This window comes from Acidovorax sp. sic0104 (assembly GCF_019219095.1).
Classification (GTDB): Bacteria; Pseudomonadota; Gammaproteobacteria; order Burkholderiales; family Burkholderiaceae_C; genus Acidovorax.
Genome location: NZ_JAHUWH010000005.1, coordinates 166,299 through 223,969, shown reverse-complemented (window position 1 = coordinate 223,969; position 57,671 = coordinate 166,299). Strand labels below are relative to the sequence as shown.

Sequence of the window (57,671 nt, the reverse complement as noted above, 5' to 3'; positions counted from 1 at the left end):
TGGCGGCCTCGATGAGGGGGCCGCGCAGGAACACCTGGGCCAGGAAGCTTCCGAGGCCGATCACGGGGTTGATGGCCGTGGCCACCAGCGATGCGGTCATGGCGTTGATCTCGGGCACCACCACCACGCGCAGGTCCTGCGTCTCGTGGTCGATGTTGGCGCTGCCTTCCATCAGCACGGCGGCATTCACGCCCTTCATCTGCAGGTTGTTGGTGGTGGCCACGCCCTGCTCGATGCGCACGTCGCCGCGCACGAAGTCGAAGGCGAAGCCCTCGCTGAACACATCGCGGAAGTCGAGCGTCAGGCGCCGGGGAAGCGATTGCAGGCTCAGCACGCTCAGCAGCTTGGCCAGCCCCGGGTCGGCCTTGAGGAACTGGCCGGTCTCGATGTTCACGTTGATCAGGCCCGTCATCGAGCGGTAGTCCGGGCTGAAAGGCGCACCCACCCAGGCCACCTGCCCTTCCATGCGCCCCTTGCCGCGCCGGATCACGCCGGGCATGCCCATGCGTCCCAGCAGGTCCCCGGAGTCGCGGATGTCGAGCTTGAAGTTGAGCACGGTGCGCCGCTCCGGATTGCGCGGGCCCGCGCCTGCGGCGTTGAGCACCGCCCAATTGCCGTTGGCTGTGAGGTTGGCCTCGGGCGCGGTGATGTTGAATTTGGAGAGGCGCCACTCGCGCTGCGAGCCGTCGCCGCCGCGGTTCTGCGCCTCGATCTCCACGCGGCCGAGCCGCTTGCCGCGCAGGTCGAAGTCGTCCACCACGATGTCGAGGGCCGGCAGGGCACCGGGCTGCTCGTCCAGTAGCGATTCGACCTGGTTCACGTCGCTTTGGGGCATGTTCACCCGCGACAGCCGCGCGAACAGGCGTCCGTTGGGGTGGTCTTGCGAGCCAGGCTGGCGGTACTCCAGGTAGCCGTTGAGTTCGGTGGCATCCAGGTTGGCGCGCCAGGTGGTGCCGTCGCGCAGCGCCCCGGCCACGATGTTGTGCAGCGTGCGGCCTTGCAGGGTGAGCTCGCGGGCACGCAGGGCCAGCGTAGTGGGCAGGTAGTCCTGCGCATGGCTGCCGGCGCCGCTGGTGGCTGCTGGCGCGCGCGCCGACAGCTCCGTGGCGGATGCGGTGGAGGTCGCCTGGGCCAGCACATCCTCCCAGGCGTCCACATCCAGCTTGCCCTGGTTGATGTTGGCCACGACGCCCTGCGCCGGCATGGGCGAGGACTCTCCGCCCGACAGGCCGATGCCGATGGTGCCGCGCAGCACCCGGGCCTGGGGCCCGCTGATGTCGCGCACGTATTGCGCCGAGCCCAACGCGCCCAGGTCCACCGTGATCTGGTCGCGCAGGGGCGGGGCTTCCGCGCCGTTGGTGCTGCCGCCGCCATGGCCCAGGGCGGCGTGCGTCAGGCCTGCCAGCGATTCCCGCGTCACCTGGTTCTCAAAGCGCAGTGGCAGGCTGGCCTCCGCAGCCTTGCCCAGCGGCGGCGGCAGTGCCAATGCCAGCCCTTGCAGACTGGTCGTGACCTGCACCTCAGGCACGCCCCGGCGGAACGACAGCGCCACCGTGTACGGCGCGCTGCCCGTGGCCCGCCGGGCCAGTTGCGAGAGCATGCCCAGCTGCGGCGCCTGCTGCAGCCCCTCGGCCGTGGCCGTGCCCTGCGCACGCAACTGCACCGCCGACTCGGTGGCGGGTGCGTTGGCGGGCAGCGCCCGCATGCCGCCTTCGAGCTTGACGCTGCCGCCCAGCGCAGTGGCCTGCACGCCCTGCAATGAAAACCCCGCTTCGGTGAACTGCACCGTGCCGCGCGCGCGGCTCAGGGCCGGCGTGTCGGGCGTGATGCGTACATCGTTACCCGCCAGCGTGACGCTGCCCTGTACCTTGGACTTGTTGATGTCGCTGATGGGCAGCGACAGGCGCAGCTGCAGGTCTGCATTGCCGGTGCCGCTGGCCTGGTCGAGCGCGTTGCCGGTCATGCGGCCCAGGGGCGAGGTGGCCATCAGCGCCAGCATTTCGGGCAAGGGGCCGCGCGCGTCGGCGCTCACGGCGACCACGGTGTGGGCCAGGTCCGGGATCCTGGCGTCCACCTTCGACAGCTTCAGCCCCTGGCGTCCGGCAAAGGTGCCGGTGGCGCTGCGCACCTGCATGGACGAGCGCTCGAAGATCAGCTCGCCCGACAGGTCGGTGAGGGCCGGCCAGGGCAGGGTGCCGGCGGGCTGCAGGCTGGGCGGCACGTAGGCGTAGGTCACATCCTTGACGCGTGCCGCGATGCGGAACTCGCCCTGCTTGGGATCATTGAAGGGCAGATGGTGCAGGTCACCCTTGACGCGGAACTGCACATTGCTCGCACTGCCCGCCACGACCGCGTCGCGCACGTAGTGGCGCGACTCCGCAGGGATGGACAGCGGCAGGTAGCGGTGCACGCGCGTGCCGTCGGCGCGGTGCAGCGTGCCGCTCAGGTCCAGCACGCCCGGAAAGCGCGACTGGTGCGAGACCTTGGCCGCGTCGCTGGTGTGCCAGGTGGCGCGGGCATCTCCCTGCGCATCGGCGTTGGCGAACTGCACATCGTTGGCCTGCACGGCGATGCGACTGCCCTCGAGTTGCCAGCGCACGTCGGCGCTCAGTCGGTCCAGCGGCAGCACCGGGTCTTCGAACACCCCGGGCAGCAGGAGCGCGCCCGATGCAATGGTCAGCGCCGCCTTGCCGCCGCCCTGCGTCATGTCGATGTCCACGGTGGCACCGCGCAGGCCCATGTGCGTGGGGGCTCCGCCGCTGGTGTCGCCGGCCAGGGCCAGGCCACGGATGCGCCCGCGCACCTGGTATTGCTGCAGGCTGTCGAGCGGGCCTTTCCAGGTGGCGTTGATTTCGTCCACCAGGCCTTGCGGCGCATAGGTGCGCACGGCATCGTGCGCCGTGGGCCCCAGGGGCAGGCGGCTCGCGATCTGTGCCAGGGCCGCCAAGTCCAGGCGGTCCGCGCGGAACTCGCCCTGGGCCGGTGCCTTGGCCGTCGCGTCGGTGTAAACCAGCCGCAGGTTGCCGCCAGGCCAGGCCAGGCCATCGTCGGTCTGGAACTGCAGGGCCTGCGTGGAAAACTCGAAGCCGCCGCTGAGCCTGCGCCCGCCCAGCCGTCCCTGGATGGTGGGCAGCACCAGCGCCTGCAGCTGGGGGCCGAGGGTGGCGTTCACGTCCGCCAGTGCCAGGTCGGCCGTGCCGCCCACGATCTGCCCGCGCTGCACATCCGCCCAGGCGCGCAGTGCGCCACGGCCCTGCGCGACGTCTACGCCCACATCGGTGTAGTGGCGCAGCCGCGATGCATCCACCCGCGCGAAATGGGCATACACCTGCCCGTTCCAGTGCTTCCAGTTGCCGTCCCGTGCGCGCAGCAGCGGAGCACGGAACAAGCCGACCACCGAGAAACGGTCACCCCAGGCCTCGGGGGGGGTGGCGTCCAGGCGCATGTGGTGGTGCCAGTTGCCGTTGCGCAGCAGCAGGTCCACCTTCTCCAGAGCCAGGGGCGGGGCACCGCGCTGCTCATCGGTCCATCGCACCGTGCCGCCCTTGACGAACACCTCTCCCTGGGAAAACAGCCAGTCGGCCGCGTCGTTGTTGTCGCCTTGTTGCTGCGTAAAGTCCAGGCCCGCCACATGGATACGCCCCTGGGCATCGCGGCGCACGTCGAGTTCGGGTTCTTCGATATAGAGCTGCTCGAACCCCGCCTTGAGCAGCGAGCGCGGCGAGAGCGCCACCACCACCCGCGGCAGGCGCAGCGCGGTGCGCCCGGCCGCATCGAGCAGGGCCAGGTCCGACAGCTCGATGGAGGGGATCAGGCCCTCGGTCTTGGCGGAGATGCCGCCGATCCTGACGGGAACCCCCAGTGCCCGTGCGGCATGCGCCTCCAGCTGCGGGCGGAACTCGCCGATTCGCGGCACAATCCAGCCATGAAGTGCGCCCCACGCGATGGTCAGCAGCAGCCAGAAAGCCAACAGCAGACCCAATGACCACCGTGCGAGACCTGCCACGAATTTCAGCAGGCGGGTGGGGTGCGTGGTGGGAGCGATCATGGTGGAAATGAATGTGGCAGGAATTATGACCCGCGGCCCCTGCGCGGGTTCACTACAAACGAGTGTCCTTATGTATGTGGTCCCTTGCCATGTCTGCCATGCCGTCGTCTCCCGCTGACCCCCGCTGCCAGGCGCGCCCCGAGGGGCCGCTGGCCGGGCACTCCCGTTTTTACCAGCGCCTGCAGCGCCGCTACGCCGACGACCTGCACCTGCTGCCCCCCGGCCCCCCGGTGCTGACCACGATGCAGCAGGCCTACGAGGCACTGCGCGCGCGCGGTGCGGACACGGGCACGGCCCTGCGCGTGGTGCGCCAGCTGGTCATGGAGCGGCTGATCCAGCTCGACTGCGATGAAGCGGCGTCCCTGGCCGACGTCACCCGGGCGGTGACCGAGCTGGCCGAGCTGGCGCTTGACCGCGCCTGCCACCAGGCCCGCCAGGAACTCGATGAACGCCACGGTGCGCCGCGCGGCCCCGAGGGCCAGCCGGTGCAGCTGTGGATCATCGGCATGGGCAAGCTGGGCGCGCGCGAGCTCAATGTATCGAGCGACATCGACCTCATCTACGTGTATGAACACGATGGCGAGACTGCCGGCACGCCCGAGGGGCGCGGGCGCATATCCAACCACGAGTACTTCGCACGGGCCGTCAAGTCCATCTACAGCCTGGTGGGCGACACCACCGAACACGGCTTCGTGTTCCGCGTGGACCTGGCGCTGCGGCCCAACGGCAACTCGGGCCCGTCGGCGGTGTCGCTGCCGGCGCTGGAGGAATACCTGCAACTGCATGGCCGCGAATGGGAGCGCTTTGCCTGGCTCAAGAGTCGCGTGGTCGCTCCGCGCGACTGCATCGGGGGCTCGGAGGTGCAGGCGCTGCGCGGTGTGGTGCTGCCCTTCGTGTTCCGCCGCTACCTCGACTACAGCGTGTTCGACGCGCTGCGGTCTCTGCACCGCCAGATCCGCGACCACGCCGCCAAGCGCAGCGCCGGCCACCCCGAGCGCGCCAACGACGTCAAGCTCTCGCGCGGCGGCATCCGCGAGATCGAATTCACCGTGCAGCTCTTGCAGGTGGTGCGCGGCGGGCAGTTCCCCGAGCTGCGCCGCCGGCCTACGCTGGACGCGCTGCCGCGCATCGCGCAGGCCGGCCTCATGCCGCAGGAGACCGCCGAGGCTCTCGCGCGGGCCTATGTCTTTTTGCGCCGCGTCGAGCACCGCATCCAATACCTGGACGACCAGCAGACGCATGTGCTGCCCACGCGCGACGACGACCTGGCCTGGATCGCCTACACCCTTGGCTACCCCGACTGCTGCGCCTTCCTGCACGAACTCGACGCGCACCGCGAACTGGTGGCGCAGGAGTTCGACACCCTGCTGGGCGGCAGCGGCAAGAAACAATGCAGCGGCGGTGGTTGCGGCGGCCCCAAGGCGTCTGCACCGCCGCCCCCCGAGCTGGAAAGCCTGCTCGAGCAACTGCCCCCCGGCTTCAGGGCGCGTGTGGCCGAATGGCGCAATCACCCGCGGGTCGAAGGCCTGCGCGACGAAGCCCGCTCGCGCCTGTTCCGGCTGGTGCAGCGAACCGCGCGCTGGCTGGCCGAAGGCAAGGTGAACGAGGACGCGGCGGTGCGCCTGGTCGGCTGGCTGGAGCCGCTGCTGCGGCGCGAAAGCTATCTCGCCCTGCTGCTGGAGCGCCCGTCCGTGCACGAGCATCTGCTGCACCTTTTGGGTGCTGCCAAATGGCCGGCCCGGTACATGCTGCAGCATCCCGGCGTGATCGACGAACTCGCGGGTGATGCGCTGCTGTCCGAGCGCTTCGTGGTGGAAGATTTCGAGCGCGAACTGGCCGTGCGCCGGGCCTCGCTGCAGTCCACCGGCGAGGACGACGACGAGACGCTGCTCAACCTGCTGCGCCGGGCGCAGCATGCCGAAACCTTCCGCACCCTGGCGCGCGACGTGGAGCGGCGCATCACGGTCGAACAGGTGGCGGACGACCTCTCAGCGCTGGCCGACAGCGTGCTGCGCATCACGGCGGACTGGTGCTGGAGCCGCGTCAGGAACCGTCACCGGGAGAGCCCGCAGTTCGGCATCATCGGCTACGGCAAGCTGGGCGGCAAGGAGCTTGGTTACGGCAGCGACCTCGATATCGTCTTCGTGTTCGATGACGATGACGACCGCGCCCCGGAGGTCTATGCCGCCTTCGTGCGCAAGCTCATCAACTGGCTCACCGTGAAGACCGGCGAAGGCGACCTGTACGAGATCGACACCGCGCTGCGCCCCAACGGCAGCTCGGGCCTGCTGGTCACGAGCTTCGAGGCCTACGCCAACTACCAGCAGCGCCGCGGCAGCAACACCGCGTGGACCTGGGAACACCAGGCCATGACGCGCGCACGCTTCGTGATGGGCAGCGATGCGCTGCGCGAGCGCTTCGACGCCGTGCGCGAAGCCGTCATCACCTCCGAGCGCGACGCGGTGGCCCTGCGCGACGAGATCGTGCTCATGCGCGAGCGCGTGCGCTCGGCCCACCCTACGCGCGACGGACAGTTCGACGTCAAGCACAGCCCGGGCGGCATGGTGGACGCGGAATTCGCGGTGCAATACCTCGTGCTGTCGCAGTCGGCCGCCCATCCCGAGCTGCGCGGCAACGTGGGCAACATCGCGCTGCTGCAGCGTGCAGAGCAGGTGGGGCTGTTGCCTGCGGGCGTGGGCACAGCCGCCGCAGATGCCTACCGCGAACTGCGCCGCGTCCAGCACGTGGCGCGGCTGGACGAGGCGCCGACGCAGGTGGCGCCGCCCGCGCTGCAGGCCGAGCGCGACGCCGTGTTCGCCCTCTGGCTGGCCGTGTTCGGCGCGGGCCTGGGGATGTAGCCCTCCTGCTTGCGCTGACCTTGCCAGAGCAGCGCCGAACGGCGGTGACAAATGGTTGCATGTTGCCGCGCGGAGGCTTTGCGAAAAATTCATTAATTCAAACAACTGTTTGAATTCTGGTGGTTTAATCCGGGGCCATGAGTTTTGGTGCCCATTTCATTCCCGCAGCCCAGCGCACCGCCCGCAGCGACGGCGAAGACACGCGTGCACGCCTGCTGCGCGCGGCCCTGCAGCTGTTCTCTGAAAAAGGCTTTGCCCAGACGTCTGTGCGCGCCATCGCCGAGGCCGCGGGTACCAACGTCGCGGCCATCGCCTACCACTTTGGCGACAAGGCGCAGCTGTACACCGCCACGTTCTACGAGCCGTTCGGCAGCGGCAGCGACCTGATCCCGGTGTTCGCCGATCCGGCCCTCGGCCTGGAGGCCGCACTGCACAGCTACTTCAGCGGCTTTCTCGAGCCGCTCAAGCACGACGATTTGATCACCCAGTCTCTGCGCCTGCATGTGCGCGAGCTGCTCGACCCGACCCATGTGTGGCCCGAACTCATCGAGCGCGAATGCCGCGCGCCGCACCTGGCGCTGGTGCAGGTGTTGTGTCGCCACATGGGGGTGGCAGAGGCGGATGACGACATGCACCGGCTCGCCTTTTCGCTGGCCGGACTGATCATGCAGATGTGGACGCAGCGCGACCCCCTGCAGGCCATCGCGCCGCAACTGGCGGTGTCGGGCGCCATGGACGTTTGGGTGGAACGACTGACCGGCTATGCCCTGAGCATGGTGCACGGCGAGATCACCCGGCGGCAGGCTGGCGTACCACCGGCGCGCCGTGCCAACACCGTAAGGACTTCGAGGACTGCGAACAAGAAGGAATCCAAACCATGACAACAACACGCAAGAGCCGTTTTTTCTGGGCCGCCTGCCTGCCCCTGGCGTTGGCCGCCTGCGCCACCACGCCCCCGCCCGCCGAGGTGCCCGCGCCCCCGCCCGCCGCCTGGCAGGCGCCCCTGCCGCACCAGGGGTCGCTGGGAGACCTCGCGCAATGGTGGACGCAGCTGGGCGACCCGCTGCTGGTCGAACTGATCGACGCTGCGCAGGCCATCAGCCCCGGCGTGGCGCAGGCGCAGTCCCGCATTGCGCAGGCCCGCGCCACCCAGGTCAGCAGCCGCGCGGCGCTGCTGCCGTCGCTCGATGCCCAGGCCAATGCAAGCCGCGGCTTCAACGAGCAGTTGGCCAGCATCGCCACCACCGCGCAGGCCGGGCTGCAGGCGAGCTGGGAGATCGACGTCTTCGGCGCCAACCGCGCCACCAAGACGGCCGCCGACCAGCGGTTGGCGGGCGCCCAGGCTCTGTGGCACGAGGCGCGCGTGAGTGTGGCGGCCGAGGTCGCGCTGCAGGCCAGCAGCCTGCGCACCTGCCTCACGCAGCTGGGCGTGGCCGAGCGCGATGCGCAGTCGCGCGGCGAGACATCGCGCCTGTCCGATCTGAGCGAGCGCGCCGGCTTCACCGCCCCGGCCACCGCAGCGCTGGCCCGCGCCAGTGCGGCAGAGGCCCAGGCCCGCGCATCGCAGCAACGCATGCTGTGTGATGTGGACGTGAAGACGCTGGTGGCGCTCACCGGGTGGGAAGAGCCCGCGCTGCGCGCCCGCCTGTCCGCAGCCGCGCCGGCTGCGCCCGACGCACTGTTCAGCATCGCGGCCCTGCCCGCGCAGGTACTGGCCCAGCGTCCCGACGTCTACAACGCCGAGCGCGAAGTGGCGGCGGCCAGCGCCGAGGTAGGCAGCGCGCAGGCGCAGCGCTATCCCCGCCTGTCGCTCAGCGGCTCGGTGGGCACGGCGTGGGTGCGCACCGGCGGCGCGACGACCGACTTCAATACCTGGACCATCGGCCCTCTGGCGCTGAGCGTGCCGCTGTTTGACGGCGGCCGGCGCGGCGCGCAGGTCGATGCGGCGCAGGCCCGCTACGACGAGGCCGCGGCCCTGTACCGCGCCAAGGTGCGCCAGGCGGTCAGCGAAGTGGAGCAGGCGCTGGTGCGGCTGCAGAGCACGGCCGAGCGCAGCACCAGCGCACGCACGGCGGCCGCGGGCTACCGCACCTCCTTCGATGCGACCGAGGCGCGCTGGCGCGGCGGGCTGGCCAGCCTGGTCGAGCTGGAGGATGCGCGGCGCACGTCGCTTGCCGCCGAGAACGCGCTGGTCGCGCTGCAGCACGAGCGCCAGGCGGCCTGGATCGCGCTGTACCGCGCTGCGGGCGGCGGGTGGAGGCTGTGAAACACCCCCTGAGCTGCTGCGCAGCTTCCCCCTCTCTCGCGCTGCGCGCGGGAGAGGAACGCCACCGGTGGCCTGGCAAAGCCAGTTCCACGGTGGCACTGGTCTGTGGCAGCGCCAGTTGCCCAGGCCATGAGTGCTGAAACGATCTTTCTAGGACGGATGCAAATGCAACATTCCTCTTTCTCCTTCAAGTTCTCTCCCACCGCCTTCGCCGTGATCGCCGCCTGCGTGCTGGCCACGGGCGGCGCCCTGGTGTTCTCCGGCGCGTCGCGCGCGGCCGATGAGCCCAAGGCCGGGCAGCCGCGCCCCGCGCTCACCGTGAGCACGGCCCAGCCGCAGCGCACCTCGGTGCCCGTGCGCCTGTCGGCCAACGGCAATGTGGCCGCGTGGCAGGAGGCCAGCATCGGCGCGGAAAGCAATGGCCTTCGCCTGACCGATGTGCGCGTGAACGTGGGCGACGTGGTCAAGGCCGGCCAGGTGCTGGCCACCTTCTCGGCCGAGACGGTGCAGGCCGACGTGGCGCAGATGCGCGCAAGCCTGCTCGAAGCCCAGGCCAATGCGGCCGAGGCGGCGGCCAATGCCGATCGCGCCCGCTCGCTGCAGGCCACGGGCGCCTTGAGCCAGCAGCAGATCCAGCAGTACACCACCGCAGAGAAGACGGCGCAGGCCCGGGTGGAGGCCGCCAAGGCCACGCTGAACGCGCAGCAGCTGCGCCTGAAGTACACGCAGGTGGTGGCACCTGACAGCGGGGTTATCTCGGCCCGCACGGCCACCGTGGGTGCGGTGGTGGGCGCGGGCACCGAGCTGTTCCGCATGGTGCGCAAGGGCCGCCTCGAGTGGCGTGCCGAGGTGACCTCGACCGAGCTGCGCCGCATCGCGCCGGGCGCGAAGGTCAGCGTGACGGCCGCCAGCGGCGCCACGGCCGAAGGCACGGTGCGCATGGTCGCTCCCACGGTGGACCCGCAGACGCGCAACGCGCTGGTGTACGTCGATTTGCCGGCGAACAGCGATTTCCGCGCGGGCATGTTTGCGCGCGGCGAGTTCGCGCTGGGGCAGAGCGACGCGCTCACCGTGCCGCAGGAGGCCCTGGTCGTGCGCGACGGCTTCTCCTACGTCTTCGTGGTGGGTGCCGAGCAGCGCGTGCAGATGCGCAAGGTGCAGACCGGCCGCCGCGTGGCGGACCGGGTCGAGGTGGTGTCGGGCCTGGAGGCCAATGCCTCGGTGGCCGTGCGCGGAGCGGGCTTCCTGAACGACGGCGACCTGGTGCGCGTGGCGGCCCCTGCGGCTGCGCCTGCCGCACCCGCGGCACCAGCGCAGCCTGCGCGCACGTCCTCCGTGCGGGAATTCAAGCAAAAAACGCTGCTGGCGCTTGCTGATAAAGCGCCGGTAGCTATCAATTAAGGAGCGTTCTTCATGAATGTATCCACCTGGTCCATCAAGAACCCGATACCGGCGCTGATGCTGTTCGTGCTGCTGACGTTCGGCGGCCTGCTGTCGTTCAACGCCATGAAGGTGCAGAACTTTCCGGACATCGACCTGCCCACGATCTCCGTGACCGTGGCGCTGCCGGGCGCATCGCCTGCGCAGCTGGAGAACGACGTGGCGCGCAAGATCGAGAACAGCATCGCCACGCTGCAGGACTTGAAGCACATCTACACCAAGGTGCAGGACGGCGGCGCCACCATCACGGCCGAGTTCCGCCTGGAAAAGCCCACGCAGGAGGCGCTCGACGACGTGCGCTCCGCAGTGGCCCGCGTGCGCGGCGACCTGCCCGGCGATGTGCGCGACCCCATCGTGACCAAGATGGACCTGGCCGCGCAGCCGGTGCTGGCGTTCACCATCGCCTCCACCCGCATGGACGACGAGGCGCTGTCGTGGTTCGTGGACGATGCCGTCGCCAAGAAGCTCCTGGCCGTGCGCGGTGTGGGCGCGGTCAACCGCGTGGGCGGCGTGCAGCGCCAGGTGCATGTGGAGCTCGACCCCGTCAAGCTGCAGGCGCTCAACGCATCGGCGGCCGACGTGTCGCGCCAGCTGCGGCTGGTGCAGACCGAAAGCGCCGGCGGCCGCACCGACCTGGGCGGCAGCGAGCAGCCCGTGCGCACACTGGCCACCGTGCAGTCGGCGCAGGAGCTGGCGGGCCTTACGCTCGCGCTGTCCGATGGCCGCCATGTGCGGCTCGATCAGGTGGCCACGGTGTCCGACACCATCGCCGAGCCGCGCGCGCTGGCCATGCTCAACGGCAAACCCGTGGTGGGCTTCGAGGTGGCGCGCAGCAAGGGCGCGAGCGAGGTCGAAGTGGGCGGCGCGGTGCAGTCCGCGCTCAAGGAGCTGCGCGAGCAGCACCCCGACCTGGAAATCACCGAGGCCTTCAACTTCGTGCAGCCGGTGCAGGAGGAATATGACGGCTCCATGCACCTGCTGTACGAAGGCGCGCTGCTGGCCGTGCTGGTGGTGTGGCTCTTCCTGCGCGACTGGCGCGCGACATTCGTTTCGGCCGTGGCACTGCCGCTGTCGGTGATCCCGGCGTTCATCGGCATGCACCTTCTGGGCTTTTCGATCAACGTGATCACGCTGCTGGCGATGTCGCTGGTGGTGGGCATTCTGGTGGACGATGCCATCGTGGAGGTGGAGAACATCGTGCGCCACCTGCGCATGGGCAAGACGCCCTATCAGGCGGCCATGGAGGCGGCCGACGAGATCGGCCTGGCCGTGGTGGCCACCACGTTCACGCTGATCGCGGTGTTCCTGCCCACGGCATTCATGAGCGGCATCGCCGGTAAATTCTTCAAGCAGTTCGGCTGGACGGCGTCGCTCGCGGTGTTCGCCAGCCTGGTGGTCGCGCGGGTGCTCACGCCCATGATGGCGGCGTACATCCTCAAGCCCATCGTGGGCGAGCACAAGGACCCGCGCTGGATGACGACTTACCTGCGCTGGGCGGCCTGGTGCGTCAAGCACCGCTGGATCACCTTTCTTGCCACCGCAGCGTTCTTCATCGGCTCGCTGGCGCTGATCCCGCTGCTGCCCACGGGCTTCATCCCGCCGGACGACAACTCGCAGACCCAGGTGTACCTGGAGCTGCCGCCCGGCGCCACGCTGGCGCAGACCCGCGCCGTGTCCGAGGATGCGCGCGAGCGCATCGCCAAGGTCGAGCATGTGAAGAGCGTGTACACCACCATCGGCGGAGGCTCGGCGGGGGCCGACCCCTTCATGGGCGGTGCCGGGGCCGAGACGCGCAAGGCCACGCTCACCATCCTGCTGGCCGAGCGCGGCGACCGCCCGCGCAAGCAGGGCATCGAGAACCACATCCGCGCCGCGCTGGAAACATTGCCCGGCGTGCGCAGCAAGGTGGGCCTGGGCGGATCGGGCGAGAAGTACGTGCTGGTGCTCTCGGGCGACGATCCGCAGGCGCTGACCACGGCGGCGCTGGCGGTCGAGAAGGACCTGCGCACCATCCCGGGCCTGGGCAGCATCTCGTCCACCGCCAGTCTGGTGCGCTCGGAGATCGCCGTGCGCCCGGACTTCGCGCGCGCCGCCGACCTGGGCGTGACCAGCAGCGCCATCGCCGAGACCCTGCGCATCGCCACCGTGGGCGACTACGACGTGTCGCTGCCCAAGTTGAATCTGGCATCGCGCCAGGTGCCCATCGTGGTCAAGCTGCAGGACGACGCGCGCCAGGACCTGTCGCTGCTCGAGCGCCTGGCCGTGCCCGGCAGCAAGGGCCCGGTGATGCTCGGCCAGGTGGCCACGCTGGAGTTCAGCGGCGGCCCGGCCGTGGTGGACCGCTACGACCGCGCGCGCAACGTGAACTTCGAGATCGAGCTGTCGGGCCAGCCGCTGGGCGACGTGACCAAGGCCGTGGAGGCGCTGCCGTCCATCAAGAACCTGCCGGCCGGCGTGCGCCAGATCACCATCGGTGACGCCGAGATGATGGGCGAGCTGTTCGCCAGCTTCGGCCTGGCCATGCTCACCGGCGTGCTGTGCATCTACATCGTGCTGGTGCTGCTGTTCAAGGACTTCCTGCACCCTGTGACCATCCTGGCGGCGCTGCCGCTGTCCCTGGGCGGCGCGTTCGTAGGCCTCTTGATCGCGCAAAAGAGCTTCTCGATGCCCTCGCTCATCGGGCTGATCATGCTCATGGGCATCGCCACCAAGAACTCCATCCTGCTGGTGGAATACGCCATCCTGGCGCGGCGCGAGCACGGCATGACGCGCTTCGAGGCCCTGATCGACGCCTGCCACAAGCGGGCGCGGCCCATCATCATGACCACGCTGGCCATGGGCGCGGGCATGATGCCCATCGCCCTGGGCATCGGCGCTGCGGACGCGAGCTTTCGCTCGCCGATGGCGGTGGCGGTGATCGGCGGCCTGATCACCTCGACGCTGCTGAGCCTGCTGGTGATTCCTGCCGTATTCACGGGGGTGGACGATGTGGGCCAGTGGTTTGGACGCACATTGCGCAGGCTGCGAGGGGTGCACCCGGCACCCACTGCGCCGACCATGCCACCGACGCCGCCGGCCATGAATTGATAGCATGCGCTCACATCCGGGAGGTTTCCGTCGGCTGAAAAGCCGGTAAATCACCCGGCAGGCGAGGGGTTTGGCGGGGTGTCGGCGTTAGATAATGTAACGAGCACCATGAACCTCGTCAGCCTCAATATCGAATCGATCCAGCTCGGTCACCCGCTGCCTTTTGTGCTGCGGGGGGCTGATGGCGTCCTTCTGGCGCAAAAAGGCTACGTTATCCGCAGCCGCGAAGAGCTGGCCAAGCTGGTGGCCCGGGGCCGCCAGCTGTGCGTGGACACCGACGAGTCCGGCGGCAGCCACCGTGCCTACCTGGCGCAGCTGCAGCGCATGCTGATCGCGGACACGAACCTGGGCGAGATCGCCGCGATGAAGATGACCGCTGCCGAGGACTCGGCCGCGCGCGCCCGGGCCGGCAGGGTGCTGGCCGACTGGCCCGAGCTGCAATTGCGTGCCACCCAGCTGCTGCGGTCCCCGTCTCCGTCGGACTTCGGGGGGCGCTTTCAGTCCCTGCACGAGGAGCTGTCTCGCCACTGCGAGCAAACGCCGGACGCCACCTTGCTGGCGCTGATCTATCTGTCGGCGCAAGAGACACGCATGTACAGCGGCACCCATTCGATGCTGGTGAGCTGCGTGTGCATGGTGGTCGCGCGCGAAATGCTGCGCTGGCCCGAGTCCCGCGTGCAGCAGCTGGGCCACGCGGCGCTGAGCATGAACATCGCGATGACCGAGCTGCAGGACCAGCTCGCCCAGCAGACCCACCCGCTCACCGCCGACCAGATCTCTGCGGTGGAAAACCATGCGGCGCGCTCCGAAGCGATGCTGCGCGGCCTGGGCGTGGCCGACCCGCTCTGGCTGGAAGCCGTGCGCTGCCACCACCACCGCATTCCCGGTCCGCTGGCCAAGAAGACCGAGGCCCAGCAGATGGCCCGGCTGCTGCAGCGTGCCGATATCTTCGGCGCCCGCATGGCGCCCCGAGCGTCCCGACTGCCCATGCCGGTCACTGCCGCCATGCAGGCCAGCTACTACGACGAGGAGCACCAGGTCGACGAAGCCGGTGCAGCGCTCGTCAAGACCCTGGGTGTGTACCCTCCCGGTGCCTTCGTGCGGCTGGCCAGCCAGGAGGTGGGTGTCGTCATCCGCCGCGGCGCGACGGCCACCACGCCCAAGGTGGCCGTGGTGACCAACCGCGAAGGCATGCCCACGGGCGAGCCCATTCCGCGCGACACCGGCATGCCGCCCTGGAAGATCACCGGCGTGGTGGCTTTCAAGGACGTGCGGGTCAAGCTCCCGCTCGACCGCCTGCTGAGCCTGGGCTGACCTTCAGGGCGCGCGGCGCGCACCCCGGGCCGCAGCGCCGTCCCAATGGCGCAGGCGGCCGCGCTGCGCAGCCCATTTTTTAACGTCTCCCCCGTCCGGCCCATCGGCCGCATCCATCGCGCTGCCCGCTGCGTACCAGGGTGGTGTGTACCGCTGATCCCTTCGAGCCTGCCCCCGCACCGGACGGCGCGGTCAACACTGCGTTCATGTGTAAACCAATTGGTATAAATAAAAACTCATGTGGACAAAAAATGATGATGCGGTTAAATTGCCTTCACATTCAGCGCTGGAAGCCCTATGAATACCTTTCTCCAACGATTCGTCGCGGCCGCGGGTCTGGCACTGGCCGCCGCGTTCGGCCCCGCGGCCTCGGCCCAGGGCGCGTCGCAGCCGGGCGCCAATGCGACGGCCTGTCCGGCCACGTTGCAGCACACCTTCCTGCGGCTGCAAGACGAAAAGCCGCAATCCCTGTGCCAGTACGCGGGCAAGGTGGTGCTGGTGGTCAACACGGCGAGCTTCTGCGGCTTTACCGGCCAGTACAAGGGGCTTGAAGAGCTGTACGCGCGTTACAAGGACCGGGGGCTTGTCGTGCTGGGATTTCCCTCCAACGACTTCTCCCAGGAAACCGGCAGCAATCAGCAGATCGCCGATTTCTGTGAAAGCACCTTCGGCGTGAAATTTCCCATGTTCGCCAAGAGCAGCGTGAAAGGTGCAGACGCCTCTCCCCTGTTCCTCCAACTGGCCCGACTCTCGGGCACGGCGCCGCGCTGGAATTTCCACAAATACCTGCTGGGCCGCGACGGCAAGCTGATCGACCAGTACTCCAGCCTGACCGCCCCGGACAACAAGGGCCTGGTGCGCGCCATCGAACAGCAACTTGCTGTTGCCCCCGCACGGTGATTGCAATGTTTTCTTTACGTTTCTTTAAAAAAAACCGGTCCGAGGGCTGGAACTTCGGCAAACGGGCTCCACTCTATTCCTTGCGCAACACGATTGCGCGACGTACAGTTTTAGTGTTGCGAAGCCTTTCGGGCCCCCGGGTTCCGACTGACCTCCTGGAGCGCTTCTCCTCCCTCCCTCTCTTATTCGTTTCGGGACGCTTCGCAACCTTTTTATTCCGTGACCCGGCCAGAGGGAGCCGGCCATGAAAGTCGCCATCATCGGCTCCGGCATCTCCGGGCTGGCTGTCGCGCACCGGCTGCGCGGGCATGCGGACATCACCCTCTTTGAAGCTGGCGACTATTTCGGCGGACACACCCACACGGTGGACGTGACGCTGCCCGATGCCTGGGGCAACCCTGTCAGACACGGCGTGGACACGGGCTTTCTGGTCTTCAACGAGCGCACCTACCCAGGCCTGATCCGGCTGCTGGCCGAGCTCGGAGTGGAGACGGCCCGGTCCGACATGTCGTTCTCGGTGCAGGTGCCCGGCGCGCTGCGCGGGCGCACGCTGGAGTGGAGCGGCACCGACCTGTCCACCGTGTTCGCGCAGCGGTCCAACCTGCTGAACCCGCGCTTTTGGGGCATGCTGCGCGACCTGCTGCGCTTCAACCGGCTGTGCACCGGCATTGCGCAGGCCAATGCCGAGGCCGCGATGACGCAGCCGCTGGGCGACTTCCTGAAGGAACACCGCTTTGGCGACGCATTCCGCGACTGGTACTTTCTGCCGATGCTCGGCTGCATCTGGAGCTGCCCGACCGACCAGATGCTGAAGTTCCCCGTGGCCACCATGATCCGGTTCTGCCACAACCACGGCCTGATCCAGGTGAGCCAGCGGCCGCAGTGGTGGACGGTGTCGGGCGGCGCCTGGCACTACGTCGAAAAAATCGTGGCGGGCATTGCCGACAAGCGCCTGTCCACCCCCGTGCGCCGCGTGGAGCGCGATGCAGCCGGCGTGCGCGTGGTCACCGACCGGCACACCGACCATTTCGACAAGGTGGTGCTGGCCACGCATTCGGACCAGTCGCTCGCGCTGCTGGCCGAGCCCAGCGCGCAGGAGCGTGCGGTGCTGGGCGCCATCCGCTACCAGGCCAACCGCGCCGTGCTGCACACCGACACGACCGTGCTGCCCCGCCTGCGCAGCGCCTGGGCTGCCTGGAACTACGAGCGCGCCGCCGAGGGCCACCGCGAGTCGGCCCGCGTGTGCCTGCACTACCTGATCAACCAGCTGCAGCCCGTGCCGTTCGCTCAGCCCGTGGTCGTGTCGCTCAACCCGCTGCGCGAGATTGCGCCGGAGCATGTGATCGGCAGCTATGACTACGCCCACCCGGTGTTCGACCTCGCGGCCATCCAGGCCCAGCGCGGCGTGGCCCAGCTGCAGGGCCACGCCCACACCTGGTTCTGCGGTGCCTGGACGGGCTACGGCTTCCACGAAGACGGCCTGCAGTCGGGCCTGGCGGTGGCCGAGCAGCTGCGTGCCACCCTGCCCACAGCGTGGGCGAAGGCGGCCTGATGACCATGCCGGGCTCTGCCGCACCCCTGATCGGCTTCGGCCAGGTCCGCCACACCCGGCTGCGCCCGCAGCGGCATGCGTTTGCCTATCCCACGTTCTTTCTCATGCTGCCCCTTCGCAGCCTGGCCGACACACGGGGCGCCGGTCCGCTGCCCGTCAACCGCCGTGGCCTCATCAGCTTTCACGACACGGACCATGGCGACGGCCGCAGCGCCGCGCAGGGCGGTGCGTTTGCCTGGGTGCAGGAGCTGCTGCGCACCGAAGGCATCGCGGACGCGGACGGCGAGATCTGGCTGCACTGCTACCCGCGCGTGCTGGGCTACACCTTCAAGCCCGTGAGCTTCTGGTACTGCCACCGCGCCGACGGCTGCCTGCGCGCCATCGTGGTCGAGGTCAACAACACCTTCGGCGAGCGCCACTGCTACCTGCTCGATGCGCCGCGATACGGCGTGGAGCTTGCAGCGCGCAAGGTGTTCCATGTGTCGCCCTTCTGCGAGGTGAGCGGCGGCTACCGGTTCCGCTTCATGCGCACGCCGGCAGCGGGTGCCGGAGCGCCCACCGACACCGATTCCGATGCCGCTGGCCGCACCGTGGTGCGCATCGACTACGACGACGCGGCCGGCCCGCTGCTGCAGACCAGCGTCAGCGGCACCCTGCACCCCATCACGGGGCAGACGCTGCGTCGGGCCCTGTGGGGCTACCCGGCGATGACGCTGGCCGTGATCGCCCGCATCCACTGGCAGGCGCTGCAGCTGTGGCTCAAGCGCGTGCGCTTTCACAGCAAGCCGGCAGCGCCTGCCTCCACCGTGACCCGTTAGCCCGACGGCCTTTCGAACGCCCCCGACCACTGCACGAGATGAACGCCATGAACACCTCCAGCACCACCGCCCGCCGCCCGGCCATCGACCTGCCCCAGGGCACGCCCGCCGCCGCCCGCACGGCCTTGAAGCTTCTGCAGCGGCTGCAGCACGGCAGCCTGACCGTGCAGCTGCCCGACGGCACGCTGCAGCACTTCGGCCACGGGGGCGGGCCCACCGCCGCCATCACGCTCAAGAACTGGAACGTGTGCAGCGCCGCGCTCAAGTCCGGCGACATCGGCTTTGCCGAGAGCTACATTGCGGGCGACTGGACCACGCCGCATCTCACCGACCTGCTCAAGGTGTTCATCGCCAACCGCCAGCAGGTCGAAGGCGTCATCTACGGCACCTGGGCCGGGCGACTGCTGTACCGCATCAAGCACCTGCTCAACCGCAACACGCGCGCCAACAGCCAGAAGAACATCCACGCCCACTACGACCTGGGCAACGCGTTCTACCAGCTGTGGCTGGACGACACCATGAACTACTCGTCCGCCTGGTTCGAGGGGCAGGCCGGCGGTGACATGCGTGTCGCCCAGCACGCCAAGGTGCGCCGCGCGCTGCGCATGGCTGGCGTGCAGCCCGGCGACCGCGTGCTGGAGATCGGCTGCGGCTGGGGGGCGCTGGCGGAGATGGCCGTGACCGAGTTCGACGCATCGCTGACCGGAGTGACGCTGTCGACCGAGCAACTGGCCTTCGCCCAGGACCGCATGGCCCACTGTGGCAAGTCGGCGCAGGCCGACCTGCGGCTGCAGGACTACCGCGACATCACCGACGGCCCCTACGACGCGGTGTGCTCCATCGAAATGATCGAGGCCGTGGGCCGCGAGTACTGGCCCACGTACTTCCAGGCCGTGCAGCGCCTGCTCAAGCCCGGCGGACGGGCCTGCGTGCAGAGCATCGTCATCGACGACAGCCTGTTTGCGCGCTACATCAGCTCCACCGACTTCATCCAGCAGTACATCTTCCCCGGTGGCTGCCTGCCCTGCCCGCGCGAGTTCCGCCGCGAGGCCGAGGCCGCCGGCCTGCGCGTGGTCGACGAATTCGCGTTCGGGCAGGACTACGCCGAGACGCTCAAGCGCTGGCGCGAGCGCTTCCTGGCCCAGCGCACGCAGATCCTGCAGCTCGGGTTCGACCAGCGCTTCATGCACATCTGGGAGTTCTACCTGGCCTACTGCGAAGCCGCCTTTGCGATGGGCAACATCGACCTGGTGCAGTACACGCTGGTCAAGGACTGACCGCCCAGCCCCGGAGCCACACCGATGAATGCTATTAAAAACATAGCTATTGCCGCTTGCCTGGCAGGCGGTGCGGCCATTTTTTATGCGCAACCCCTGTTCGCGCTGGAAGCCGAGGCGGCCGGACCGCTGTCTGGCGCCCGACTGGTGGGCCAGGGCACGTTGCGCTTTCTGGGCTTCGATGTGTACCGCGCGCGCCTGTGGGCCGCGCCGGGGTTCGACGCCAGCGACTACGCCGCCCACCCGCTGGCGCTGGAGCTGACCTACCACCGCGGCTTTTCGGCCGAGGCGATTGCCAAGCGCTCGCTCGACGAGATGCGCCGTGTGGGCAGCTTCACGCCCGAGCAGGCGGCGCGCTGGCAGCAGGCGCTGCAGGCCGCGCTGCCGGACGTCAAACCTGGCGACCGCCTGCTGGGCGTCTACCAGCCCGGTGCGGGCGCGGTGTTCCGCATGGGCGGGCGGGTGGTGGGCGAGGTGCCAGACGCCGAGTTTGCGCGCCTGTTCTTCGGCATCTGGCTGTCGCCCAAGACGTCGGAGCCGGCGCTGCGCCAGGCACTCATCGCGTCGGCCCGCAACGCGGGGTCGGCACCGTGAACGCGCAGGCTCTGCAGCCGCTGCGCGCCGGGCAGGGCCTGGCGTATGGCCTGCTGGGCCTGCCGCTCGCATTCGTCGCGCTGCCGCTGTACGTGCTGCTGCCCAACCACTATGCACGCGAGTTCGGCATGCCGCTGGCCACGCTGGGCGGGCTGCTGCTGGCGGCGCGGCTGCTCGACGCCGTGTCCGACCCGCTGCTGGGGCGGCTCTCCGACCACCTGTTCGACCGCTCCGCACGCGCCGTGCTGGCGGTGGGCGCCGTGTCGGCGGTCGTGATGGCGCTGGGGCTCTCGGGGCTGTTCTTTCCGCCGGTGCAGGGAGCGCCTGCGCTCACCGCCTGGGCGTTTGCGGCGTTGGTGGTGACCTACCTGGCCTACAGCCAGTTGGGCATCGCGCACCAGTCCTGGGGCGCGCGCCTGGGCGGGGACGAGCTGCAGCGCAGCCGCATCGTGGCCTGGCGCGAAGGCGCGGCCCTGGTGGGCGTGGTGCTGGCCTCGCTGCTACCCGCGCTGGCCGGACTGCCGGCCATGCTGGGCGTGTTCGCGCTGGCGCTGGGCCTGGGCTGGTGGGCCTGGAGCCGGGCGCCACGGCCGGCCACCCACGCCGCTGCGGCGTGGCAGCCGGCGGACGCTGCCCCACAGCCCGCGCTGTGGCGCCCGTGGCAGCGCCCGGCGTTTCGGCGCCTGCTGGCCGTGTTCGTGCTCAACGGCATTGCCAGCGCCATCCCGGCCACGCTGGTGCTGTTCTTCATCCAGGACCTGCTGCAGGCCCCGCCCGCGCAGGAGCCCCTGTTCCTGGGCATCTACTTCGTGTGCGCCGCGGTGTCGATACCGCTGTGGCTGCGCGCCGTGGCGCGCTTCGGGCTGGCACGCACCTGGCTGGCGGGCATGCTGCTGGCCATCGCGGCGTTCAGCGGCACGGCGCTGCTGGGCGCGGGCGATGTGTGGCCGTTTGCGCTGGTGTGCGCGCTCTCGGGCGTGGCGCTGGGCACCGACCTGGCCCTGCCCAGTGCGCTGCTGGCCGGCGTGATCGCGGCCGAGGGTGACAGCGGCCGCCACGAGGGCGCGTACTTCGGCTGGTGGAACCTGGCCACCAAGCTCAATCTGGCCCTGGCCGCGGGCCTGGCGCTGCCGCTGCTCGGCGCGCTGGGCTACGCGCCCGGCACGCGCAGCGAGGCCGGCCTGCAGACCCTGAGCCTGGCCTACGCAGTCCTGCCCTGCGCGCTCAAGCTGATGGCCGCCGTGGCCCTGTATGCCCTGATCCTGCGCCGTCCCCTTGCTGGCGCAGCCCTTCCCTTGCGAGGTACCCCATGACACTGAACCGACGCCACATCCTCGCCGCGGCCGCCGCCAGCCCCGTGCTGCTGGCGGGCTGCGCCAGTCAGAACCTCGAGGGCTACGCCAGCGAAAAGCCGGTGCTCGACCTGGCCCGCTACTTCAACGGCACCATAGACGCCCACGGCATCTTCCAGGACCGCAGCGGGCAGATCGTCCGCCGCTTCACCGTGGTCATGGTCTGCACCTGGACGGGCGACCAGGGCGTGCTGGACGAGGCCTTCACCTATTCGGACGGCACCACGCAGCGGCGCGTCTGGCGCCTCACGCGGCTTGCCGACGGGCGCTACACCGGCACGGCGGACGACGTGATCGGCGAGGCGAAAGGCCAGACGCGCGGCAACGCCTTCCGTTGGAACTACACGCTGGCCTTGCCCGTGGACGGAAAGGTCTACCACGTGGACCTGGACGACTGGATGTACCTCATGGACGAACGCGTCATGCTCAACCGCGCCACCATGAGCAAGTTCGGCGTGCGCCTGGGTGAGATCACCTTGTCCTTCACCAAGCGCGCACCATGAGCCTGAACCCGCCCCAGCGCAACTGGCACGGCCGCCGCGCCTGGCTCATCGGCGCCTCCACTGGCATCGGCCGGGCCACGGCCACGGCGCTGCACGCCCGGGGGGCGCACGTGGTGGTCTCGGCCCGCGATGGCCAGGCGCTGCAGGACTTCGTGCGCGAGCACCCCGGCAGCGAGGCCTGGCCCCTGGACGTGGCCGCGCCCGAGCAGGTGCAGGAGGTGGCCGCACAAGTGCTGGCTGGCGGCGCAGTGGACCTGGTGTGCTACTGCGCAGGCACCTACCGCGAGATGCGCGCCACCGAGTTCGACCTGGCCGACATGCTGCGCCACCAGCAGACCAACTACACCGGCGTGCTGCATGTGCTGGCCGCCGTGCTGCCCGTCATGGTGGCCGCCGCCGCGCGCGGCCAGCCGGGCCACCTGAGCGTCATCAGCAGCGTGGCGGGCTTTCGGGGCCTGCCCAAGAGCCTGGCCTACGGGCCCACCAAGGCCGCGCTGATCAATCTGGCGGAGGCGCTGTACCTTGACCTGCACGACCTGGGGATCGGGGTGAGCGTGATCAACCCCGGGTTTGTGTCCACGCCGCTCACCGCGGGCAACGACTTTCGCATGCCCGCACTCATCACGCCCGACGCGGCGGCCGCGGCCATCCTGCAAGGGTGGGGAGAGGGCCAGTTCGACATCCATTTCCCCAAGCGCTTCACGCGCGTGATGAAGGCGCTGCGGCTGCTGCCGTATGGTTGCTACTTTCCGGCGGTGCGCCGCTTCACGGGACTATGACCACCAGTTTCACGCCCCCTCCCCCGCCCGAGGCCGCCGGCGGCGCGCCCACCGCCACGCCCGAGGCCGTGGCCCGCGTCGTGGCGTTCTTCGAGCAGCTGTCCCCCGCCGATGTCGCGCACATCGGCCGCCTGTACGCACCGGCTGCGCGGTTCAAGGACCCGTTCAACGACGTGCAGGGCGTGCCCGCCATCCAGGGCATCTTCGAGCACATGTTCACGTCGCTGGAGGCGCCGCGCTTTGTCGTCACCGGGCAGGTGGTGCAGGGCGACCAATGCTTTCTCACGTGGGACTTCGTGTTTGCGTTCCGCAATTTCCACCAGGGCGCGCAGCAGACGGTGCGGGGCGCGTCGCACCTGGTGTTCGACAGCCGGGGGCTGGTCACGCTGCACCGCGACTACTGGGATGCGGCCGAAGAGCTGTACGAGAAGCTCCCTGTGGTGGGTGCGCTGATGCGCTGGCTCAAGCGGCGCGCGAACAGCTGATGGCTGCCGCTTGCAGCAACACCCCATCGCTCACCGTTCGCGCAGCGCCAGCCCGCACGCAGCGCAGGGCTTGGGCAGGCTCAGCCCGAACGGTCGGGGGTAGACGGGCCCATGTAGACCCCCTCGCGCGGCTCGGGGCAGACAGCGGTCAGCCCCGCGCCCGCAACCGCGAGTGGCCCGGCAGCGGCACCGCGCGCTGCAGCACGCCTTCGGCCAGCCACACCGCGCTGTCCCACGCACGCTGCGCCACGAAGGGCAGCGGCAGCTGCTGGTAGTCGTCGTTGAAGACCTCGAAGCTGTAGTCGCCCTGGTAGCCCATGCCGTCGAGCGTGCGCACCAGCTCGGCCAGCGCCTGGCTGTGCACGCCTTCGCCCGGAAACACCCGGAAGTGCCGCGCGGTGTCGATGCGCTCCTGCACCGTGCGCGTCTCCTGCCACATGAAGTCCGACAGCTGCACCAGGTAGATCTTCTCGGGGTCCACGTTGGCCAGCGCCGACAGCGGCGTGCTGGTGGCGAACTGGTGGTACGAGTCGATGGCCAGGCCCAGGTTGGGGCAGTCGGCCTGCTCGACCGCGGCCCAGGCCTGGTGCACTTCGTTGATGTGCCGGCCCCACGACAGGCCCTCGAACGCGATGCGGATGCCGTGCGGCAGCGCCAGCATCGCGAGCTTGCGCAGGTCGCGCGCAATCGCGTCGGCGTCGGCCGTGGCGTGCGACGACGTGGAACTGCAGGCCAGCAGCACGGGCGCACCCAGGTCGCGCGCCATCAGGATCATCTGCTTGGCGATGTCCACCTTGTAGCTGTGCAGGTGGCCTGACAGGCCCTCGAAGTCACGCAGCACCTGAAAGCCCGTCACGCGCAGCCCGCTGCTGCGCACGGCGTGCACGGCGGCCTCGATGCCCTCGGGGTGGCCCACGATGTCGCGGGCGGCCAGCATGATCTGGCCAAAGCCTGCCGCCTTGATGGCGGCGAGCTTGGCCTCCAGCGGGCCGGCCAGGCTGATGGTGTCCATGCCGAAATCGGCGACGTTGCGTTGCATGGTGGATGTGCGCATGGCGGCTCGGCTCCGGTGCGGGGTCAGCGCTGGTCCAGCACCAGCTCGAAGCTGGGCGCGCCCGCCTCGGCCCGCGTGAGGGCGCCACGGGTGCCGGTGTGCACGCCGGTGGGCGACTCCACGAAGTCCACGCCGCGTGCGCGCAATGCGTTCACGGTGGCCAGCACGTCGGGCGTGCCGAAGGCCACGCGCTGCAGCAGCTCCTCGGGGTCGGCATCGAGCGCGTCCGCCAGCGGTTCGATGAGCTGCCAGTGCAGCGTGCCGCACGGGCTTGCCAGGATCGTGCCGTGGGTGAGCACGCCAAACGATGTGTCGGGCGACAGCTCGGCAAAACCGAACAGCTCGCCGTAGAAGTGCGCCCAGTCCTGCGCGCGGCCCAGGCCTATGTACTGCACCACGCCGAACAGGTGCAGGCCCTGCAGCGCTGGCGCCGGGGTCTGTGCGGTGGGGATGGACACGAAGTCCACGTCGTAGATGGAGAAGTCCTTCCAGCGGTCCACGAAGTAGATGCGGCTGGCTCCCACGCCATGGATGGCCGGGATGTTCAGCTCCATCACCTCGACCTCGGTGTGCACGGCCCAGGCGCCCAGCGCGAGCACGCGGCGGTAGGCGGCTGCGGCATTGCCCACGCGAAAGGCCACGGCCGTGAGCACCGGGTGCTCGGTGAGGGCGGGTGGCGCGTGCACGCCGGTGCGCTCAGCATCCTGGTGCGCGTTGACGATGATGTTCATGTCCCCCTGGCGGTACAGCAGCACTTCGCGCGAGCGGTGGCGCGCGACGGGCCGAAAGCCCATGCGCTCCAGCGCCTGGCCCAGCGCCTGGGGGCGGCTGGTGGCGTATTCGATGAACTCGACGCCCTGCAGGCCCAGCGGGTTGGGCATCTCGCCCAGGGCTTCACGGGCGGCCATCATGGGGGTGCTCATGGATTCGACTCCTTGGTGTGTTTCCGTTCGCGGGCGGGCTTCGCACTGGCAGAAATAGTGTGAACAGGCCCTAGTGGGCACTGCCGACGAGGCGGCGGAAATGCGCGTCCATGCGCGCGGCATCGGGGGCCTCTCCGGTGAACAGCTCGAACGCGCCCACGGCCTGGCCCACGGCCATGCCGCCGCCGTCGGAGATGCGGCAGCCCAGCGCGCGCGCTGCCTGCACCAGCGCGGTGTCTAGCGGGAAGTACACCACCTCGGACACCCACATCTGCGGGCGAAGCAGGCCCACGTCGAGCGGCAGGCCGGGCAGCTTGTCCATGCCCGTGGGCGTGGCGTGGATGAGGCCGCTGGCCTGCGCCATGGCCGCTGTGAGGTCCGCCGCCTGAGCGCGGTCACCGTACAGAGCGTTCACATCGGCCGCCAGCTGTGCGGCGCGCTCGGGCTGTGCATCCACGATGGAGAGCCGCTGCGCGCCCAGGCGCAGCACAGCATGGGCAATGGCAGCACCCGCGCCACCCGCGCCCAGCAGCACCACGTGGGACAGATCGGCATTCGGCAGTGCGCGGGTGAACCCCCACGCCCAGCCCGAGCCGTCGGTGTTGTGTCCCACCAGTTGGCCATCGCGGATCACGACCGTATTGACCGCGCCCATGGCCTGGGCCTCTTCGGAGAGGCTGTCCAGGTACGGGATCACGGCCTGCTTGCAGGGGTAGGTGACGTTGCAGCCCGCGTAGCCCATGATGCGCGCGGCGGACAGCAGCGTGGGCAGCTGTGCGGCCGACGAGGCCGAGCGGTCCAGGTCGATGAGCTGGTAGTGCAGGCGCATGCCGTGGTGCCGCGCTTCTTCTTCATGCAGCGCGGGGGACAGCGACTTCTGGATGCCGGAACCGATCAGTCCGATCAGTACCTTGCGGGGGCTCAGGGGCGGCATGGCAGTCTTTGCGGGAGCGGTCGGGGGATCGGAGAGCAGGGTGCTCATGGGGGATAAGCTTGGGTGCGCTGCGCCAGCGCGCAGCGCACGGGGTGGAGATAGCGTGTTACTTGGTACCGCGCAGCTTGGCCAGCGTCGAATAGACCTCTTTCACGGTCTCGGCGCCCACCTTTTCGCTGTGCTTCTCGACCACGGGCTTGACCTTGGCGCGCAGCTTCTCGATCTCTGCGGCCGGGAACTCGGTGACCTGCATGCCCGCCTTCTTGAGGTCTTCGAGTGCCACATTGGCCTGCACGCGCGAGACGCCGCGCTGGAAGGTGGTGGCCTCGGCCATGGCTTCGGTCACGGCCTTCTGGTCGGCGGGGCTCAGGCTGTCCCAGAACTTCTTGCTCACGATGACCGCCTGCGGGTTGTACATGTGGCGGGTGATCGTCAGGTACTTCTGCACTTCGGCGAACTTGGACGACAGGATGGTGGAGACCGGGTTCTCCTGGCCGTCCACGGCCTTTTGTTCCATCGCGGTGTACAGCTCGGGGAAGGGCATGGGCACGGCGTTGGCGCCCAGGGCGTTGAACATGTCGATGTAGATCGGCGACTGGATCACGCGGATCTTCAGGCCCGCGATGTCCTCCGCCTTGGTGATCGGGCGCTTGCTGTTGGTCACGTTGCGAAAGCCCAGCTCCCAGTAGCCCAGGCCCACCAGGTTCTTGGCGGCAAGCTTGTCCAGCAGCTTCTTGCCGAAGGGGCCGTCGGTGACGGCGTCGGCCTCTTGCGGCGAGGCGAACAGGAACGGGAAGTCGTAGATGCCGAACTCCTTGGCCTGCGCGGCGAGGATCCCGGCGTTGAGCACGGTCATCTCCACGGTGCCGCCTTGCAGCGCCGACACGGTCTGCAGGTCGCCGCCCAGCGTGCCGCCGGGGAACAGCTTCACGGCGATGCGGTTGTTCGTCTTGGTTGCGACCAGGTCGGCGAACTTCTGCGCGCCCTGCGCTTGCGGATGGTCCTTCTGGTTCTGGAAGGCGAACTTGATGGTGCGCTCCTGCGCGTGCGCCGCGGGCAGCACGGAGGCGGCAACGAGGACTGTGGCAATCAGGGTCTTCAAGAGTTTCATGGAATGTCTCCTAGATGTAGTGGTTGGCGAAACGGAACAGGGCGGCGACAGAGCGCCACATGCGGCGCTGGCAGCTAGCCCGTCAGCAAACGCAGCGGCACCAAGACGATGGAGGGGAACATCACCAGCAGGAACATGACGATGAACTGCGCCACCATGAACGGCAGTACCCCGCGTGTGACCTGGTCCATGGAAATGCGCCCGACGCCCGCCACCACGTTGAGCACCGTACCTACTGGCGGGGTGATGAGGCCGATGGCGTTGTTGATGATGAACAGCACGCCGAAGTACACCGGGTCGATGCCTGCTGCCTTGACCACGGGCATCAGCACCGGGGTGAGGATGAGGATGGTGGGCGTCATGTCCATGGCGGTGCCGACCACCATCACCAGCACCATGATGGCAACGAGCAGCAGGGTCTGGTTGCCCATGAAGGGCTCCAGCATGGCGATGACTTTGGTGGGCAGGTCCGCCACCGTGATCAGCCAGGCCGAGACCATCGCCGCTGCCACGAGGAACATCACGATCGCGCTCGTGCGGGCCGACGTCTGGAAGATCTGGGCCAGCTGGCGCACGCTGATTTCGCGGTAGACAAACATCGCCACCAGCAGCGCGTAGACGGCGGCCACCACGGCGGCTTCGGTGGGCGTGAATACGCCCATCCGCAGGCCGACCAGAATGATGACCGGCAGGCCGAGCGCCCAGACAGCCTCGCGCAGGGCTTTGACCAAGTCAGCGCGAGAAGCCTTGGGAGGCGGCTGCACCTTCTCGTTGCGCACCAGCCACCACCAGGTGACGGCCAATGACATGCCCAACAAAACGCCCGGGACAATGCCTGCAAGGAAAAGCTTGCTGATCGACACGTTGGCCGCCACCCCGAAGATCACGAAACCGATGGACGGCGGGATGACCGGCGCAATGATGCCGGCCGATGCAATGAGCCCCGCCGACCGCGCCTTGTCATGCCCCGCGGCCACCATCATGGGCAGCAGCAGCGAGGCCAGCGCCGCCGCGTCGGCCACGGCAGAGCCCGAAACGGCCGCCAGGATCACCGCCGCCATGATGGTCACATAGCCCAGGCCGCCCGGCACGTGGCCCACGAGGGTGAGCGCCAGCTTGACGATGCGCCGGGAGAGGCCGCCGACGTTCATGATCTCGCCAGCGAGCATGAAAAATGGCACGGCCAGCAGCGGAAAGCTGTCGGCTCCGTTGATGACGTTCTGCGCCAGGATCTGCGCGTCGAACAGGTCCAGGTGCCACATGAGAGCAGCGCCACTGATCAGCAGCGCAAATGCGATGGGAATGCCGACCGCCATGGCGATGAGCAGGGACCCGAGAAAGATGGCGACGGTCATGGTGCGTGGTCCTGGTGGCAGGTCGGTGCGGTGAGTGGGGCAATGCGGGCGGCTCAGCGGCGCGTTGTTGCCGAGGGGCCCGCACCGGTGCTGCTGTCGCCTTCATGGCGAAGGGCCACGGCAGCCAGCTCCTCGCTTTCCTGCACCATGACGAGGTCCTTCTCGGACAGCGGCGCAAGCAGCGTGCGCAGCAGGTCGCGCAGCAGGATGGCGATGGCCGAGCCGCCCATGAGCACCCCGCTGGCATAGAAGATGGCCACCGAAGCGCCGGTGACGGGGGCCTCGGTATCCCAATTGATCAACATCTGCGCCCAGCTGCCTGAGAGCAGCAGCCAGCTCACGCACAACATGGCGATCTGAGCGAGCGCCAGACACGCGCGCTTGCCCGCAGCGGGAAGCCGCGCGACCAGCATGTCGGTGCCCAGATGGCCGTGCTCGCGCAGCGCGACGATGGAGCCCATGAAGGTCAGCCACACGAACAGCCAGCGTGAAAGTTCTTCGGAAATGGTCAGACCCGAATTGAGCACGTAGCGCGCGACGACGTTGCTGAAGACCAGCAGCACCATGAGCGCCAGGCACAGGCCGCTCAACGCGTCCAGGAGCCGGGTGTAGCGCCCGAGGAGGCGGTCGGTGAATTCCAGCATGGCGTGTCTCCGTGGTAGTGAAGCGAATTTTGTACGAACTGGTTAGTATTTTGAGTAGGTGCAAACCCTGTCGCTCGTTTCGCGGGGCGGACGCGTGAAAAGGCCGGCCTTGCGCGCTGGCGGAGCGCACAAGCAGGACTCGTACAGGCGGGCTGGAGAGTCGCCGAAGCAGCGCGGTGGCCGCTGTGTGGCGGAGGCAGGGTCAGGAAGGCGGTTGGTTGGGCGAATTGCCCTGCAGGCCGTATCTCCGCCGCTGATTGCTATGAATTGAGTAGCGTTTGTGAATGGACGAGTTTCGCCGATGGCGGTGCCCCGCGGCATGCCACGGTCCAGTCGAGGTGCAACCGCGCATGGGCGGCTTGCGCGGCCTGCCAGCGCATGAAGCCGTCACGGCACGCTGGCGAACTTACGGCCGCAAGAAGCGCACGATCATCTCCACGATCGACTCGCGGCGCTGTGCGGTGGCCGCGGGCGTGTCCAGCGAGCGCTTGAAGATTGCGCCAAACGTGTGTCGGTTGGACACGTTGAAAAAGCACAGCGCCGAGATCGACATGTGCAGGTCTACCGGGTCCACGTTGGGGCGAAAGGCACCCGCTGCCACGCCGCGCTGGTACACGTTGTGCACCGCGTGGATGACGGGGATGTTGAGCTCCTGGATGGTCGTGGAACGGGTGATGAACTCGCCGCGGTGGATGTTCTCGTTCATCACCAGACGGATGAAGTCCGGGTTGGCCAACTGGTAGTCGAACGTGAAGCCGACCAGCGTGCGCAGGGCCTGTTCAGGGGCCAGGTCCTCCAGATGCAGTTCGGACTCGATCTGCCGGATGCGGCGGTAGGCATCCTCCAGCACCGCCACGTACAGGCCTTCCTTGCTACCAAAATAGTAGTAAATCATGCGCTTGCTGGTGCTGGTGAGCGCCGCGATCTCGTCGATGCGCGCGCCGGACAGGCCCTTGTCTGCAAACTCAGCCGTGGCCACCTGCAGGATGTTGGCCATGGTGCGGTCGGGGTCGTTCACGCGCACGCGGTCGGCGCCTGGCGTGGCAGCGGCATCTCGGGCCGCACGCTGCCGCCCGGCGCGCGTGCCTGCAAGGGGCTTGTTCGGATTTTGAACCGTCTCGTTCATAAGCTGCGTAGCATACGGCACGCCATGCAAACCCATGGGGCGCGTGGGCCGGACGGCGTCAGGCTCCGCTCAGGACGGCTTGGTGTCGGCGAAGCTCGGGCGCAGCATGAGCTTGTCGAGCAGTCTGGCGAGGTTGGGGTATTCGCCGCGCCAGGCAATCTCGGGGAAGCGGAATTCGAGCCAGCCCAGGGCGCAGCCTACGGCGATGTCCGACAGGCTCAGGTGGATGCCGCTGCAAAACGGCTTGTCGCCCAGGCCCTGGCTCATGGATTTGAGGCTGTCGTTCACCTTGCGCAGCTGGCGGTCGATCCAGGCCTGACTGCGCTCGCTGTCCTTGCGGTGGGCCCAGGTGGCTTCCAGGCGCGCCAGGATGGCCGCGTCCACCAGGCCATCGGCCAGGGCTTCCCAGGTCTTGACCTCGGCGCGCTCGCGGCCCTGGCTGGGGATGAGCTTGCCCACGGGCGAGAGGGTATCGAGGTACTCCACGATGACGCGCGAGTCGAAGACGGCCTCGCCGCCTTCCATCACCAGGCAGGGCACCTTGCCCAGCGGGTTGGATGCGGCGATGGTGGTGTCGTCTGCCCAGACGTTCTCTTGCACGAACTGGTAGTCGAGCTTTTTTTCCGCCATCACGACCCGCACCTTGCGGACGTAGGGGCTGGCAGTGGCTCCGATCAATTTCATGGTGTGGCTTCCAGTGCGCTGTAGTCAGAACAATCGACTTTGATTCTATCGGCTGCGGCCGGGCCACCGCTGCCGGCCGGGCAGCGCCTGTGGCGAAGCCGTGACACTGCCCCACCACCTACAATTGCGGCCCATGAGCCTGTCCACCATCACCGCCCTGTCGCCGCTTGACGGCCGTTACGCCAGCAAACTTGCCGCCCTGCGCCCGATCATGAGCGAGCACGGCTACATGCACCGCCGTGTGCAGGTGGAGGTCGCCTGGTTCATCGCCCTGTCCGATGCAGGTTTTGCCGAATTCAAGCCACTGACCACCGGCGCGCGCGCCTACCTTCTGGGCCTGATCAAGAACTTCTCCGAAGCCGATGCCGCTGCCATCAAGGAGATCGAGAAGACCACCAACCACGACGTGAAGGCCGTGGAGTACTGGATCAAGAGCAAGTTCGAGGCGCGCCCTGAACTCGAGAAGGCGTCGGAGTTCGTGCATTTCGCCTGCACCAGCGAAGACATCAACAACACCAGCCACGCGCTGCAGCTGCGCTCGGGCCGCGACCAGGTCATCCTGCCGGGCCTGGACCGCATCGTGCTCAAGCTGCGCGAGATGTCGCACGCCTACGCCGACGTGCCCATGCTCAGCCGCACCCACGGCCAGACGGCCAGCCCCACCACGGTGGGCAAGGAGATGGCCAACGTCGTCATGCGCCTGCAGGCCGCCAGCGAGCGCATCGCAAGCGTCAAGATCATGGGCAAGATGAACGGTGCGGTCGGCAACTACAACGCCCATCTGTCCGCCTGGCCCGACTTCGACTGGGAAGCGTTCAGCAAGAAGGTCGTGGAGACGCCCGAGCCGCTGGGCCTGGGCCTGACCTTCCAGCCCTACTCCATCCAGATCGAGCCGCACGACTACATGGCCGAGCTGTTCGACGCGGTGGCGCGCGCCAACACCATCCTGGTCGATCTGTCGCGCGACATCTGGGGCTATGTGAGCCTGGGCTACTTCAAGCAGCGCCTGAAGGCGGGCGAGATCGGATCGTCCACGATGCCGCACAAGGTCAACCCCATCGATTTCGAGAACGCCGAGGGCAACCTGGGCCTGGCCAACGCGATGCTGCGCCACTTGTCCGAGAAGCTGCCCGTCAGCCGCTGGCAGCGTGACCTGACCGACAGCACCGTGCTGCGCAACATGGGCGTGGCGCTGGGCTACGCGGCGCTGGCGTATGCGTCACTGCTCACGGGCCTGAACAAGCTCGAACTCAACGAGGAAAATCTGGCATCGGACCTTGACGCTTCGTGGGAAGTGCTGGCCGAACCCATCCAGACCGTGATGCGCCGATTCGGCGTGCAGGGTGCGTACGAGAAGCTCAAGGAAGTCACGCGCGGCAAGACCGTGACGGCCGAGGCCCTGCATGGGCTGATCCATTCGCTGGAAATCCCCCAGGCCGAAAAGGACCGCCTGCTGGCCATGACGCCGGGCAGCTACACGGGCAAGGCGGCGGAACTGGCCCGGCGGGTGTAGTCCCCCGAGGCGCTTTGCGCCTTCCCCCGGCGGGGGACGCACCCGGTGGCCTGGCGGAGCCAGTTCCACGGGTGCGCTGATGTGGGCGGCGCGGGCCTCGTGCGGTGTCGCGACACGTTGCGCAACCGGTTTTTCAAGCCTTTTTGGCCTCTGTCGCTTGATAGATAAGCGCTGGAAGCTATCTAATTTATAGCAAGGCCCCATGGCACTCAAATCCACGATCTTCAAGGCGCATCTCTCGATCGCCGACATCGACCACGGCTACTACGCCGACCACGCGCTCACCCTGGCGCGCCACCCCAGCGAAACCGACGAGCGCATGATGATCCGCCTGGTGGCCATGGCCATCCAGGCGCATCAGCTCAACGACCTGTGCCATGGCGACGGCACCCTCGCGTTCGGCGCGGGGCTCTCGGACCCGGACGATCCAGACGCGTCGCTGACCGACTTCACGGGCCGCAAGCGCGTGTGGATCGAGGTGGGCCAGCCGGAAGACAAGCCCCTGACGAAGGCCTGCAGCAAGTCCGACGCGGTGATCGTGTACTGCTTCAACCATGCGGCTGAGGTGTGGTGGCGCGGCATCGAGACCAAACTCTCTCGCCTGGAAAAGCTGGAAGTCTGGCGCATCCCCACCGACGCGTCCCAGGCGCTGGCCCAGTTGGCCGAGCGCAGCATGCAACTGCAAGCCACGGTGCAGGAAGGCGCCATCACCCTGAGCAGCACCCTGGGCAGCGTGCACGTGGAGCCTGTGCGCTGGAAGTAGCGCACCTTCGCCGCACGGTCGCGGCATGGCCGTGGCACGGCCAAATCGGCAGCTAACGCCTGCTGGAAAAGCGGTGTTTGCTATGAATTCAGGAGTTTTTGAGCAAAACCCGGTCAGTCACGCGGCATGAGCGCGCCGCACTGCCAGCACTGCTCGAAACCGCCCTCCACCAACTCTCCGCACCGGCAGTCCCAGCGGCGCTGGGGCAGGTCCTGCAGCGCCTGGAGCAGGCTGCGGGCGCGGCCGGCATGCTCGTCGTATTCGAGCCAGATCTCGGGAAGGCACTGGTCCGGCGGCAGATGACCCGCTGCAGCGCCCAGGTACTGGCGCTGCACGGAGGCCGTCATGCCCGCTTCACACAGCAGATCCGCCCACAGCGTTGCAATGGCGATGTTCGGGGCTTGGGTGAGGCGCAGCATGGGCCCACCTTAACGGTTTGCACCGGAGGCGTACAGCCCAGGGCAGCCCTGGTAGCCCAGCGTATTGCGGGCCGTGGCCGCCTGTGTGCTGCCAGCTGCGGCGCAGACAACGTCAGGGCGCGGGTTCGGCAGCTGTGGCCCGGGGCGACACACCTTCGGCAGCACGCTCCGCATAACGGTTGAAGCGCCAGGCCGAATGCTCCAACGTGATGCGGCGCCACACCACGCGCTTTTGCGCCGGCGTGAATGAGGGCCACAACTGGACCTCGTCGAACGTGCGCCCGCAGCCTTTGCACAAATCGTCGCCCTGGCTGGTGGAACAGATGGCGATGCAGGGTGTGTCTGGCGTGGTGTCGTACCAGGCCAGCCAGGCGGCCAGGGCCTCGGGCGGCATGGCGGCTTCGTCCACCCCGTCCTCGCGCCGGAATACCATGAGCGCATACAGCTCTCCGAGCGTGCGGACCTCGGGCGCCAGCGCCACGCCATCGGGAGACGGGCTGCGCCTGCGCCAATGGTTGATCGCGGCTTCGATGTCGGTGATATGCAGGACAGCCATGGGGAAAGACGAAAGGGGCTGGATCATAGCCGCCCCCAGCCAGCATTCCGCCAGCGGTGTTATTCGGTGCCGCAGACCCCTGGCAGATATCAGGCCGGACTTTTGTAAGCATTAACCACAACAAGCCGCCCTTGCGCGAGGGCGCTGGCAATGTTCCAATCAATGCTTCGAAGGGGAGTAGCTCCCGACTTGCCACCCGGCACGGCCAGAACCTGGCTTTTGGGGGCGAGGCATCGGAACCGTCGTCAGTACGAAGCGCACACCGCTTCCGGCGGTCCGGGCCTGGCGCATGCATGTGCGCCTGGCCGAGCAAGACCTTTGATGGGCCCTGCAAAGGGCTGATCAAGGCCGTCCTTCGCATGTCAATGCCCACCGTGGGCGCGCCCTTGATCCTCTCATCGCAGGCCCTCTATCCCTTGGACGGACTCGGCGCTACAGTGGCACCGGGATCCTCCTTTCGCGCGCATTGATACAGAGGAATTTATGGACTTTTTGGCTTCGCCCGAATTCTGGATCGCCCTGGGGCAGATCATCATCATCGACATCCTGCTTGGGGGCGACAACGCGGTGGTCATTGCGCTGGCCTGCCGCAAGCTTCCGCCCGCCCAGCGAACCAAAGGCATCATCTGGGGCACCGCGGGTGCCATCATCCTGCGCGTGATCCTGATCGCCTTCGCGATGACCCTGCTGGCCCTGCCTTTCCTCAAGTTCGTGGGCGCATTGCTGCTGGTTTGGATCGGCGTCAAGCTGCTCGCACCCGATGAAGACGGCCATGGCGACGTGCAGGGCAGCGACAAGCTCCTGGCCGCCATCAAGACCATCATCGTGGCCGACCTGGTCATGAGCGTCGACAACGTCATCGCCATCGCCGGTGCCGCCCAGAATGCTGGCGAACACTCGTTCCTGCTGGTGGTGCTGGGCCTTCTCATCTCCATCCCGATCATCGTCTGGGGCAGCCAGCTGGTCATCAAGCTGATGGAGCGCTTCCCCATGATCATTACGGCCGGCGGCATGCTGCTGGGCTGGATCGCCGGTGGCATGCTGGTCACCGACCCCGTGTTCGCCAACCCCGACAAGTGGCAATGGATGCTCAAGCTGCCGCAGACGGACGTGATCCGCTACGGTGCCAGCGTGGCCGGTGCCGTGCTGGTTCTGCTGGCCGGCAAGTTCATCCTGTCGCGCCGCGCTGCGACCGCGCCCGCCGAGCAGCAAGGCTGATCTGGCGGACCTTTGGCTTTGGCCTTGGGGCCCTGGCGGGCAGGTTCGCCCGCCGGGCCCGATGGCTCTCAACAGGAGATGATGGTATGGACAGAGTCATCGTGTATGTGGACGACGCGGCGTACGCCGAGCAGGTGCTGGCCCCGTTGTTCGCCCGGGATGCCACGAAGCACACCCAGTGGGTGCTGGTCGCCTGCGCTCCCCGCATGACCCACCGCATCAGCAAATGGGTGAGCCACAGCGCACGCGAGAACTGGCGCGCGAAATGGGCCGACAAGCTGTTCTCGCAGATCCTGCCCGCATTGCGGGCCCCCGCCAGCAGCGTGACCACCGTGGTGGCCAAGGGCCCGTTGGTAGAGCTGACCGAGCAGTTGCAGGCCGCCCAGCCTTCAGCAGCCCAGGTGGTCGATGCCCGCCGCCCCAAGTCGGACAACCCCGAAGAGCAAAACGCCGCAGGCCGCCGCTGGTCGTCGCCCCGGCCGGGCACGCTGCTGAGCAGCCTGCTCACCGGCTTTGGAGCGCTGTGGGTGCTTGCGCTGGAGTAGGTGGCGCCAGCCCGTCCTGCGACCGCGTTTCCACGTTGAAAAGGCCCTCACGGGCCTTTTTCGTTGCAGCTGGCCGGTGCTATTCTTTGGCCATGAAACTCCTTCTCAAATGGCTGCTCAGCGCAGCATCGCTGCTGTTCGTGGCCTACATCTACAGCGGGGTCGAGGTGAAAAGCTTCACATCGGCGTTGATCGCAGCCTTTGTCATCGGGCTTTTCAACGTGGTGCTGCGGCCCGTGTTGGTGGTGCTGACCTTGCCGGTCACCATCGTCACGCTGGGGCTCTTCCTCTTCGTGATCAACGCCCTGATGTTCTGGGCCGCAGCCGCCGTGCTGGACGGCTTTCATGTGCAGGGCTTCGCTGCCGCCCTCATCGGGTCGCTGATCTACACCGTGCTGGGCGTTCTGATCGAGTCAGCGCTCGGCGGCCTGTTCGCGAAGAAGTAATTCGACTGCACGCAGCCGCGTATCGATGATGGACGCCTCGATGTGGTCCACCTGCGGGCCGCCGCGGCGGGCAAGATCCTGTCCTGCCTTGAACCTGTCCACCGCTGCTGCATAGTCGTAGCGCGCGGCATGGGACTCGGCCTCTGCCCGCACGGCCCGCAGTGGCTGGCCCTGGGCCTGCCAGTTGGAGGCCAGCAGCTGCCACACGGTCGCGTCCCGGGGGTGCGTGGCAACCCAGGTCTGCAATGCCCCGGTGCCCTCGCCGGCGCGGCCCAGGCGAAGCAGGGCCTGGGTGCGCAGCACCAGGTCCGGCCTGTGGTGTGTGCTGGCGCTGCCGGCTTCGGCTGGCAAGGCGCCCAGTGCTGCGGCGGCGTCGCCCGCAGCGAGCTCGACCTCTGCAGTCAGCAGGCGGGCCAGCCGGTGGGCTGCCGGATCATTGCGCGACAACTCCTCCAGCTTCTTCGCCGTGGCGCGTGCGCCCGGGGCGTCGCGCAGCTGGCTGCTGCCCAGCGCGGAGGCGTACAGCACTGCGGCGCGGCGCGTGGCTGGCAGCGAGGCGAAGCCCGTGCTCTGTGGCTCCGCCACCCACTGGCGCAGGGTGTCCACGCCGGGGTTTGCCAGGACGCGCGCACGAGCAGCCACCATCGCGTGTTCCATCGTGCCGGCGGGCACTGGTGCGGAAGGAGCTGTGGCCGCCCCCGGCGGGGTGCGCGAGTGCATGTCGGCCATGCGCTCGCTGGTCAGGGGGTGGCTGCGCAGGTAAGGCCAGGAGCCGTTGTCGTTCAACCGATTGGCCTGCTGCAGCTTTTCGAACATGCTCACGAAGCCTTGCGGCGCAAACCCCGCAGGAGCCATCAGCCCGTAGCCTATGCGGTCGGCCTCGCGCTCCATGTCGCGCGAGAAATTGAGCTGGTTCTGCATGGCCAGCGCCTGGCCGCCCACCACGAGCGCCTGCGTGGCGCCAGGGTTCTTGCTGGCGGCCAGCGCCCCCAGGATCATCGCGCCCAGGAGCAGCGGCGTCTGCTTGCTCTGCTGCGTGAGCAACCGCGAGATGTGGCGCTGGGTGACGTGGCTGAGCTCGTGGGCCAGAACCGAGGCCAGCTCGTCGCGGCTGGTGACCACGCCGATCAGACCCAGGTGCACGCCGAGGTAGCCCCCGGGCAGTGCGAACGCGTTGACCGTGCGGTCGCGACCCAGCAGGATCTCCCACGCAAAGCGCTCGTCCAGCTCGGGCGACAGCTCGCCGCGGGCTTTGGCCGCCGCCACCAGCGGCTGCCAGATGCCCTGCACGTAGTCGGCAATGACGGCGTCGTCGATGTAGTCGGGGTCGCGGTAGAGCTCGCGGATGATGCGGTCACCCAGGCGGCGTTCGGCGCTGGTGGTGAGGTCGCTGCTGTCGCCCAGAGTGGGCAGCCCTGCCTGCGCCCGGGCGGCCGGAGCGCCGATGGCACCGATTGCTATCAATATGGAAGCAGTCAGCGCCCGTACTGCAGGCGCCAATGGCCGGAAAGTCGTGAAGAGGGGCATCGAAAGAATCGGCGGCTTGCGGGGGATGCCCCCTGCCCTTGAGCGGTTCCACATGCCCGTATGATGCCCCGAACCGCCGAATGTTTCGTAACCTGCGCCGTCACAGGCGCAACACCCGCGATATGTCTTCTTCTTCCGCCTCCTCTTCGTCCCCAGCCCTCACCCATTTCGATGGCCAGGGCCAGGCCCACATGGTCGACGTCGGCGCCAAGCCTGCCACGCACCGCATCGCGGTGGCCGAGGGCCGCATCCAGATGCAGCCCGCCACGCTCGCGATCATCGAGGCGGGCACTGCCAAGAAGGGCGATGTCCTGGGCGTGGCGCGCATCGCAGGGATCATGGCGGCGAAGAAGACCAGCGACCTGATTCCCTTGTGCCATCCCTTGGCACTCACCCGGGTGGCACTGGAGTTCGAGCTGGTGCCCGCGCACAGTTCGGTGCGGTGTTCCGCGACCGTCGAAACCGTGGGGCCCACCGGGGTGGAAATGGAGGCTTTGGCGGCGGTGCAAATCGCCTTGCTCACGATCTACGACATGTGCAAAGCGGTCGACAAAGGGATGGTGATCGGGGATGTGCGCGTTGTGGAGAAGCACGGGGGGCGGTCGGGGGGTTTTGTGGCCTCGGCTAAACCCTGAATTGGCGAGATGGGCCCCGCTGCGGAGCCCCGCCAGACACACCTGCTGGGTGTTGTTGCAAAGGCTCACTGGACAGGCACAATGCGGACAAGGCCTAGAGGCCGCCTCATACATTCAATCTGCATGTCTTCTCAAATTTCCGGCGACTCGAACCTCCAAGCCCTTCAACAACGCATAGCCGATAAGCACGCTGTCATCGGTATCTATGGACTGGGGTATGTAGGACTACCCCTTGCCCTGCGCTTCAGTGAAGCGGGACTTAAGGTGATCGGTTTCGACACCGACCCGGCCAAGGTGCAGATGCTCAACGCTGGTCGCAGCTACATCGAGCGGATAGAAGCAGAGGAGATCATGTCGGCTCGGGCTGCCGGCTTCGAGGCAACTGCGGACTATGCCCGCACCTGTGACGTAGATGCGCTGATCATCTGTGTGCCGACTCCGTTGAATGCGCACCGCGAGCCCGATCTTGGCTTCATTGTCCAGACCATTGAGGCGGCCTTGGGACACATGAGGGTCGGGCAGATCGTCAGCCTTGAGAGCACCACATGGCCGGGTACCACTGAGGAAATTCTGGCGCCCAGAATGCAGGCTCGCGGCTTCGAGCCGGGCGTGAACTGCGCTTTGGTGTTTTCCCCCGAACGCGAAGATCCCGGCAATCCTGACTTTGGAACCAAAAACATCCCCAAGGTCATCGGCGGCCACACCCCCAGTTGCTTGCGCCTGGGCCTGGCGCTATACCAACATGCCATCCACACGATGGTGCCGGTCAGCAGCACCAAGGCGGCTGAAATGACCAAGCTGCTGGAGAATATCCACAGGAGCGTGAATATCGGGCTGGTCAATGAGATGAAGATTGTTGCCGACAAGATGGGCATCAATATTCATGAGGTCATCGACGCCGCCGCGACAAAGCCGTTCGGCTTTGTCCCCTATCGCCCGGGCCCGGGTCTTGGAGGGCATTGCATCCCTATTGACCCCTTTTATCTGACATGGAAGGCTCGGGAATATGGGGTCAATACCCGGTTCATTGAATTGGCAGGCGAGATCAATCACTACATGCCGCAGTGGGTAGTGGGTAAGGTCGGTGATGCGCTGAATGAGCGGGGAAAGGCCATCAAGGGTAGTCGTATCCTCGTGTTGGGATTGGCTTACAAGAAGAATATCGACGATACCAGGGAGTCGCCTGCTGTTGAGATCATGGACCTGCTGCAGGCGAAAGGCGCAGAAATCCGTTACAGCGACCCTCATGTGCCGATATTTCCGCGCAAGCGGAATTACCAGTTCGACCTGCAATCAATTCCCTTGACGCCCGAAGCTATTGCGAGCTTCGACTGCATTGTTGTAGCCACGGACCACGATAGGTTCGACTATGCACTGCTGCTGGATCACGCTCGATTGCTGATCGACACGCGGGGCCGGCTGACACCTGGTGCAACGGTGGTATCCGCGTGAGCAGTAAGGCGGGTCCTTTTGCTATGGCCTCTGAACGCGATCGCATTCTTATTGTCACCCGCAATATGCCCCCCCTGGTGGGCGGCATGGAACGCTTGAATTGGCACATTGCCCATGAGTTATCGCAATGTGCTGACGTGCGACTGGTGGCTCCGGCTGGTGCCGCCGCTATGGGGCCTGCATCGGTAGCCGTAACGGAGGTGCCTTTACGCCCGCTCCGGCGTTTCATCTTGGCATCCGCATGGCATGCAATTCGCACTGCCCAAGCATGGAAACCCCAGATCGTCTTTGCCGGTAGTGGCTTGACTGCCCCCGCGGCGTGGGCTGCCGCACGCATATGCGGCGCCCGTGCATGCATCTATCTGCATGGGCTTGATGCTGCTGTCAAACACCCTCTGTATAAAGCGGCTTGGCATCCCGCTATCCGCAACATGGACACGGTCATCGCCAACAGTCGAGCTACCGCTGAACTGGCTAGCGCGATGGGAGTCAGTCCAACGAAACTTCGCATCTTGCATCCGGGTGTTCATATCCCGGAGGAATCGCAGCCTGCCACCGCATTGGAAGCTTTTCGCCAGCGCCATGGATTGGGAAACTCCCGAGTCTTGCTATCCATCGGGCGTTTGACGGCACGCAAAGGGTTGCGAGAGTTCGTTCAACATGCCCTGCCTTCCATCGTTCGCGAGGCGCCAGACACCATACTGGTAGTGATCGGGGACGTCCCCGCAGACGCCCTGCACGCCAGCGTGCAAAGCAGAGACAGCATTCAGTCCGTTGCAAATAGTGCAGGCGTCGGACAGCACTTGCGGTTTCTGGGCACCATTACAGACTCCGCAGAACTCGCATGCGCATACGAATGCGCAACGTTGCACGTCTTTCCAGTGCGAAGCCTGCCCCACGACCCGGAAGGATTCGGTATGGTTGCGATCGAGGCCGGGGCGCATGGTATCCCTACCGTTGCATTCGCCACCGGCGGAGTAGTGGATGCTGTCGCAGAGGGCAGATCCGGACATCTTGTCATTCCTGACAACTATGAAGCGTTTGCGCGGGCTACATTGAACCTATTGAATGACAACCCAACAAGTTGGAGACCAAGAACGCGGACCTTTGCTCAGGGGTTTGGGTGGTCCATTTTCGGCCAAGAGCTACGACAGATATTGCGAGCATGAAAACGCAGCAGCAGGTCGATCCGGCAGGGGGGATGAACCGAGCAATCGCGACTGAGTCCACGTTGGCAACAATCACTGTCACATTCAATCCTTCGCTCTCGCAGTTGGAGGCACAACTGTACGTCTTGCCTGAACCCAGTATCAAGGTCATCGTCGACAATGCTTCGCATCCTGAATTGCGCGCAGAGGTGGCGATGCTCGTCAGGCGATTTCGAAACGTGCATTTGATCTGCAGCGAAACCAATCAGGGGTTAGCAGCCGCCATCAATCTAGGAGCACAATGGCTATCTGCTCTGGAACAAAAGCCCGAACTGGTGCTTCTCCTTGATCAAGACAGCGAGCCTCTGCATGGAAGTATTGAGGCGTTAATGACGGCGTTCTTGCAGCTGTCAAGCTCCGGTGACGCCGTTGGGGCCGTTGGACCGCTTCTGCAGGATCCGGTTACTGGCTTGACGCATGGATTTCATCAGAGCACGCGCTTGCGTTGGACGCGTGCTTATCCAAGTGCGTGCTCAAGCACGCCGGTGCCGTGCTCCAATCTCAATGGGAGTGGAACCCTGATGTCCTTGGCGCTTTTTCGTGACCTGGGTGGTCTTGATGAAGATCTATTCATTGATCACGTGGACACTGAATGGGCCTTTCGCATTTTGGCTCACGGCTACAAACTTTGGGGCATACCGAATGCTGTGTTCAAACACAGTATGGGTGAAGCCAGCACACGTATCTGGCTCTTTGGGTGGCGAGTCTGGCCGGTTCGCTCCCCAATCCGGCACCAATACCTGTATCGTAACGCCGTCCTGCTCATGAAGCGTCCCTATGTGCCCAGCGTGTGGAAGGTTTGGGCGATCGCAAAATTGGCTCTAACCGCCGGAGTTACCACTGTCGCTGGTCCATTACGCGTGCAGCAGCTCTCGAATATGTGGCGAGGCGTGGTGGTGGGATTGAAGTCGAGGACCGATTAGTATTTCTGCATTAATAAAAATGCATTGTTGCAGATTTTGTCTTGGCGGTATTTGACCGCCATCCGTTGGATTGTCCGCCCACTCTTATAGTTCTTGGGAAATTTTCGCGGAGCGAATGGCATGTGAGTAAATTTTCCAAGTCCCAGTCATCGTAGATCTTGTAAGAAATATGCAAAAAAAATCAAATTTAGCGACTGGAAACGGGCAGCCGGTATTCGCTGAGCCACTTCATGTGGGGCGCCCAAACGTGGGTGATGAGGCTGAATTCTTGGCTCTTGCACAGCAATTGCTTCGCCGAAGGTGGCTAACTAACAATGGACCCCTGGTACAAGAGCTGGAAAGCAAGATTGCCAGCCTGCACGGGGTAAAACATTGTGTGGCCATGAGCAACGGCACGATCGCCTTGGAAATTGCCATCCGCGCTTTAGGCCTGAGCGGTGAGGTGATTGTGCCTTCCTATACCTTCGTCGCGACTGCTCACGCCTTGTTCTGGCAAGGTATAACCCCGGTCTTTGCGGACATCGATCCAGCCACACACAACCTGGATCCAAGTGCTGTACAGCGCATGATCACGCCCCGTACCACCGGCATCATTGGGGTACATCTTTGGGGACGCCCAGCTCCTGTACAAGCTCTACAGCGGATCGCTGACGAGAACGGCCTTCAGTTAATGTATGACTCGGCACATGCTTTTTCCTGCAGCGTAGATGGAACCAGCATTGGCGGATTCGGACGTTGTGAAGTGCTCAGCTTTCATGCGACCAAGGTTTACAACACCTTTGAGGGGGGGGCGGTTCTGACTAACGAAGATAATCTGGCTGAAACCATGCGGTTGATGCGCAATTTCGGCTTTGCGGGCTTTGATAACGTTGTACATCCGGGAACTAACGGCAAGATGCCTGAGATAAACGCAGCAATGGGATTGGTCAACCTTCGCTCATTGTCGGATTTCATTGCAAAGAATCAACGGAACTATGAGCACTATACAAGGCTGCTGTCGCCTAATGATGATATTCGGGTGGTAAGGTTTGATGCTGAAAATAAGCCGAATTATCAATATGTAGTGGTTGAGGTTGATCCAAGCATTCGCGATAGGGTTGTGTCGGGATTGAATGCGCAAAATATCTTGGCTCGGAAATACTTTTGGCCAGGCGCTCATCGTATGAAGCCGTATCGGGATTTGTTTCCTCATGCGGAGCTATTGCTGCCGGCAACTAGGTATATTGCGGACCGAGTTATAATTTTACCTACCGGCATGTCGATGAATGACGATGATGTGCGCTGTGTGGCGGAGGTTCTTTCTGAGCTAGTTAGCCGCTGTAAGTCCACGTAAGGGCGTTGTGCCATGCACCTATTCGATCCTGGATATTTTACCGAATCCGATCTGCAGTCTGCGGGTTTCAGATCACTAGGGACCAATGTGATGATTGCGAAAAATTGCACAATCATCGGTGTGGAAAATATAGAAATAGGGAGCAATGTGCGTATAGACGGGTATACCTCCATCATTGCTCCAGGGGGCGGGTGGGTGAGAATAGGTTCATATGTGCACATTGGAGGGTACTCGTTATTGTCCGCCGGAGATGGCATTACATTGTGCGATTTTAGTGGGATTTCACAAGGTGTGAAAATTTATAGCCGATCGGACGACTATTCCGGGGAGCATCTCACCAATCCTACAGTCCCTGGGAAATTCACTGGTGTCACGGGAGGTGAGGTGAGGCTATGCCGTCACGTGATCATTGGCTCCGGAACTGTGATTCTTCCCAGGGTAATTGTTGGGGAGGGCGCATCAGTTGGTGCCCTTTCACTCATTACAAAGAGCCTGGACGCATGGGGTGTCTTTGCAGGACACCCTGCCAGAAAAATCAAAACTAGATCCAAACGACTACTTGACCTTGAGGAGTCTTTGCTTAGAGAGAATAATCTAAAATGAGTGGAGCTTCAGCATATCTGCATAATATGCGCGCAAGAAACTATTTGTTGAAAACAGTAAAACGCTTCATTAGATACACGCATGCTTGGAGTCGCTACGCTCCCGGAGTCTGCAATATGTGCGGTCGAGAAGTGCCCAGCTTCCTTCCGTATCGCATCGGTACTGCATCGATTTCTCCGATTTTGCGCGAATTGGATATTATTGGGTCTGACTTGGGACGATTTAGTTGTCCATTTTGTGGCTGTACTGATCGGGAGCGTCACCTATTGGCATTTATGCAGAGAAGCAATTTGCTGGAGCTTCGCGGAAAACAAGTGCTTCATTTTGCTCCGGAAAGGAATCTGCGTAAATATATCCAGTCGGTTCAGCCGACTGCATACATCCAGGGAGATTTATTTCCGGGGGAGCCTGAGATCACGCGTGTCGACATTACAGCGATCCAGTTCCCTGACGCCCAATTTGACCTGCTCATTGCCAATCATGTCTTGGAGCACGTTCCCAATGATATCGCGGCAATTAAAGAAATCGTGCGTGTTTTAAAGCCAGGCGGACACGCAATTCTTCAAACCCCTTTTGCCGCAAAGCTGGAGCACAGCTTGTCGCTCCCTCAGATCCGTTCGAGCGAAACACGCTTGTTGTTGTATGGGCAGGAAGACCACGTGCGGTTGTACGGCTCCGATATCTTCGGCCTGGTTACGTCCGCGGGTCTCATACCGAAAATACAATTTCACGGCGACTTGCTGCCGGATATGGATGCCCATCGATATGGAATGAATCTTCGCGAACCTTTCATGTGCTGGGTAAAGCCCTGATCTGCGCATGCGCGGCCGCCTTGCTCGAAACACGCTAATTGGAACCACTTGGCAGGCTGCCCGTGTGCTGTGCCAAGCCGCATGGATGGTTGTCATCGCGCGTGCACTGGGCCCCCATGGACTGGGAGTGTTGTCTGGTTTGTTAAGTCTTGCTACCACCCTGGCGGGACTGTCTGGGTTGGGGGGGGCAATGCTCCTGCTACAACGGGTGTCCCGCCAACCTCAGAGCTTCAGTCGATACTGGCGCCAGTCCCTCGTGCTGAGCTTGTCCAGCAGTGGTCTATTGGTCGCTGCCTTTCTTTTGCTCTCACCGCCTCAGCATAGTTGGATCCTAGTGCTGGCGATCGCTTGCTCGGATGTCGTTTGTGCGCCATTCATCGTGCTCTGCAGCCACGCCTTTCAAGCGCAAGAGAAAATGGGTTGGTATAGCGCACTTCCAACCATCAACGCGTTCTTGCGATTGGTAGCGGCTTTGGGTTTCTGGTTTTTCGTGCCTGGTCACGATTTTTCCGTCTATGCAATGCTGCACGCGCTGACCGGCTTGCTGAGCGCGACAATAGCCTTTGGCGTAGTACTCATCCTGCTGAAGCCAGGGCCCAGCCCCTTTGTGTGGTCAATGGAGGACGCCAGAGCAGGTTCCGCATTTTCCGCGCAGTGGTTCATTGGAAATGCCATCACGGAACTTGATAAAACCCTTGCACTTCGCATGGGTGGAGGGGACTTGGCTGGCACTTATGCAGCTGCGTACAGATTTGCAAGTGTTATGGCAATGCCAATCATTGCTTTCATCAGTGCGATTCAACCCCGTCTGTTTCGAGATTCCTCTGGACAACGTAAGCGACTACTACGGCATTCGCTGGTGGCAATTCTTGGCTGGGCGTTTGTCGGGGGAATCGCCTTGCAGTTAACTGCCCAGTTAATCCCAACGTTACTTGGCAGCCAATTCTCCCATTCGGCGGAATTGGCGCGCTGGCTGGCGCTGTGGATGCCGCTTTACGGCTTGCGGTTGCTCGGCACGAGCGTTCTTACTTCACAGGGACGACAACTGCTGCGCATTGGTGTTGAGTGCGCAGGGCTTGGTTTTATGTTGCTGCTTGCAGCATGGCTGATACCGCTTTGGGGGAGTATCGGGGCAGTGACTATGGCCATTGGCACAGAAGCCAGCGTTTGCATGCTAGCGTGGGCCGCAGTAGCCTGCTATCAGCGACGGTAAAAAACGCTGGTATTCTTAAATTTACGACTACCGTACTGTTTGCGTAGGTAACGCCACAATGACAACGGCATGCGCATCGCGCCACAGAGCACTGCCCCCATCACAGGCACAGGGCTTTCATTGCGCAGCCGCTGCGCCCATGACCATACAGCCCCCAGCTTGCCCTGTATTAGGTTTGCAACGGTTACTTGCTCGAAGAAATGAGAAACTGCCCTGCGCAGAGTAACCCGATCCACACCTGCCCCAAATGCGAATTTCAGGGCGTGCCAGAAGTTCTCATGAACCAAGCCGCGCATTGCAGCCCTCATAGAGGTAGTGGAGTTCCAGCGGTATGCCACAAACGGGTGATGCAGATAGCCCATTGGCCCAATTTCCGCCAGCCGGATAAGAAGCATGTAGTCAATGTATGGCATGGGAATTTCAAGTAAGCGCGTCTTATATTCTGCCCTGTATAAAAGACTGCCATGGCAGAGAAAATTGCCATTGCCTACCAAGTCCGACAGGCCAACCCTTTCTTTTTGATAGTTCGTAAAGAAACCGATAGGAGAGCCATCGTCCGAAATTACCAATGCGTTGGACAACACTGCGGGAGCGGTAGCATTTACTTTGAGAAAGGCAAGCTGCTCAGCCAGTTTACCCGGGAGCCAATAATCGTCCCCGTCTAGATGGGCGATGAATTGGCCTCGCGCGCGTCGAATCAATTGACTCAAATTAGCGCTCGGACCGAGATTTTTTTCATTGAAGATGGGGATTATTATGTCACCCCAGTTCTGCGCAAACGTTGTAACGATGCCTCGTGTTTCATCAGTCGAAAGATCGTCACCAACCAATATTTCCAGTTTTCCTGGTGGTAGCTGAGCCACCACGCTCTCGAGACATCTGGAAATATATCGTTGATGATTGTAGGTGGATATGCAGACACTAACGATTGGTGTAGTCACGGCGTCAACTTTCCCTCGAATCATAATAGACAAGGGTCGAACTGTCACAGTTGCCTGAGATGTTCAGAATGCATGGCTGAATCAGCACCGTGCTAATCTCGATCTCGATACATCAGCGTGGTGATTTGTTCGGAAATCAATCCCATCAAAAAAACCATTACACTACCGGTATACAGCAAGGCGCTCATATTGGTAAACCGCCCCTCGTGCCACCATGTCCACCCGTACCAACTCGATGCGAATGCGAACATGATAAAAGCCACTGGGGCAAATATCTTTAGTGGGGAAAACAGGGTGCCAATCTTGAAGATTATGAGAAAAAACCGTAAACCATCGCGTATCAAGCGAATGTGACTCTTGCCGATACGAGTTGCGGCATGAATTGGGACGTAAGCCACTGAATAGCCGGATCTAAAGAAGGCCATTGTGGAAGTTGTTGGATATGAAAACCCATTGGGTAACATATACAAAAACTCTCGGAACATGCGAGCTCGCGCAGCCCGAAAACCGGATGTCAAATCCTCTACGCGATGCCCCGTCATCCAGGAAGCTAGGCGGTTATATAAAGAGTTTGCTACATGGCGTCCTACGCTTGCCTGAGATCCCTTTTGGCGCGCCCCAACAACCAAGTCATGGCCTTGGGCTATGGCCGCCAAAAGATGAGGTATATCTGCAGGGTTGTGCTGACCATCGGCATCCATGAATACAATGATTTCTCCAGTCGCAGCGCGGGCCCCCGTCTTTATGGCTGCGCCATTTCCTTTGCTGTAATTGTGCTTCACTACTCGGGCCCCTGCCTGTTGAGCAATTTGTGCGGTTGCATCAGATGAGCCATCATCGACAACAATGACTTCTCCTCTAAGGGCACTTCGGGATATGAAATTCACCACGCCTGAGACAGTAGCTCCAATGGCGGCTTCTTCATTCTTCGCAGGCAAAACAACTGATATATCCATCGATTGTGAAATCATTGTGAGGGAAGCTGCTGCGCGTCCGGCGGAAAAGATGGGCCGTCCAGCGACTGTTTAATATCGGTAAGTGCGCGCCGCATGCTTTGCAAGGTATCACGCCATGCTGTATGTAATGCAGCGTTCGGTGCGTTGTCCACCACCTCATCGATCCATGCGATCGCCTCTTCTATGCGTTGCTCCTTGAATAGCATTGCGGAAACGAGTTGTGCTAATGAAATGGTTGGGTAGTCCCAGAAGGCCTTCTTTAAATAGTCAATATATTCGTTTGGGTCATTGCGTTGCTTCGCCATCAGTGCTAGCTCGTAATAGACATGATGACGAACTTTCGGCGAATGATTGACTTGGGGGCGTTCGAGAATTTCTCTCAGAAGCGCTTCGTATTCATTCTCTTTGGGTCTCGAGCACTTGCCATTTCGAACAGCTCCGCCAAATTTTGCCAGCCCGGTAGGTATGCCGCCCGGTGCCTGGAGTTTCGATACCAAATCCTGGATCTGCTTAAAACTCCTCGCCTGCTCTACTTCGCTTTGATTTTGGCATCGCTCGGGCATCAGTAGTATGGCCATGTCCAGTGAGCGCTGTTCCCTGATAAATTCATCAGAAAAATCAAACGCTGCCTTCTGATATCCCAAATCAAATAGATTCTGAGCTACTGCCTGTGCGGCACGGGTCGATTGAGGGTTGTTCTTCTGCCACAAATCATTGGCCAGCAAAGGTTGACCCCACAATGAAGTGAGCTGCACGAGTGAAGTGACAATGAAGGCTGCATAAACCAGTGCTAAAGTGCACGGCACCACCTTGCGATACGCGGCTGTCCAAAAATGATTTAATGCCAGTACGAAAAATAAACAAAAGCCTAGGCTTGCCAAATAATTCCGATGCTCGAAGTATAGCTCTAAAGGTATGAAAGTGGACTCCAGCTGATGTCCGGCAAAAAACCACAAAATTGCGGCAAAACCAGCCCATCCCAGTCCTCGGATACCAATGCTATATTTCTGGCTACGACCAACTTGTGCGGAGTACCACAGCAACGCCCCCCAGACAACTATGGCTACGTAGGGTGGTGCGTCAGTCCAGCCATATAGTCTGTGGTTATCGTGAAAGGGGCCAAGAAGTGCGGAGCGCGGTATTATGATTTGTCGAAGATATTCCAGTGAAATCACCCACTGTGTGGCGATATGCTCGTTCCATTGATAGCCTCGATACAACTCAAACACTTGGCCCAGTACGGTCCAATAAGAGAAAACATATACCAGCAATGCAGCGGCCACAGCGCTGGCGGCAAAAAAAATCCAGGCGCGCCAAACTAAGTTGGAGATTTCTATTTTCTGACGCTTCCATGTTGGATAAAAGCAGAAAATTTCGATCAAGAATGAGAAAGTGAGTGCCGTGGCTCCATTCTCCTTGCCCAAAATAGACAAAAATATCGTCGTTGCCAACCACAGGTTGATCAGCAGCATTCCACGAAAACCCGGGATCTTTCCACCTTGCAGCTGACGCATGACGACAAAGCCGTAGAGCGCCAGCAGCGAGAAAAAGGCAGACACATGTGTCATGCGCTGCACAGGCATTAGGACACTGCTCGCATGAATGGGAAGCCATAACCACAAGATCGCCGTTGCGAGCGCTAACCATTGCGAATGCACTCCCACCACCTTGGCAACAGGCGGGTAGACTAGCATCCGGCGCAACAGTAAGAATATCAATGCTCCATTCATGGCATGGACCACCAAGGTCAGTTGCACCATCCCCCAGGGATTGGTGGGCCAATCGTCGTAGCTTGCCAAGAAAGTCGCAAGGGACAGGGGGCGACCAAGAGGGCCTGATGTTCCTCCAAATACAAAGTTGATGACGCCGGCAGCATTGCTCGCTTCCGCAAGCGTCTTCAGATTTGCATAGTCATCAAACTGCCAAGTCAGGTTTTGGGCCAAGGCATACGCGAGGTAAAGGCACACAATGCTTGCGGCCAAGGCGGCTACAAATGCAATGCGATTGAGCAATGCCAACCGACGCAATGCCGGTGGTGGAGGTGTAAATAGATGCGGCACTATCGCGCTAGCTCCTGAAGGCGGTAGGCCGCCATTTGTTCGCGAAGTTGCACTGCCCTTGCCAGGTCAAGCTCCCGCCGTTGCTGATAGGTGTCAAGGTGCAATTCTGCCCGGTGATGTTCGTGTTGGCTTTTCCTCCATAGATGGCGGTGATCACTCCGCCCGTGCCAATGCTAATACTTTCAACATAAGATCCCCGCAGCGAAGCCGCAGATGCAATCCCTGCCGACGTGTTGTTGGCGGGAAAAGCGCCACGTGTGCTCCAGAACTGATAGATACCTTCCTTGGGTCGTGACATCAGCGTCATCCCCTCTGATACCTGCGTGCGGATGGTGTAGTCCTGATAAGCTGGTAACGCAATCGCTGCCAGAATTCCGATGATGGCCACAACAATCATCAGCTCAATCAGTGTGAAACCACCCGCCGCGTGACGCGCAAACGTTTTTGTCTGTAGTTGTTTCATGGCGCCTCTCTTACTAAGAACGATGTACTCCAGACTGGCCAAAAAAAAACCCGGCCATGCCGGGTTTTTCCGCATGGACTGTAACGTCCATCCGCTGACTGAAATCAACGGAATGCGTTCGGACGCCACTTGCGATCAAAGCTGCATGAGCCTACCCAAGTCAAGCTGCCCGTATTATCAACGGGGGTCAAGGTGCAAGTACCATTGTCGATCTTGGTGTTTGCCTTGCGCGTGGTGGCGCTAAATGTGGCAGTAATGACACCATCAGCGGCAACCGCCACACCAGAAACATAAGAGCCGACGATAGAGCCGCTCGAGGCTACGCCAGCGGATGCGTTGTTACCTGGGAAGCGGCCCTTATCAGACCAGAAATCAGCCACGCCATTCTTCGCGCCACCCATCAGGCTCATGCCTTCAGACACTTGCGTACGGATGGTGTAGTCTTGGTAAGCAGGCAGCGCGATGGCGGCCAGAATACCGATGATCGCCACCACGATCATCAGTTCGATCAGTGTGAAACCCTTTTGCAGGCTACGCTTCATAAGTCACTCCTTGGAGGTTAACGGAAAGTTGTCGGACGCCTTCGTATAAGCATATGGCGTGCCAGCTGGCTTGACGGGGCTTGTCAGGGTGTGAGGCACTACGAAAGGTAACGAAGGTGACAACTTTGTCGCCCCTGTGTGTCAGATTGTGAGCACATCGCCGGCGTACAACCATTGAATGTCATGCCCCATGTGCCCTCCGGGGGCGGTGCCGGCGTCGTCCCACTCGCGGCATTCGCGCATGATCAGTTCCGATTCGGACGGCTTGGTGTGCGTGATGTAGATGGGGCAGGCCTTGGCGGACAGGTGCGCCAGTTCATCGGCCAGTGTCATGGGCGACAGGTGCTGTGCGTTGCGTGCCAGGGTGCTCTCCCGGTTGCTGAATGCAGTTTCGATCACAAGTGCAGCCAGCGGTAGTTGGTTGACGCGGTGCCAGAATTCGGGGCAGTTGCCACCGGTGTCGCCGCTGAAGACCCACCAGCCGTTGGCTCCGCAGGCTGCGTACCCGACAGCCGGTACCGTGTGGCGGGCTGGAAGGACCTCGATGCCCACTCCCGCCACGTTCAGGCGCTCCCCCACTTTCAGCGGGCAGTACTTCACAAAGGGATCCGAAGGGCTGGGAATACGGCTGAAATCGGGCCAGATCACGCCATTGAAGATGTGCTGCTGCAGTGCGGCAAGCGTCTCGGCCAGCGCGTGCAATCGCAGCGGTGCGGTGCGGCGGGAGGCCACTGCATCCAGCATCAGGGGCAATGCAGCGATATGGTCCAGGTGCGAATGCGTGAGGAAAACGTCATCCACCGCCTGCATTTCTTCGAGCGTGAGGTCCCCCACCCCGGTGCCGGCGTCGATCAGTGTGTGGCTCTCGATCAGGAATGACGTGGTGCGGCAATCCTTTGCGATGGCGCCAGAACAGCCGAGCACGCGCACTTGCATGGTGATGGGTCCTGTTACTTGGTGTCGAAATGGGTGGTGCCATTCCAGTCAGGGTCGTAGGGTAACACTCGCTGCTCCTGCAAGCGCTGTGAATAGAACGCCAGCAGGTGTTCAAACTTCAGTGTGGCCTGAACGTCCGGCCAGAGGTGCTCGCACTGCGCCCAGTCTTGCGCACGGAATGCGGAGAGCCATTCGTGCCAGCGCGTCATGGCCTGCAGACTGCTCTCGGACAGATTCGCCCTGATGCCAAGCGGGTGGAATATCGCGATGGATTGTTCCTTGCCCTTGACGCGCACACGATCGAGCTCCAGCCAGGCAAAGTCCGGCACCTGATCGCGCGTGCTTTCACTCGCGACGACTTCCACTCCGTAGACCTTGCACAAGCCCTCCAGTCTTGAGCCGAGGTTGACCGCGTCGCCAATCACGGTGTAGCTGCGGCGCACGTCGGAGCCCATGTCACCCACGCACATCGGCCCGGTGTTGAGCCCCACGCCCACGCCGATGGCGGGCAGTCCTTGCGCTTTGTGTTCTTCGTTCACCACATGCACTGCCTGCACCATGGCGAGCGAAGCTTCGATGGCACACCGCGCGTGGTCCGGGGCGGCGACAGGCGCTCCCCAGAAGGCCATCACGCAATCGCCCATGTACTTGTCGATGGTGCCGCGCTGCTTGCGTATAGCCCGGGTCAAGCGGCTGAACAAGGTGTTGAGCAAGGCCTGCAGCTGCACGGGCTCCATGCGCTCCGACAGCGTAGTGAAGCCCCGTATGTCGCAGAACATGACGGTGAGCTCGCGCATGTCGGCCTGCATGCTGTAGTTGTCGGGCTCCTTCACCATTTCTTCCACCAGTTCGGGCGGGACGTAGGTGCTGAAGAGCGCCGCCAACTCGCGCTTGGAACGGCTTTCGACGAAGTAGCCGTAGACCATGTTCAGGGAGAACGCCAGCACGGCCATCACGATGGCGGTAGCCAGGGGCATGGCCAGGCCGTGGGCAAGGTACAGCCAGAGGTTGGCGCCAGCCAGCGCTGCAACCACCCCCAGACTCAGCAGCACGGCCCACGCGGCGGACAGCGCCGGCAGGGCGACAGCCAGCAAAAATCCGGCAGCCATCAGCTGAACTGCATCGAAGCCCACGACGTAGTCGGGCCGCACGATGCTCTTTCCGTCCAGGAATGCGGACAACATATTGGCGTGGGTCTCCACACCCGGATAGGTGCGGCCGACAGGTGTCACGCGCAGATCCAGCAGCGTGGGCGTGGTGGAGCCCACCAGTACCAGCTGGTTTGCCAGGCTTTGGGGAGGGAGCTTGCCATCGAAAACATCGGCCGCGGAAACATAGCGAAAGGATCCGCCATGGACATCGCCCGGCCCGCGAAAGGGAATGAGTGTGGTCAGCCGGTCATCCACAGGCAGCGGGAGCGCGCGCCCGTCCTGTTGCAACAGAATGCTCTGGAGAATGTCGTGGTCGCCCTCGGGCCGGGCCAGGGCAAATCCGGGGTGGACCTCTGGCAGTCCCACAGCCGTACGGTACATCGCGAGGGCCAGCGACTCGTAGTACTTGCCGTCGTGCTCTGCCAGCAGAGGCAGGGAGCGAACAACGCCGTCGTCGTCGGTGATCGAGTTGAAGAATCCCGCGACGGGCACTGCTGCGGCGAGCTCCGCGATGTTGCTGCTGAATCCGTCCCAAGAGGTCGCCTTCAGCGGCAAACTGCGCAGCCGCTCTTCGGGCAAGGCCGGTGGCGGCAGAACACCCTTCGTTCTGCTGTCGCGTCCATTGGTGAGGTAGTAGCCCAGGACAGCAGGCCGACCCTGGAGCGACTTGGCGAACAACGCGTCGTAGTCCAGCGACGGGGACAGTCGCGCCAACTGCCTCTGGAATGCGACTTGATCGTGCAACGGCCCCTGCGCCAGTCGCTCCAGGCTCTTGAGGCCCGAGCTACCGTCCGCTTCTGCGAACAGGACATCAAAACCCAGTACTGCAATCTGCTGCCGCTCAAACAGCTCGTGGGTGAGGGCCGCCATCTTGTCTCGCCCCCAAGGCCAATGCCCCAGGCGCTCCAGACTTCTTTCGTCGATATCGACGATGACGATGCGCTCATCCAGCGTCCGGGGCATCGTGGCGCGCAGCCGGGTGTCGTAGATGATGTTTTCCAGCCGCTCCAGCACCTGGAGATGGAGCACTCCGGAGATGTGCAGCAGGGCGAACACCAGCGGGATCAACGTGACCGCCATGCGACGCCCGTGGCGCTTGAACAGATGCGAGAGCCTGTGTCTCACAGATGGCGAAGGCGAGAAGCCTGGCTGGACCGCCCGGCGGGCGCGGGGCCCGGCACAGCGATCAGGTTTGTTCGAACTGCATTTCGGTTCCGGCCAACTCCAGCCGGTCGCCGTGCTTGAGCGGCACGGGTGAGCCACCGATGGACGTGCCGTTGAGCCGCGGGGTGTCCGGGCCCTCGACATGGGCCAGCACAAAACCTTGGTGCCGCTTGGTGATCGATGCGACGGCAACCCCTGGCTTGCCGATGGTGGTGACCACCTTCTGCAGGGAGACTTCACGCCCCGCCGCAGCGCCGGACATCACGCGGATGATGGCGGTGATCGGGGTGGCAGGCGCTGCGCCCAGCGGCGCTGGCCGGGATGCGGTGCCCAGAGGCGGCACCATCCCCGGCTTGAAGATCATGGTTTTCTCGAAGTTCTGGCCTTCGGCTTCGTGCAGGAAGCGAATCTTGTACTTGCCCACCTCGATGGTGTCGCCGTTGCGCAGTTCCTGGCGCTTGACGGCCTTGGCGTTCACATAAGTCCCGTTGGTGCTGCCCAGGTCCTCGATCTCCACATCCTGCGCCAGCATGTGGATCGCGGCATGCTCCCCGCTCACCGCGAGGTTGTCGATCACGATGTCGTTGTAGGGCCGGCGGCCGAGCGTCGTGCGCTCCTTGGTCAGTTGCACTTCCTTGATGACGACGCCGTCGATTGAAACGATCATTCTGGGCATGATCCACTCCTGATGTGATGAGTAATTGTTGTATTGGGGCCGTTCAAGCGGCTCCGAGCAATCGGGACACAAGGCTGCGTTTTTTGCCCCCTGCCGCAGCCTGTACCAGCAGCACGCTCACGTTATCACGCCCGCCGTTCGCATTGGCGGTGTCGATGAGCAGTGTGGCTTTTTCCTCCAGGGAGATCGGCGCACGGACCAGTTCGGCCAGATCCGCGTCGGCCACCATGTCGGTCAGCCCGTCCGAGCACAATAGGAACAGGTCGTTGGGCGCTACCTGGAATTCGTTGACTTCCATCATCACGTTAGGCTCCACCCCCAGCGCACGGGTGACGAGGTTGCGGTTGGTGGACAGCGCCGCCTGCTGGGCCGTCAGAAGGCCGGCATCGACTTGCTCCTGCAGCCAGGAATGGTCGCGCGTGATCTGTTGCATTGCACCATCACGCAAGCGGTAGCAGCGGGAATCGCCGATGTGGCCCAAGATAAGGCGGCTGCCATGGAAGACACCCACCACCAGCGTCGTTCCCATGCCCGCGTATTGGGGGTTGGACAGCGATGCTCCCAGGATGGCGTGATTGGCGTTCTCCACGCAGATCTCCAGTGCCCGCCGCACATCGGTGGTTTGCGGGGTGGTGCCGGCCTGGGCGAGCCATCTGGACATTTCGGTGCGGATGAAGGTGGTGGCCATGCCGCTGGCCACTTCGCCCGCGTTGTAGCCTCCCATGCCATCGGCCAGGATGGCGACCTGCGCATCGCGGTCGACGGCGACCGCGTCTTCATTGTTCGTACGCACGCGACCCTTGTCAGTCCGCGCGAAAAATTCGTAGGTCATGGATGTTGGGGCGAGCGTCATCGGGCGCTAGAAATCGGTGGGGACGCCGCACCCCGCCCCGCGGGTGGCTCCATCACGGTTTCCTGAAAATCCACCATTTCATGCCCTGTTGCATCGCGGTCCGCATCATAGACGACTGCCCCTGCCTGCGCCGCACCCGTTTGTCCAGCTCCGAAGCCCGCCCGATGCAGATCTTCGGCGAACTGTCGGCCTGTCTGGTAGCGCGCCTCAGGGCGCTTGTGCAATGCGGTCGCCACCACGCTCGCCACCGCCTGCGTTAGATCAGGCCTCAGTTGGCGGACATCGGGAGCCTCGACATTGGCGATCTTGTGCATGAGCTCCGTCATCGACTCGCCCCGTAGCGGCAGCGAGCCCGTCAACAGCTGAAACAGCGCGACACCCAACGAATAAAGATCAGATCTGCCGTCCACCTTCTTGCCAGCCAACTGCTCCGGCGACATGAAGCTGGGCGTGCCCAACACAAGTCCGGTGCGCGTCTTGCTTGAGTCCGTGATGCGCGCGATGCCGAAATCCGTCACCTTCACGGTGTCCGTCGCGCTGTCGTACATGATGTTGGCGGGCTTGATGTCGCGGTGCACCACCTGGTGCGCATGGGCGTAGTCCAAGGCCTGGGCCACGCGGCCGGCAATGGAGAGTACGGTAGCGACCGGCAGCAACTGATCGGGACGGCAGGCGTCGGCGAGGTCTGTGCCTTTGAGGAACTCCATGGCGATGTAAGCCAGATCGTGCTCTTCACCGGCGTCAAAAATGGTCACGATGTGAGGGTGCTGGAGGCGCCCCGCCGTCTCGGCCTCGCGAAAGAAGCGGGCCCGAGCGTCCACGAGTGCGTCGCCCTCGAACTCTTCGCTCAACGCCAGCGTCTTGATTGCCACCACACGGCCGATCTTGGGGTCCCGGCCCTGGTAAACGACGCCCATCGCGCCCTTGCCGATTTCCTTGACGATCTGGTAGCGGCCAAGCATCGGAATCACCGAGCCCGCATCCCCTGGCAGCCTGGGCATCTGAGGCGGCAGCGACGAGGGCGCGCCAGAAGGCGTGCTCGCGGGCGCGTCGGCGGCCTGCAACTGTGCGCGCACCTTCTTGTAGCGGCTGCGGGCGTCCTTGTACTCGCGGTTGTGCTGGAGCAAGTGCTTGTAGACGGCTTTGGCCTTTGCCAGGTCGCGTTTGCGCTCGAAGTCCTGGGCCAGGTGGTACAGATTGTCCAGCAGGGCGTCGCTCGGCGGCACCTTGCGCAGGCGCTCGAACGCCATGTCGAGCTGTCCCTGGCCCTGCAGTGCCAGGCCCATCATGCGGTCCGTCTCCGCGGCCTCGGACGACTGCGCAGAGCCCGCCGAGCCGCGCAGCCCCAGGGCCACGAACGCGAGCGCCGCCAGCAGCAGCGCCGCTGCACCGCTCAGCATGGGAACCCATGAGCCCGTGTAGCGCAGCAGGCCCCATTCCAGGCCCACCAATGCCACCGCCAGTCCGCCGGTGATCACCCAGGCCGTGCGACGGGGGAACCACGCAAGCACCAGGGCCGCCAACAGCAACGCGGCCAGTGCGCTACCCCATGGCATGGCGCCAGCCCATGCGGGGCGCTCCACGCTGTGGCCCTGGCGGATGGCCGATATCACGTGCGCCAACACTTCGACCGGGTACGCGCTGTGTCCGCCGGGCAGG

General features: G+C 64.4%; 50 protein-coding genes (2 of these 50 cut by a window edge). 28 read left to right on the top strand and 22 right to left on the bottom strand.

The genetic code is table 11. The features are described 5' to 3' along the window. On the bottom strand, positions 1-4,048 hold the 5' portion of the coding sequence (locus KW835_RS10765) for a YhdP family protein (RefSeq protein WP_218382365.1). Its footprint begins 140 nt before the window's first position; only the first 4,048 of its 4,188 coding nucleotides appear in the window; it begins with the start codon at positions 4,046-4,048; its stop codon lies off the left edge, out of view. A 98-nt stretch (positions 4,049-4,146) separates the two neighbouring features. Here KW835_RS10765 and glnE point away from each other — a divergent pair, with 98 nt between their 5' ends. From glnE to KW835_RS10690, 15 genes are all read left to right on the top strand, one after another. Beyond that, the gene (gene glnE / locus KW835_RS10760) at positions 4,147-6,906 is read left to right on the top strand and encodes a bifunctional [glutamate--ammonia ligase]-adenylyl-L-tyrosine phosphorylase/[glutamate--ammonia-ligase] adenylyltransferase (RefSeq protein WP_218382461.1); all 2,760 of its coding nucleotides are present in this window, start codon (positions 4,147-4,149) and stop codon (positions 6,904-6,906) included. 137 nt (positions 6,907-7,043) lie between these two features. Next, positions 7,044-7,787, top strand: coding sequence for a TetR/AcrR family transcriptional regulator (locus KW835_RS10755; RefSeq protein WP_218382364.1), 744 nt, complete (start codon positions 7,044-7,046; stop codon positions 7,785-7,787). Next, on the top strand, positions 7,784-9,172 hold the full coding sequence (locus KW835_RS10750; protein ID WP_218382363.1) for an efflux transporter outer membrane subunit: 1,389 nt from the start codon (positions 7,784-7,786) through the stop codon (positions 9,170-9,172). The genes KW835_RS10755 and KW835_RS10750 overlap by 4 nt, the downstream gene beginning before the upstream one ends. Positions 9,173-9,337: 165 nt before the next feature. After that, positions 9,338-10,573, top strand: a complete 1,236-nt coding sequence (locus KW835_RS10745; RefSeq protein ID WP_218382362.1) for an efflux RND transporter periplasmic adaptor subunit — start codon at positions 9,338-9,340, stop codon at positions 10,571-10,573. A 12-nt stretch (positions 10,574-10,585) separates the two neighbouring features. Then, positions 10,586-13,699 carry an efflux RND transporter permease subunit gene (locus KW835_RS10740; protein WP_218382361.1) on the top strand — a complete coding sequence of 1,038 codons (3,114 nt, stop codon included), beginning with the start codon at positions 10,586-10,588 and terminating at the stop codon, positions 13,697-13,699. 108 nt (positions 13,700-13,807) lie between these two features. After that, entirely contained in the window at positions 13,808-15,013 is a 1,206-nt protein-coding gene (locus KW835_RS10735; protein ID WP_218382360.1) for an HD-GYP domain-containing protein, read from the top strand. Between the two features lie 297 nt (positions 15,014-15,310). Then, positions 15,311-15,913, top strand: a complete 603-nt coding sequence (locus tag KW835_RS10730) for a glutathione peroxidase (protein ID WP_255593453.1) — start codon at positions 15,311-15,313, stop codon at positions 15,911-15,913. Positions 15,914-16,157: 244 nt separating this feature from the next. Then, positions 16,158-17,465, top strand: coding sequence for an NAD(P)/FAD-dependent oxidoreductase (locus tag KW835_RS10725; protein ID WP_218382359.1), 1,308 nt, complete (start codon positions 16,158-16,160; stop codon positions 17,463-17,465). Continuing rightward, on the top strand, positions 17,465-18,283 hold the full coding sequence (locus KW835_RS10720; RefSeq protein WP_218382358.1) for a DUF1365 domain-containing protein: 819 nt from the start codon (positions 17,465-17,467) through the stop codon (positions 18,281-18,283). Before KW835_RS10725 ends, KW835_RS10720 begins: the two co-directional genes overlap by 1 nt. A 47-nt stretch (positions 18,284-18,330) precedes the next feature. Next, positions 18,331-19,560: a cyclopropane-fatty-acyl-phospholipid synthase family protein gene (locus KW835_RS10715; protein WP_218382357.1), complete on the top strand. Its 1,230-nt coding sequence runs from the start codon at positions 18,331-18,333 to the stop codon at positions 19,558-19,560. Between the two features lie 24 nt (positions 19,561-19,584). Then, positions 19,585-20,154, top strand: coding sequence for a chalcone isomerase family protein (locus KW835_RS10710; protein WP_218382356.1), 570 nt, complete (start codon positions 19,585-19,587; stop codon positions 20,152-20,154). Beyond that, positions 20,151-21,467 carry an MFS transporter gene (locus KW835_RS10705; protein WP_339385534.1) on the top strand — a complete coding sequence of 439 codons (1,317 nt, stop codon included), beginning with the start codon at positions 20,151-20,153 and terminating at the stop codon, positions 21,465-21,467. Before KW835_RS10710 ends, KW835_RS10705 begins: the two co-directional genes overlap by 4 nt. Then, positions 21,464-22,009: a DUF3833 domain-containing protein gene (locus KW835_RS10700; protein WP_370633613.1), complete on the top strand. Its 546-nt coding sequence runs from the start codon at positions 21,464-21,466 to the stop codon at positions 22,007-22,009. Before KW835_RS10705 ends, KW835_RS10700 begins: the two co-directional genes overlap by 4 nt. Next, positions 22,006-22,788: an SDR family oxidoreductase gene (locus KW835_RS10695; RefSeq protein WP_218382355.1), complete on the top strand. Its 783-nt coding sequence runs from the start codon at positions 22,006-22,008 to the stop codon at positions 22,786-22,788. The genes KW835_RS10700 and KW835_RS10695 overlap by 4 nt, the downstream gene beginning before the upstream one ends. Next, positions 22,785-23,273, top strand: coding sequence for a nuclear transport factor 2 family protein (locus KW835_RS10690; RefSeq protein ID WP_218382354.1), 489 nt, complete (start codon positions 22,785-22,787; stop codon positions 23,271-23,273). The genes KW835_RS10695 and KW835_RS10690 overlap by 4 nt, the downstream gene beginning before the upstream one ends. Before the next feature lie 148 nt (positions 23,274-23,421). Here the strand turns inward: KW835_RS10690 and KW835_RS10685 are convergent, their stop codons facing one another. The 8 genes from KW835_RS10685 to KW835_RS10650 form a co-directional block, all read right to left on the bottom strand. Next, entirely contained in the window at positions 23,422-24,327 is a 906-nt protein-coding gene (locus KW835_RS10685) for a sugar phosphate isomerase/epimerase (RefSeq protein WP_218382353.1), read from the bottom strand. A 23-nt stretch (positions 24,328-24,350) separates the two neighbouring features. Next, on the bottom strand, positions 24,351-25,250 hold the full coding sequence (locus tag KW835_RS10680) for a VOC family protein (protein ID WP_218382352.1): 900 nt from the start codon (positions 25,248-25,250) through the stop codon (positions 24,351-24,353). 70 nt (positions 25,251-25,320) lie between these two features. Next, complete coding sequence (locus tag KW835_RS10675) at positions 25,321-26,232, bottom strand: shikimate dehydrogenase (RefSeq protein ID WP_370633612.1); 912 nt, start codon at positions 26,230-26,232, stop codon at positions 25,321-25,323. Positions 26,233-26,290: 58 nt separating this feature from the next. Further along, on the bottom strand, positions 26,291-27,295 hold the full coding sequence (locus KW835_RS10670; protein WP_218382351.1) for a TRAP transporter substrate-binding protein: 1,005 nt from the start codon (positions 27,293-27,295) through the stop codon (positions 26,291-26,293). A 74-nt stretch (positions 27,296-27,369) separates the two neighbouring features. After that, positions 27,370-28,650: a TRAP transporter large permease gene (locus tag KW835_RS10665; protein WP_218382350.1), complete on the bottom strand. Its 1,281-nt coding sequence runs from the start codon at positions 28,648-28,650 to the stop codon at positions 27,370-27,372. Positions 28,651-28,703: 53 nt separating this feature from the next. Continuing rightward, entirely contained in the window at positions 28,704-29,294 is a 591-nt protein-coding gene (locus tag KW835_RS10660; RefSeq protein ID WP_218382349.1) for a TRAP transporter small permease, read from the bottom strand. A 406-nt stretch (positions 29,295-29,700) separates the two neighbouring features. Beyond that, positions 29,701-30,420: a TetR/AcrR family transcriptional regulator gene (locus tag KW835_RS10655; RefSeq protein WP_218382348.1), complete on the bottom strand. Its 720-nt coding sequence runs from the start codon at positions 30,418-30,420 to the stop codon at positions 29,701-29,703. Between the two features lie 69 nt (positions 30,421-30,489). Further along, on the bottom strand, positions 30,490-31,104 hold the full coding sequence (locus KW835_RS10650) for a glutathione S-transferase family protein (protein ID WP_218382347.1): 615 nt from the start codon (positions 31,102-31,104) through the stop codon (positions 30,490-30,492). A 133-nt stretch (positions 31,105-31,237) separates the two neighbouring features. Here KW835_RS10650 and purB point away from each other — a divergent pair, with 133 nt between their 5' ends. Together purB and KW835_RS10640 are read left to right on the top strand one after the other, a co-directional pair. Beyond that, complete coding sequence (gene purB, locus KW835_RS10645) at positions 31,238-32,617, top strand: adenylosuccinate lyase (RefSeq protein WP_218382346.1); 1,380 nt, start codon at positions 31,238-31,240, stop codon at positions 32,615-32,617. Between the two features lie 202 nt (positions 32,618-32,819). Next, positions 32,820-33,380, top strand: a complete 561-nt coding sequence (locus tag KW835_RS10640) for a YaeQ family protein (protein ID WP_218382345.1) — start codon at positions 32,820-32,822, stop codon at positions 33,378-33,380. Positions 33,381-33,493: 113 nt separating this feature from the next. Here KW835_RS10640 and KW835_RS10635 read toward each other — a convergent pair whose 3' ends face one another. Together KW835_RS10635 and KW835_RS10630 are read right to left on the bottom strand one after the other, a co-directional pair. Beyond that, the gene (locus tag KW835_RS10635; RefSeq protein ID WP_218382344.1) at positions 33,494-33,799 is read right to left on the bottom strand and encodes a DUF2007 domain-containing protein; all 306 of its coding nucleotides are present in this window, start codon (positions 33,797-33,799) and stop codon (positions 33,494-33,496) included. A gap of 112 nt (positions 33,800-33,911) precedes the next feature. Then, positions 33,912-34,355, bottom strand: a complete 444-nt coding sequence (locus tag KW835_RS10630) for a DUF3717 domain-containing protein (protein ID WP_218382343.1) — start codon at positions 34,353-34,355, stop codon at positions 33,912-33,914. Positions 34,356-34,838: 483 nt separating this feature from the next. On the opposite strand from KW835_RS10630, the gene KW835_RS10625 reads away from it, so the two are divergent. The 3 genes from KW835_RS10625 (at position 34,839) to KW835_RS10615 (ending at position 36,564) form a co-directional block, all read left to right on the top strand. Continuing rightward, entirely contained in the window at positions 34,839-35,573 is a 735-nt protein-coding gene (locus KW835_RS10625; protein WP_218382342.1) for a TerC family protein, read from the top strand. A gap of 86 nt (positions 35,574-35,659) precedes the next feature. Further along, positions 35,660-36,118, top strand: a complete 459-nt coding sequence (locus KW835_RS10620) for a hypothetical protein (protein ID WP_218382341.1) — start codon at positions 35,660-35,662, stop codon at positions 36,116-36,118. Positions 36,119-36,210: 92 nt separating this feature from the next. Beyond that, positions 36,211-36,564 (top strand): phage holin family protein, encoded by a 354-nt coding sequence (locus KW835_RS10615; RefSeq protein WP_218382340.1) that lies wholly within the window; start codon positions 36,211-36,213, stop codon positions 36,562-36,564. Here KW835_RS10615 and KW835_RS10610 read toward each other — a convergent pair. Further along, entirely contained in the window at positions 36,532-38,091 is a 1,560-nt protein-coding gene (locus tag KW835_RS10610) for a M48 family metalloprotease (RefSeq protein ID WP_218382339.1), read from the bottom strand. The two genes, KW835_RS10615 and KW835_RS10610, sit on opposite strands and share 33 nt — an antisense overlap. A 122-nt stretch (positions 38,092-38,213) precedes the next feature. On the opposite strand from KW835_RS10610, the gene moaC reads away from it, so the two are divergent. The 8 genes from moaC (at position 38,214) to KW835_RS10570 (ending at position 46,270) form a co-directional block, all read left to right on the top strand. Then, positions 38,214-38,726: a cyclic pyranopterin monophosphate synthase MoaC gene (gene moaC, locus KW835_RS10605; protein ID WP_218382338.1), complete on the top strand. Its 513-nt coding sequence runs from the start codon at positions 38,214-38,216 to the stop codon at positions 38,724-38,726. Positions 38,727-38,849: 123 nt separating this feature from the next. Next, on the top strand, positions 38,850-40,178 hold the full coding sequence (locus KW835_RS10600) for a nucleotide sugar dehydrogenase (protein ID WP_218382337.1): 1,329 nt from the start codon (positions 38,850-38,852) through the stop codon (positions 40,176-40,178). A 23-nt stretch (positions 40,179-40,201) separates the two neighbouring features. After that, on the top strand, positions 40,202-41,347 hold the full coding sequence (locus KW835_RS10595; RefSeq protein ID WP_218382336.1) for a glycosyltransferase family 4 protein: 1,146 nt from the start codon (positions 40,202-40,204) through the stop codon (positions 41,345-41,347). Then, positions 41,344-42,309, top strand: a complete 966-nt coding sequence (locus KW835_RS10590) for a glycosyltransferase family 2 protein (protein WP_218382335.1) — start codon at positions 41,344-41,346, stop codon at positions 42,307-42,309. The genes KW835_RS10595 and KW835_RS10590 overlap by 4 nt, the downstream gene beginning before the upstream one ends. 169 nt (positions 42,310-42,478) lie before the next feature. Continuing rightward, on the top strand, positions 42,479-43,642 hold the full coding sequence (locus KW835_RS10585) for a DegT/DnrJ/EryC1/StrS aminotransferase family protein (protein ID WP_218382334.1): 1,164 nt from the start codon (positions 42,479-42,481) through the stop codon (positions 43,640-43,642). Positions 43,643-43,732: 90 nt separating this feature from the next. Continuing rightward, positions 43,733-44,245, top strand: coding sequence for an acyltransferase (locus KW835_RS10580; RefSeq protein ID WP_255593450.1), 513 nt, complete (start codon positions 43,733-43,735; stop codon positions 44,243-44,245). 26 nt (positions 44,246-44,271) lie between these two features. Beyond that, positions 44,272-45,057: a bifunctional 2-polyprenyl-6-hydroxyphenol methylase/3-demethylubiquinol 3-O-methyltransferase UbiG gene (locus tag KW835_RS10575; RefSeq protein ID WP_218382332.1), complete on the top strand. Its 786-nt coding sequence runs from the start codon at positions 44,272-44,274 to the stop codon at positions 45,055-45,057. Positions 45,058-45,064: 7 nt separating this feature from the next. Continuing rightward, entirely contained in the window at positions 45,065-46,270 is a 1,206-nt protein-coding gene (locus tag KW835_RS10570; RefSeq protein WP_218382331.1) for a lipopolysaccharide biosynthesis protein, read from the top strand. Here the strand turns inward: KW835_RS10570 and KW835_RS10565 are convergent. The 10 genes from KW835_RS10565 to KW835_RS10520 form a co-directional block, all read right to left on the bottom strand. Further along, positions 46,258-47,211 (bottom strand): glycosyltransferase, encoded by a 954-nt coding sequence (locus KW835_RS10565; RefSeq protein ID WP_218382330.1) that lies wholly within the window; start codon positions 47,209-47,211, stop codon positions 46,258-46,260. The two genes, KW835_RS10570 and KW835_RS10565, sit on opposite strands and share 13 nt — an antisense overlap. Before the next feature lie 92 nt (positions 47,212-47,303). Beyond that, positions 47,304-48,182 (bottom strand): glycosyltransferase family 2 protein, encoded by an 879-nt coding sequence (locus KW835_RS10560; protein ID WP_218382329.1) that lies wholly within the window; start codon positions 48,180-48,182, stop codon positions 47,304-47,306. Then, the gene (locus KW835_RS10555; protein ID WP_218382328.1) at positions 48,179-50,185 is read right to left on the bottom strand and encodes a lipopolysaccharide assembly protein LapB; all 2,007 of its coding nucleotides are present in this window, start codon (positions 50,183-50,185) and stop codon (positions 48,179-48,181) included. The genes KW835_RS10560 and KW835_RS10555 overlap by 4 nt, the downstream gene beginning before the upstream one ends. A 49-nt stretch (positions 50,186-50,234) precedes the next feature. Further along, positions 50,235-50,690 carry a pilin gene (locus KW835_RS10550; RefSeq protein ID WP_218382327.1) on the bottom strand — a complete coding sequence of 152 codons (456 nt, stop codon included), beginning with the start codon at positions 50,688-50,690 and terminating at the stop codon, positions 50,235-50,237. Between the two features lie 104 nt (positions 50,691-50,794). Further along, the gene (locus KW835_RS10545; protein ID WP_218382326.1) at positions 50,795-51,232 is read right to left on the bottom strand and encodes a pilin; all 438 of its coding nucleotides are present in this window, start codon (positions 51,230-51,232) and stop codon (positions 50,795-50,797) included. Positions 51,233-51,373: 141 nt separating this feature from the next. Continuing rightward, complete coding sequence (locus KW835_RS10540) at positions 51,374-52,168, bottom strand: MBL fold metallo-hydrolase (protein ID WP_218382325.1); 795 nt, start codon at positions 52,166-52,168, stop codon at positions 51,374-51,376. Positions 52,169-52,182: 14 nt separating this feature from the next. Next, a complete protein-coding gene (locus tag KW835_RS10535; protein WP_218382324.1) occupies positions 52,183-54,399 on the bottom strand; it encodes a CHASE2 domain-containing protein in 2,217 nt (738 codons plus the stop codon). A gap of 106 nt (positions 54,400-54,505) precedes the next feature. After that, positions 54,506-55,159 (bottom strand): FHA domain-containing protein, encoded by a 654-nt coding sequence (locus KW835_RS10530; protein WP_218382323.1) that lies wholly within the window; start codon positions 55,157-55,159, stop codon positions 54,506-54,508. 43 nt (positions 55,160-55,202) lie between these two features. Continuing rightward, on the bottom strand, positions 55,203-55,991 hold the full coding sequence (locus tag KW835_RS10525; protein ID WP_218382322.1) for a Stp1/IreP family PP2C-type Ser/Thr phosphatase: 789 nt from the start codon (positions 55,989-55,991) through the stop codon (positions 55,203-55,205). 17 nt (positions 55,992-56,008) lie between these two features. Beyond that, positions 56,009-57,671: the 3' portion of a serine/threonine-protein kinase gene (locus tag KW835_RS10520; RefSeq protein ID WP_339385531.1), read on the bottom strand. It continues 1,013 nt past the right edge of the window; only the last 1,663 of its 2,676 coding nucleotides appear in the window; its start codon lies off the right edge, out of view — the gene reads right to left on this strand; its stop codon occupies positions 56,009-56,011.

Coding starts and splice junctions, on each gene's coding strand:
- KW835_RS10575 (WP_218382332.1), top strand. CDS start 44,272: ATGCGCGCAAGAAACTATTTGTTGAAAACAGTAAAACGCTTCATTAGA.
- KW835_RS10640 (WP_218382345.1), top strand. CDS start 32,820: ATGGCACTCAAATCCACGATCTTCAAGGCGCATCTCTCGATCGCCGAC.
- KW835_RS10610 (WP_218382339.1), bottom strand. CDS start 38,091: ATGCCCCTCTTCACGACTTTCCGGCCATTGGCGCCTGCAGTACGGGCG.
- KW835_RS10585 (WP_218382334.1), top strand. CDS start 42,479: ATGCAAAAAAAATCAAATTTAGCGACTGGAAACGGGCAGCCGGTATTC.
- KW835_RS10530 (WP_218382323.1), bottom strand. CDS start 55,159: ATGCCCAGAATGATCGTTTCAATCGACGGCGTCGTCATCAAGGAAGTG.
- moaC (WP_218382338.1), top strand. CDS start 38,214: ATGTCTTCTTCTTCCGCCTCCTCTTCGTCCCCAGCCCTCACCCATTTC.
- KW835_RS10695 (WP_218382355.1), top strand. CDS start 22,006: ATGAGCCTGAACCCGCCCCAGCGCAACTGGCACGGCCGCCGCGCCTGG.
- KW835_RS10540 (WP_218382325.1), bottom strand. CDS start 52,168: ATGCAAGTGCGCGTGCTCGGCTGTTCTGGCGCCATCGCAAAGGATTGC.
- KW835_RS10550 (WP_218382327.1), bottom strand. CDS start 50,690: ATGAAACAACTACAGACAAAAACGTTTGCGCGTCACGCGGCGGGTGGT.
- KW835_RS10545 (WP_218382326.1), bottom strand. CDS start 51,232: ATGAAGCGTAGCCTGCAAAAGGGTTTCACACTGATCGAACTGATGATC.
- KW835_RS10715 (WP_218382357.1), top strand. CDS start 18,331: ATGAACACCTCCAGCACCACCGCCCGCCGCCCGGCCATCGACCTGCCC.
- KW835_RS10655 (WP_218382348.1), bottom strand. CDS start 30,420: ATGAACGAGACGGTTCAAAATCCGAACAAGCCCCTTGCAGGCACGCGC.
- KW835_RS10755 (WP_218382364.1), top strand. CDS start 7,044: ATGAGTTTTGGTGCCCATTTCATTCCCGCAGCCCAGCGCACCGCCCGC.
- KW835_RS10635 (WP_218382344.1), bottom strand. CDS start 33,799: ATGCTGCGCCTCACCCAAGCCCCGAACATCGCCATTGCAACGCTGTGG.
- KW835_RS10685 (WP_218382353.1), bottom strand. CDS start 24,327: ATGCGCACATCCACCATGCAACGCAACGTCGCCGATTTCGGCATGGAC.
- KW835_RS10590 (WP_218382335.1), top strand. CDS start 41,344: ATGAAAACGCAGCAGCAGGTCGATCCGGCAGGGGGGATGAACCGAGCA.
- KW835_RS10600 (WP_218382337.1), top strand. CDS start 38,850: ATGTCTTCTCAAATTTCCGGCGACTCGAACCTCCAAGCCCTTCAACAA.
- KW835_RS10535 (WP_218382324.1), bottom strand. CDS start 54,399: ATGGCGGTCACGTTGATCCCGCTGGTGTTCGCCCTGCTGCACATCTCC.
- KW835_RS10745 (WP_218382362.1), top strand. CDS start 9,338: ATGCAACATTCCTCTTTCTCCTTCAAGTTCTCTCCCACCGCCTTCGCC.
- KW835_RS10620 (WP_218382341.1), top strand. CDS start 35,660: ATGGACAGAGTCATCGTGTATGTGGACGACGCGGCGTACGCCGAGCAG.
- KW835_RS10730 (WP_255593453.1), top strand. CDS start 15,311: ATGAATACCTTTCTCCAACGATTCGTCGCGGCCGCGGGTCTGGCACTG.
- KW835_RS10700 (WP_370633613.1), top strand. CDS start 21,464: ATGACACTGAACCGACGCCACATCCTCGCCGCGGCCGCCGCCAGCCCC.
- KW835_RS10665 (WP_218382350.1), bottom strand. CDS start 28,650: ATGACCGTCGCCATCTTTCTCGGGTCCCTGCTCATCGCCATGGCGGTC.
- KW835_RS10650 (WP_218382347.1), bottom strand. CDS start 31,104: ATGAAATTGATCGGAGCCACTGCCAGCCCCTACGTCCGCAAGGTGCGG.
- KW835_RS10750 (WP_218382363.1), top strand. CDS start 7,784: ATGACAACAACACGCAAGAGCCGTTTTTTCTGGGCCGCCTGCCTGCCC.
- KW835_RS10735 (WP_218382360.1), top strand. CDS start 13,808: ATGAACCTCGTCAGCCTCAATATCGAATCGATCCAGCTCGGTCACCCG.
- KW835_RS10675 (WP_370633612.1), bottom strand. CDS start 26,232: ATGAGCACCCTGCTCTCCGATCCCCCGACCGCTCCCGCAAAGACTGCC.
- KW835_RS10720 (WP_218382358.1), top strand. CDS start 17,465: ATGACCATGCCGGGCTCTGCCGCACCCCTGATCGGCTTCGGCCAGGTC.
- KW835_RS10595 (WP_218382336.1), top strand. CDS start 40,202: ATGGCCTCTGAACGCGATCGCATTCTTATTGTCACCCGCAATATGCCC.
- KW835_RS10560 (WP_218382329.1), bottom strand. CDS start 48,182: ATGATTTCACAATCGATGGATATATCAGTTGTTTTGCCTGCGAAGAAT.
- KW835_RS10570 (WP_218382331.1), top strand. CDS start 45,065: ATGCGCGGCCGCCTTGCTCGAAACACGCTAATTGGAACCACTTGGCAG.
- glnE (WP_218382461.1), top strand. CDS start 4,147: ATGCCGTCGTCTCCCGCTGACCCCCGCTGCCAGGCGCGCCCCGAGGGG.
- KW835_RS10630 (WP_218382343.1), bottom strand. CDS start 34,355: ATGGCTGTCCTGCATATCACCGACATCGAAGCCGCGATCAACCATTGG.
- KW835_RS10660 (WP_218382349.1), bottom strand. CDS start 29,294: ATGCTGGAATTCACCGACCGCCTCCTCGGGCGCTACACCCGGCTCCTG.
- KW835_RS10725 (WP_218382359.1), top strand. CDS start 16,158: ATGAAAGTCGCCATCATCGGCTCCGGCATCTCCGGGCTGGCTGTCGCG.
- KW835_RS10740 (WP_218382361.1), top strand. CDS start 10,586: ATGAATGTATCCACCTGGTCCATCAAGAACCCGATACCGGCGCTGATG.
- KW835_RS10690 (WP_218382354.1), top strand. CDS start 22,785: ATGACCACCAGTTTCACGCCCCCTCCCCCGCCCGAGGCCGCCGGCGGC.
- KW835_RS10680 (WP_218382352.1), bottom strand. CDS start 25,250: ATGAGCACCCCCATGATGGCCGCCCGTGAAGCCCTGGGCGAGATGCCC.
- KW835_RS10615 (WP_218382340.1), top strand. CDS start 36,211: ATGAAACTCCTTCTCAAATGGCTGCTCAGCGCAGCATCGCTGCTGTTC.
- KW835_RS10625 (WP_218382342.1), top strand. CDS start 34,839: ATGGACTTTTTGGCTTCGCCCGAATTCTGGATCGCCCTGGGGCAGATC.
- KW835_RS10580 (WP_255593450.1), top strand. CDS start 43,733: ATGATTGCGAAAAATTGCACAATCATCGGTGTGGAAAATATAGAAATA.
- KW835_RS10670 (WP_218382351.1), bottom strand. CDS start 27,295: ATGAAACTCTTGAAGACCCTGATTGCCACAGTCCTCGTTGCCGCCTCC.
- KW835_RS10710 (WP_218382356.1), top strand. CDS start 19,585: ATGAATGCTATTAAAAACATAGCTATTGCCGCTTGCCTGGCAGGCGGT.
- KW835_RS10525 (WP_218382322.1), bottom strand. CDS start 55,991: ATGACCTACGAATTTTTCGCGCGGACTGACAAGGGTCGCGTGCGTACG.
- purB (WP_218382346.1), top strand. CDS start 31,238: ATGAGCCTGTCCACCATCACCGCCCTGTCGCCGCTTGACGGCCGTTAC.